Annotated in this window: 47 protein-coding genes and 1 other RNA gene (1 of these 48 cut by a window edge); 16 read left to right on the top strand and 32 right to left on the bottom strand. The window is 57.3% G+C overall.

From position 1 onward, the window contains the following. Positions 1–52, top strand: partial view of a DciA family protein gene (locus OSH09_RS11095; protein ID WP_243430219.1) — the 3' portion only. Its footprint begins 431 nt before the window's first position; 52 of the gene's 483 nt are visible here — the last part of the coding sequence; its start codon lies off the left edge, out of view; its stop codon occupies positions 50–52. Positions 53–85: 33 nt separating this feature from the next. Here the strand turns inward: OSH09_RS11095 and lpxC are convergent, their stop codons facing one another. From lpxC to rnpB, 16 genes are all read right to left on the bottom strand, one after another. Continuing rightward, positions 86–1009, bottom strand: coding sequence for a UDP-3-O-acyl-N-acetylglucosamine deacetylase (gene lpxC / locus OSH09_RS11090; protein WP_207873415.1), 924 nt, complete (start codon positions 1007–1009; stop codon positions 86–88). Positions 1010–1219: 210 nt separating this feature from the next. Continuing rightward, a complete protein-coding gene (gene ftsZ, locus OSH09_RS11085) occupies positions 1220–2386 on the bottom strand; it encodes a cell division protein FtsZ (RefSeq protein WP_207873414.1) in 1167 nt (388 codons plus the stop codon). 171 nt (positions 2387–2557) lie between these two features. Beyond that, positions 2558–3784, bottom strand: a complete 1227-nt coding sequence (gene ftsA, locus OSH09_RS11080) for a cell division protein FtsA (RefSeq protein ID WP_189391907.1) — start codon at positions 3782–3784, stop codon at positions 2558–2560. A 7-nt stretch (positions 3785–3791) separates the two neighbouring features. Continuing rightward, a complete protein-coding gene (locus OSH09_RS11075; protein WP_207873413.1) occupies positions 3792–4583 on the bottom strand; it encodes a cell division protein FtsQ/DivIB in 792 nt (263 codons plus the stop codon). Between the two features lie 17 nt (positions 4584–4600). Continuing rightward, complete coding sequence (locus OSH09_RS11070) at positions 4601–5551, bottom strand: D-alanine--D-alanine ligase (protein ID WP_266121009.1); 951 nt, start codon at positions 5549–5551, stop codon at positions 4601–4603. Beyond that, a complete protein-coding gene (gene murC / locus OSH09_RS11065) occupies positions 5548–6954 on the bottom strand; it encodes a UDP-N-acetylmuramate--L-alanine ligase (protein ID WP_222667633.1) in 1407 nt (468 codons plus the stop codon). The genes OSH09_RS11070 and murC overlap by 4 nt, the downstream gene beginning before the upstream one ends. Beyond that, positions 6951–8024, bottom strand: coding sequence for an undecaprenyldiphospho-muramoylpentapeptide beta-N-acetylglucosaminyltransferase (gene murG, locus OSH09_RS11060; RefSeq protein WP_222667634.1), 1074 nt, complete (start codon positions 8022–8024; stop codon positions 6951–6953). Before murG ends, murC begins: the two co-directional genes overlap by 4 nt. After that, positions 8021–9214, bottom strand: coding sequence for a putative lipid II flippase FtsW (gene ftsW, locus OSH09_RS11055; RefSeq protein ID WP_207873409.1), 1194 nt, complete (start codon positions 9212–9214; stop codon positions 8021–8023). Before ftsW ends, murG begins: the two co-directional genes overlap by 4 nt. Next, a complete protein-coding gene (murD, locus tag OSH09_RS11050) occupies positions 9211–10740 on the bottom strand; it encodes a UDP-N-acetylmuramoyl-L-alanine--D-glutamate ligase (RefSeq protein WP_266121008.1) in 1530 nt (509 codons plus the stop codon). Before murD ends, ftsW begins: the two co-directional genes overlap by 4 nt. Beyond that, positions 10737–11909, bottom strand: coding sequence for a phospho-N-acetylmuramoyl-pentapeptide-transferase (gene mraY, locus OSH09_RS11045; RefSeq protein ID WP_207873407.1), 1173 nt, complete (start codon positions 11907–11909; stop codon positions 10737–10739). The genes murD and mraY overlap by 4 nt, the downstream gene beginning before the upstream one ends. Further along, positions 11899–14679, bottom strand: a complete 2781-nt coding sequence (murF, locus tag OSH09_RS11040) for a bifunctional UDP-N-acetylmuramoyl-L-alanyl-D-glutamate--2,6-diaminopimelate ligase MurE/UDP-N-acetylmuramoyl-tripeptide--D-alanyl-D-alanine ligase MurF (RefSeq protein WP_266121007.1) — start codon at positions 14677–14679, stop codon at positions 11899–11901. Before murF ends, mraY begins: the two co-directional genes overlap by 11 nt. Further along, positions 14676–16415, bottom strand: a complete 1740-nt coding sequence (locus OSH09_RS11035; RefSeq protein ID WP_207873405.1) for a peptidoglycan D,D-transpeptidase FtsI family protein — start codon at positions 16413–16415, stop codon at positions 14676–14678. Before OSH09_RS11035 ends, murF begins: the two co-directional genes overlap by 4 nt. Further along, positions 16412–16714: a cell division protein FtsL gene (gene ftsL / locus OSH09_RS11030; protein ID WP_266121006.1), complete on the bottom strand. Its 303-nt coding sequence runs from the start codon at positions 16712–16714 to the stop codon at positions 16412–16414. The genes OSH09_RS11035 and ftsL overlap by 4 nt, the downstream gene beginning before the upstream one ends. Beyond that, positions 16711–17781, bottom strand: coding sequence for a 16S rRNA (cytosine(1402)-N(4))-methyltransferase RsmH (rsmH, locus tag OSH09_RS11025; protein WP_207873403.1), 1071 nt, complete (start codon positions 17779–17781; stop codon positions 16711–16713). Before rsmH ends, ftsL begins: the two co-directional genes overlap by 4 nt. Before the next feature lie 7 nt (positions 17782–17788). Next, positions 17789–18217: a division/cell wall cluster transcriptional repressor MraZ gene (gene mraZ / locus OSH09_RS11020; RefSeq protein ID WP_207873402.1), complete on the bottom strand. Its 429-nt coding sequence runs from the start codon at positions 18215–18217 to the stop codon at positions 17789–17791. Positions 18218–18506: 289 nt separating this feature from the next. Beyond that, positions 18507–18913, bottom strand: an RNA gene (gene rnpB, locus OSH09_RS11015) — RNase P RNA component class A. Between the two features lie 65 nt (positions 18914–18978). Here rnpB and OSH09_RS11010 point away from each other — a divergent pair. Next, the gene (locus OSH09_RS11010; RefSeq protein WP_266121005.1) at positions 18979–20799 is read left to right on the top strand and encodes an ATP-binding cassette domain-containing protein; all 1821 of its coding nucleotides are present in this window, start codon (positions 18979–18981) and stop codon (positions 20797–20799) included. 15 nt (positions 20800–20814) lie between these two features. On the opposite strand, the gene yfaE is transcribed toward OSH09_RS11010, so the two are convergent. The 8 genes from yfaE to OSH09_RS10970 form a co-directional block, all read right to left on the bottom strand. Further along, on the bottom strand, positions 20815–21123 hold the full coding sequence (gene yfaE / locus OSH09_RS11005) for a class I ribonucleotide reductase maintenance protein YfaE (protein ID WP_207873400.1): 309 nt from the start codon (positions 21121–21123) through the stop codon (positions 20815–20817). Then, entirely contained in the window at positions 21120–22256 is a 1137-nt protein-coding gene (gene nrdB / locus OSH09_RS11000; RefSeq protein WP_222667638.1) for a class Ia ribonucleoside-diphosphate reductase subunit beta, read from the bottom strand. The genes yfaE and nrdB overlap by 4 nt, the downstream gene beginning before the upstream one ends. Positions 22257–22274: 18 nt before the next feature. After that, positions 22275–24554, bottom strand: coding sequence for a class 1a ribonucleoside-diphosphate reductase subunit alpha (gene nrdA / locus OSH09_RS10995; RefSeq protein ID WP_266121004.1), 2280 nt, complete (start codon positions 24552–24554; stop codon positions 22275–22277). A 161-nt stretch (positions 24555–24715) separates the two neighbouring features. Further along, a complete protein-coding gene (gene recQ / locus OSH09_RS10990) occupies positions 24716–26542 on the bottom strand; it encodes a DNA helicase RecQ (RefSeq protein ID WP_266121003.1) in 1827 nt (608 codons plus the stop codon). A 9-nt stretch (positions 26543–26551) separates the two neighbouring features. Continuing rightward, positions 26552–27688 carry a fimbria/pilus outer membrane usher protein gene (locus tag OSH09_RS10985; protein ID WP_266121002.1) on the bottom strand — a complete coding sequence of 379 codons (1137 nt, stop codon included), beginning with the start codon at positions 27686–27688 and terminating at the stop codon, positions 26552–26554. A 21-nt stretch (positions 27689–27709) separates the two neighbouring features. Then, positions 27710–29482, bottom strand: a complete 1773-nt coding sequence (locus OSH09_RS10980; protein ID WP_266121001.1) for a ClcB-like voltage-gated chloride channel protein — start codon at positions 29480–29482, stop codon at positions 27710–27712. A gap of 8 nt (positions 29483–29490) precedes the next feature. Continuing rightward, entirely contained in the window at positions 29491–30540 is a 1050-nt protein-coding gene (locus OSH09_RS10975) for a cytochrome d ubiquinol oxidase subunit II (RefSeq protein ID WP_207873394.1), read from the bottom strand. Further along, the gene (locus OSH09_RS10970; protein WP_266121000.1) at positions 30537–31877 is read right to left on the bottom strand and encodes a cytochrome ubiquinol oxidase subunit I; all 1341 of its coding nucleotides are present in this window, start codon (positions 31875–31877) and stop codon (positions 30537–30539) included. Before OSH09_RS10970 ends, OSH09_RS10975 begins: the two co-directional genes overlap by 4 nt. Positions 31878–32037: 160 nt before the next feature. Between OSH09_RS10970 and OSH09_RS10965 the strand changes: the two genes are divergently transcribed. The 4 genes from OSH09_RS10965 (at position 32038) to minE (ending at position 35896) form a co-directional block, all read left to right on the top strand. After that, the gene (locus tag OSH09_RS10965; protein ID WP_207873392.1) at positions 32038–33795 is read left to right on the top strand and encodes a glutamine--tRNA ligase/YqeY domain fusion protein; all 1758 of its coding nucleotides are present in this window, start codon (positions 32038–32040) and stop codon (positions 33793–33795) included. A 10-nt stretch (positions 33796–33805) separates the two neighbouring features. Then, a complete protein-coding gene (minC, locus tag OSH09_RS10960) occupies positions 33806–34576 on the top strand; it encodes a septum site-determining protein MinC (protein ID WP_207873391.1) in 771 nt (256 codons plus the stop codon). 224 nt (positions 34577–34800) lie between these two features. Further along, positions 34801–35616, top strand: a complete 816-nt coding sequence (gene minD, locus OSH09_RS10955; protein ID WP_207873390.1) for a septum site-determining protein MinD — start codon at positions 34801–34803, stop codon at positions 35614–35616. 1 nt (position 35617) lies between these two features. Then, positions 35618–35896, top strand: coding sequence for a cell division topological specificity factor MinE (gene minE, locus OSH09_RS10950; protein WP_042483380.1), 279 nt, complete (start codon positions 35618–35620; stop codon positions 35894–35896). A 266-nt stretch (positions 35897–36162) separates the two neighbouring features. On the opposite strand, the gene OSH09_RS10945 is transcribed toward minE, so the two are convergent. The 3 genes from OSH09_RS10945 to ettA form a co-directional block, all read right to left on the bottom strand. After that, positions 36163–36390 (bottom strand): glycine zipper 2TM domain-containing protein, encoded by a 228-nt coding sequence (locus OSH09_RS10945; protein WP_153229215.1) that lies wholly within the window; start codon positions 36388–36390, stop codon positions 36163–36165. Between the two features lie 125 nt (positions 36391–36515). Beyond that, complete coding sequence (locus OSH09_RS10940; RefSeq protein WP_207873389.1) at positions 36516–37052, bottom strand: isochorismatase family protein; 537 nt, start codon at positions 37050–37052, stop codon at positions 36516–36518. Positions 37053–37062: 10 nt separating this feature from the next. Beyond that, a complete protein-coding gene (gene ettA, locus OSH09_RS10935; RefSeq protein ID WP_207873388.1) occupies positions 37063–38736 on the bottom strand; it encodes an energy-dependent translational throttle protein EttA in 1674 nt (557 codons plus the stop codon). Between the two features lie 163 nt (positions 38737–38899). On the opposite strand from ettA, the gene OSH09_RS10930 reads away from it, so the two are divergent. Further along, positions 38900–39400 (top strand): hypothetical protein, encoded by a 501-nt coding sequence (locus tag OSH09_RS10930; RefSeq protein ID WP_266120999.1) that lies wholly within the window; start codon positions 38900–38902, stop codon positions 39398–39400. Positions 39401–39429: 29 nt separating this feature from the next. On the opposite strand, the gene OSH09_RS10925 is transcribed toward OSH09_RS10930, so the two are convergent. Together OSH09_RS10925 and OSH09_RS10920 are read right to left on the bottom strand one after the other, a co-directional pair. Next, complete coding sequence (locus OSH09_RS10925) at positions 39430–40353, bottom strand: glycosyltransferase family 2 protein (RefSeq protein WP_222667642.1); 924 nt, start codon at positions 40351–40353, stop codon at positions 39430–39432. A 250-nt stretch (positions 40354–40603) separates the two neighbouring features. After that, positions 40604–40732, bottom strand: coding sequence for a hypothetical protein (locus tag OSH09_RS10920; protein ID WP_003803595.1), 129 nt, complete (start codon positions 40730–40732; stop codon positions 40604–40606). Positions 40733–40957: 225 nt separating this feature from the next. Between OSH09_RS10920 and uvrA the strand changes: the two genes are divergently transcribed. Genes uvrA through OSH09_RS10905 form a run of 3 tightly spaced genes read left to right on the top strand, consistent with a single transcriptional unit; the run spans position 40958 to position 48418 of the window. Next, entirely contained in the window at positions 40958–46672 is a 5715-nt protein-coding gene (gene uvrA / locus OSH09_RS10915) for an excinuclease ABC subunit UvrA (protein WP_266120998.1), read from the top strand. After that, positions 46645–47757: an aminodeoxychorismate synthase component I gene (pabB, locus tag OSH09_RS10910; protein ID WP_266120997.1), complete on the top strand. Its 1113-nt coding sequence runs from the start codon at positions 46645–46647 to the stop codon at positions 47755–47757. Before uvrA ends, pabB begins: the two co-directional genes overlap by 28 nt. Positions 47758–47767: 10 nt before the next feature. Further along, positions 47768–48418 carry an aminotransferase class IV gene (locus OSH09_RS10905; protein WP_266120996.1) on the top strand — a complete coding sequence of 217 codons (651 nt, stop codon included), beginning with the start codon at positions 47768–47770 and terminating at the stop codon, positions 48416–48418. Here OSH09_RS10905 and OSH09_RS10900 read toward each other — a convergent pair. Continuing rightward, entirely contained in the window at positions 48395–49195 is an 801-nt protein-coding gene (locus OSH09_RS10900) for a tRNA threonylcarbamoyladenosine dehydratase (protein WP_207873382.1), read from the bottom strand. The genes OSH09_RS10905 and OSH09_RS10900 overlap by 24 nt on opposite strands. A 251-nt stretch (positions 49196–49446) precedes the next feature. Here OSH09_RS10900 and OSH09_RS10895 point away from each other — a divergent pair, with 251 nt between their 5' ends. The 5 genes from OSH09_RS10895 to purU are packed head-to-tail and all read left to right on the top strand — an operon-like array spanning position 49447 to position 53395. Continuing rightward, positions 49447–50118, top strand: coding sequence for a gamma-glutamylcyclotransferase (locus tag OSH09_RS10895; RefSeq protein WP_207873381.1), 672 nt, complete (start codon positions 49447–49449; stop codon positions 50116–50118). Positions 50119–50127: 9 nt separating this feature from the next. Then, the gene (gene pdxH / locus OSH09_RS10890) at positions 50128–50760 is read left to right on the top strand and encodes a pyridoxamine 5'-phosphate oxidase (protein WP_207873380.1); all 633 of its coding nucleotides are present in this window, start codon (positions 50128–50130) and stop codon (positions 50758–50760) included. Between the two features lie 39 nt (positions 50761–50799). Further along, on the top strand, positions 50800–51312 hold the full coding sequence (locus OSH09_RS10885; RefSeq protein WP_207873379.1) for a flavin reductase family protein: 513 nt from the start codon (positions 50800–50802) through the stop codon (positions 51310–51312). A gap of 57 nt (positions 51313–51369) precedes the next feature. Beyond that, positions 51370–52515, top strand: a complete 1146-nt coding sequence (locus tag OSH09_RS10880) for an NAD(P)/FAD-dependent oxidoreductase (protein ID WP_266120995.1) — start codon at positions 51370–51372, stop codon at positions 52513–52515. Positions 52516–52540: 25 nt separating this feature from the next. Further along, on the top strand, positions 52541–53395 hold the full coding sequence (gene purU / locus OSH09_RS10875) for a formyltetrahydrofolate deformylase (RefSeq protein ID WP_207875924.1): 855 nt from the start codon (positions 52541–52543) through the stop codon (positions 53393–53395). Positions 53396–53499: 104 nt separating this feature from the next. Here the strand turns inward: purU and ggt are convergent, their stop codons facing one another. Both ggt and OSH09_RS10865 read right to left on the bottom strand, forming a co-directional pair. Beyond that, positions 53500–55245, bottom strand: coding sequence for a gamma-glutamyltransferase (ggt, locus tag OSH09_RS10870; RefSeq protein WP_266120994.1), 1746 nt, complete (start codon positions 55243–55245; stop codon positions 53500–53502). Beyond that, a complete protein-coding gene (locus OSH09_RS10865; RefSeq protein WP_266120993.1) occupies positions 55242–56123 on the bottom strand; it encodes a LysR substrate-binding domain-containing protein in 882 nt (293 codons plus the stop codon). Before OSH09_RS10865 ends, ggt begins: the two co-directional genes overlap by 4 nt. 291 nt (positions 56124–56414) lie before the next feature. Between OSH09_RS10865 and OSH09_RS10860 the strand changes: the two genes are divergently transcribed. Then, positions 56415–57608: an acyl-CoA dehydrogenase gene (locus OSH09_RS10860; RefSeq protein WP_266120992.1), complete on the top strand. Its 1194-nt coding sequence runs from the start codon at positions 56415–56417 to the stop codon at positions 57606–57608. Positions 57609–57671 lie beyond the last annotated feature (63 nt).

Below are 57671 nucleotides of genomic sequence, written 5' to 3'. Positions count from 1 at the left end.
AGGTCCCTTGGCTGAAGCCATCGAACGCTTGTTGCGTCATCATCGCGGCTAAACAAAACACCAAGATCGGGACCCTAAGCGCGTATCAAGCGAATTTCCACTCGCTGGAAAAAGCATGGGGCGCACTGGCGGCGGACTCGAAAGTCACCAGTTCCCAACTATCCTGGGCGGCGAGCAAGGCGCGCGCCAACTGGTTGTTCAAACCATGCCCGGATTTGCACGCCACATAGCGCGCAATCAGAGGCTTGCCAATCAGGTACAAGTCGCCAATCGCATCCAGAATCTTGTGCTTGACGAACTCGTCCTCGTAACGCAGACCGTCGCTATTCAGGACACGGTACTCGTCCATGACGATGGCATTGTCCAAACTGCCGCCACGGGCCAGACCGGCCGCACGCAAAGCTTCCACTTCACTGGCGAACCCGAAGGTACGCGCACGCGAAATAGTCTTCACATACGAGTCATGCGCAAAATCCACCTCGGCAAAATTGGCGGTTGCATCAATAGCCGGGTGGTGAAAATCAATAGAAAATTGAAGGGCAAAGCCTTCATAGGGCTCCAGACGAGCCCACTTAATGTCCTGACCCTCGCCTTCGGAGACTTCAATGGGTTTGAGGACACGCAAAAATTTCTTGGCAGCTTCCTGCTCTTGCAAGCCTGCCGAACGCAACAAATACACAAACGTGCCTGCGCTGCCATCCATGATGGGCACTTCTTCAGCCGTCAGGTCCACATGCAGGTTATCAATGCCCAGGCCAGCAATGGCGGACATCAGATGCTCTACAGTTGAAACCCGGACATTGTCCTTGATCAGCACCGACGCCATACGCGTGCCACCGACCTTATCGGCTTGCGCAGGCAAATCCACGATTTCCGGCAAGTCAATACGGTGAAACACAATACCCGTGTCAGGCGCAGCGGGACGCAGTGTCAGCTCGACACGACGACCGGAGTGCAGGCCGACCCCTTTGGTACTGATGACATTTTTGATGGTGCGCTGACGAAGCATGGCTGTTCTTGTATTTGTAAAGTATTGTTCGCAAAGACTATTGTAACCGTAATGCGGGTTATCCACTATACGCTTTTTATAGACCTGCGCGATTGTCAAACGTCAAACACCCCGACACAACAAAGCACTTACACCCCCTGAACGCGGACGCTCAGGGGGAGTCGTGGGAGAAATCAAATTGGCGACTCGGGTAATCGCCGAACTTGATTTTTAATCAGCCTGCTTGCGCAAGAACGCCGGAATATCGAAGTGATCCATACCGGCTGTCTCCAAAGCACGCACCTGGGCCGAGGCTTGGCTACGTGGGTTACGGATGACCGCTGGCACGTCGGCGTTGGCGTAATCCACACCGATGACAGGCATGTTGTCCGTACCTGTACGTAACACTTCTTCGTTGTTTTGTACCAACTGTGGACGCGCTTGCTTGCGACCCAGACCGGTAGCCACAACGGTAACACGCAGGCTGTCGCCCATGGATTCGTCGTAAGCCGTACCGAAAATAACCGTGGCGTCTTCAGCAGCGTAACCACGGATGGTGTCCATGATTTCGCGGGTTTCGCGCATTTTCAGGGATGCCGAAGAAGTGATGTTCACCAGCATACCGCGGGCACCGTGCAGGTCCACACCTTCCAGCAATGGGCAGGCAATGGCACGCTCGGCCGCTTCACGAGCACGGTTCGAGCCAGAAGCCACAGCCGTACCCATCATGGCTTGGCCTTGCTCGCCCATGATGGTTTTCACGTCTTCAAAGTCGACGTTCACGTTACCTTCAACATTGATGATCTCGGCAATACCGGCGCAGGCATTGTGCAAGACATCGTCAGCCGCCTTGAAGCAGTCGGACTGAGTTGCGTCCTCGTCCATCAAGTCGTACAGGTTTTCGTTCAATACAACGATCAGGGAGTGAACGTGCTTGCTCAGCTCCTCGATCCCTTCTTCGGCCATGCGCAAACGGCGGTTGCCTTCAAAGGAGAAAGGTTTGGTGACCACACCCACGGTCAAAATGCCCAGTTCCTTGGCTACTTCAGCCACGACGGGGCTGGCGCCTGTACCGGTGCCACCGCCCATACCGGCCGTGATAAACACCATATTGGCACCGTTCAAGGCAGCACGGATTTCTTCGCGAGCAGTTTCTGCTGCTGCACGACCTTGGTCAGGCTTGGCACCGGCACCCAGGCCGCTGCGACCCAGACGGATCTGAATCGGTGCGTCGCTGCTGGCCAGGGCCTGCGAATCGGTATTGGCGCAAATGAAATCAACACCCTGAACACCCGAGTGAATCATATGCGTCACAGCATTGCCGCCTGCGCCACCCACGCCCACGACCTTAATGACCGTGCCGCTACCGCTGGTATCTAACATTTCAAAGTTCATCATGATTGACTCCCACTCAAACACTTAATTAGTCAAGTTTCTACGTACTTCCCCGATACAACTGAAATTTGGAATCAGCTCAAAACATCTGCCAACCTGGGGGCTCGCAACCGGTTTGAACTGCCTCCTGGACCGCCCTTGCGGACTGCCCGACCTGAGCGTCTTGCAACGCCCTTAATTCATGAACCATTCCTTCATGCGCGCCATCAAACCTTTGACGCTGCCTTTTTGCTGGGCCACTTTGCGGCCACGAGCGCTTTGCAGACGTGCTTCGGTCAACAGGCCCATAACAGTCGAAAAACGTGGGTTGCGCATGACATCAGCCAGGCTGCCTTCGTAGCTAGGCACGGCAATACGCACGGGTTTCAGGAAGACGTCCTCGGCCAACTCCACGATGCCCGGCAACATGGCCGTACCACCGGTCAGCACGATGCCAGAGGACAGCAAGTCTTCGTAGCCCGATTCGCGCAGACTTTGCTGCACAAAGGTAAACAGCTCTTCCACACGCGGCTCGATCACTGCACCCAAAGCCTGGCGCTTGACCTGGCGGTTGGGACGATCACCCAGACCGGGCACTTCGATCATTTCTTCCGGATGGGCCAGCGACTGCTTGGCCACCCCAAAACGCAGCTTGATTTCTTCCGCATCCGGCGTCGGCGTGCGCAGCATGGCAGCGATATCGCTGGTGATCTGGTCGCCCGCGATAGGAATCACGTCGGTATGACGGATCGCGCCACCGGTGTAGATGGCGATGTCGGTTGTACCGCCACCAATATCTACCAGCACCACACCCAATTCTTTTTCGTCGGCGGTCAGGCAGGACAAGCTGGAAGCCAGAGGCTGCAAAATCAGGTCCTGCACTTCCAGACCGCAACGACGCACGCACTTGACGATGTTCTGCGCTGCACTGACGGCACCGGTCACAATGTGAACCCGCACTTCCAGACGCAAACCGCTCATGCCGATAGGCTCGCGGATGTCTTCTTGCGAATCCACAATGAATTCCTGCGTCAGCACGTGCAGCACTTGCTGGTCCGTCGGGATATTCACGGCCTTGGCCGTTTCAATCACCCGCGCCACATCAGTTGCCGTCACTTCCTTGTCTTTCACCGCCACCATGCCGCTGGAGTTGAAGCTGGTGATGTGGCTGCCTGCAATTCCGGTGTAAACCTCACGGATCTTGCAATCGGCCATCAGCTCCGCCTCTTCCAGAGCGCGCTGGATGGAATTGACCGTCGTCTCGATATTGACGACTACCCCTTTGCGCATGCCCTGGGATTCATGCTGGCCCAGACCAAGCACTTCAAACCGGCCTTCCGGCAGCACTTCGGCCACCACCGCAACCACTTTGCTGGTGCCGATGTCCAATGCAACGATCAGGTCTTTGATGTCACGAGTCATATGTTCTTTACTTCACAGGGGTAGATGAAACCGGAGCCAGCGTTATCGCAAAGCCATTCGGGTAACGTAAATCGGCACTTTGCAAAGCACGGTCGCCAAGCCGCTGCATCATGGCAGGCCATGCCTGCACAAATCGTTCAATCCGCACCGCAAAGGGCAACGCCCCTTTACGGCCGTGCGGGTCTGCAATGTCAGCCGCCGGGTCACGGCCCAGGCTCAACTGCATCCCGTTCGACAAAACCACATCCCAGGCGTAGCGCGGGCTCAAGGTCACTTCACTGACCTGCACCTCCAGGGGGCCAAACCAGCGTGCCAGCTCGGCATACCGTTGCACCACCAGACGCTCCGAATTGGGAGGGCCGCTTAACTGGGGCAAATCCACTTCATCAGGAACCACGGCTTTATTGGCCGAAAATGACTCACCCCAGGTGTTGATCATTTCGTCTTCGTTCCAGTAAGCCAGCGGTTGCTGCTCTTCAATGCGTACCGACAGGCTGTTGGGCCAAACGCGTCGGATTTGTGCGCGTCGTACCCAGGGAGCCGTTTCAATCAAGGCGCGCGACTTGTCCAGATCCACCGTGAAGAAGTTGCCTTCCAGACGGCCTGCAATCGTGGCCTTCACCCCTTCCGGAGTCACATAAGCCAGAGGCTCACCCTGCGAGGATTCGATCTGGATGCGCTCAATATTGAAATAGGGACGACGCACTGCCCAAACCACAACACCGATCACCAATGCCGATACCGCTAGCAAAGCCAGCGTATTGGCGATCAGGTTGGTCAGACGGGCATCGGAAAACATGAACCAGGCTCCACGTTCTATAGGCTGCGAGCAATGGCCTGCACTTTGCAGCGGGCCGTTGCCAAAATATTCACGCACAACTGGGCGTAGCTTGTGCCTTCCGCTTTGGCTGCCATCGGCACCAAAGAATGGCTGGTCATGCCCGGAGAGGTGTTCATCTCCAGCAACCAGGGGCGATTTTGTTCATCCAGCATGAAGTCGGCGCGACCCCAGCCCTCACAACCCAGAGCGTTAAATGCACGCACGGACAAGTCCTGGATGTGGGCGGTCAGCTCGGGCGACAAATCGGCTGGACAGAAGTATTGGGTCTCGTTCGAGTAGTACTTGTGCTCGAAGTCGTAATTGCCCTGTGGCGCAACAATGTCGATCACCGGCAAGGCACGCGCCTGGGCACCCACACCAACAACGGGCACGGTCAATTCGCGACCACGAATGAATTGCTCGGCCAGCACGACCGTGTCGTAGTGCATGGCGGTTTCAAAGGCGGCAACGGCTTCTTCGGCGCGATCCACACGAACCACACCCACAGTCGAACCTTCGTGGGGCGGCTTCATGATCAGGGGTACACCCAGCCGTTCCACCGCGGCGGCAACCTGGCTGACATGATCCAGTTGCGCAAAGCCAGGCGTTGGCAGGCCCAGGTGCTGCCAGACGTGCTTGGTCATGATCTTGTCCATGGCCAGGCCGGAGGCCATCACACCGCTGCCGGTGTAGGGGATGCCCATCCATTCCAGCGCACCCTGCAAGGTGCCGTCTTCGCCGTAACGACCATGCAAAGCAATAAACACGCGGTCAAAACCGGCCTGAGCCAGTTCGGTCAGTCCCTTCTCGCCCATATCGAACAAATGCGCGTCCACACCCATGCTGCACAGGGCTTCATGCACGCCTGCGCCAGACATCAAGGACACTTCACGTTCGGCGGACTTGCCGCCGTACAACACGCCGACTCGACCAAAATCCGCTGTCATGCCATTTCTCCCAATTGAGCAGGGATCCGGCTGATGGACCCTGCACCCATTACCAACACCACATCACCATCACGGACAAAGTCCAGGACGGCTTGTGCCATATCGCTGATTTCGGCCACGAAAATGGGTTCGACCTTGCCGAGCACACGCACTGCGCGACTCAAGGCACGGCCATCGGCGGCCACAAGAGGAGCCTCGCCAGCGGGGTAGACCTCTCCAAGGAGGACCGCATCGGCCTGGCTAAGTACCTGCACGAAATCTTCAAAGCAATCACGGGTGCGTGTGTAGCGGTGTGGCTGGAACGCCAACACGATGCGACGCTCAGGCCAAGCACCACGTGCGGCCGCCAAGGTAGCAGCCATTTCGACAGGATGGTGACCGTAATCGTCAACAACGGTAAACGTGCCGCCACCATGCTCCTGGGAAACCGGGAAGTCACCCACCATGGAGAAGCGGCGACCAACACCGGTGAACTCGCTCAGGCCACGGGCAATTACTTCGTCACTGACACCCAGTTCCGTGGCGACAGCAATAGCGGCCAAGGCATTGAGTACATTGTGTTTTCCGGGCAGATTCAGACACACGGACAGCAGGGGAAGATCACCTGTTGCCCCTTTGCGCTGCACGTCAAAACACATGGTGGTGCCACGGCTTTCGATGTTGATGGCACGGACTTGTGCATCGGTATCAATGCCATAAGTCGTGACAGGACGCGATACAAAAGGAATGATTTCGCGCACATTCGCATCGTCGTTACACACGATGGCGCTGCCGTAAAACGGCAGGCGATGGGTGAAGTCGATAAAGGCGCTTTTCAGTCGGGCAACGTCATGACCATAGGTGTCCATATGGTCTACGTCGATGTTGGTGATGATGGCCATCACCGGCAACAGATTCAGGAAGGACGCATCAGACTCGTCCGCTTCCACGACGATGTAATCGCCCTGCCCCAGACGGGCATTGGCACCGGCCGAATTCAGTCGACCACCGATCACAAAGGTCGGGTCCAGATCGGCCGCGCCCAACAGGCTGGCTACCAGGCTGGTGGTAGTGGTCTTTCCATGCGTACCGGCCACAGCGATACCGCGCTTCAGGCGCATCAGCTCGGCCAGCATCAGAGCACGAGGCACCACTGGAATGCGGGCTGCACGAGCGGCCAACACTTCAGGGTTATCGCCCGCAATAGCGGTCGAGGTGACAATCGCGCCCATTCCGGCCACGTTTTCAGCGTGATGACCGATAACAATGCGGGCACCCAATTGTTCCAGACGACGGGTCACCGCCGTTTCCTGAATATCGGAGCCACTGATGGCAAAGCCCAGGTTCAGCATGACTTCGGCAATACCGCTCATGCCCGAGCCGCCTATCCCTACAAAATGAATACGTTGAATGCGGTGTTTCATCCCACCCTCCTTGCCGCCTGCTGACATGCTTCGGCAATCTGCTGCGTGGCATTCAACTGTGCATGTTCTTGCGCGTGGCTAGCCACACGACTTAATTCTTCACGGTCCAGGTCTTGCAACCACTGCGCAAGCCACTGAGCCGTCAACTCCGATTGTTTCTTGAGCCACGCGCCCGAGCATTCGCTCAGGTAGCGGGCATTCGCTGTCTGGTGATCGTCTATGGCATGTGGCAGGGGCACAAACAGGGCCGCTACGCCAATCGCTGCAACTTCGGCTACCGTCATGGCACCGGCGCGGCAAATCAGCACATCAGCCTCTTTCATGGCCTGTGCCATATCGCCAATAAAGGCCTTGCAGTCAGCCTGTACCTGATTGTCTGCATAGCTTTGCTGCAAACTTTCCAGATGCTGCTGACCAGACTGGTGCGTCACATGCGGACGCTGTTCAGCAGGGATCAGCGCCATGGCTTCAGGCACCACTTTATTCAGTGCGGCCGCACCCAAGCTGCCACCCACCACCAGAATGCGCAGTGGCCCAGTGCGTTTGGCATAGCGTTCCGCTGCGGGGCCTTGGCCTACGAAAGCATCGCGCACAGGATTGCCAACCGTCACAGCACCGGGCAAGGCACCGGGGAAACCAGTCAGCACGCTGGTCGCCATTTTGGCCAAGTAGCGGTTGGCTGTTCCGGCCACCGCATTTTGTTCGTGCACGACCAAAGGACGGCGCGACACAAAAGACATCAGGCCACCGGGGAAAGCCACATAGCCGCCCATCCCCAGAACCACATCCGGCTTGGCTTCTTGCAAGCAGCGATGCGCCTGCCAGCAGGCACTGATCAAGGTAAAGGGTAAGGAGAGCAAGGCCTTCACGCCTTTGCCTCGTAATCCGGAAAATCGCAGAGGCAGCATTTTAATCCCATGCTGAGGGACCAAGCTACCTTCCATGCGCTCGGGATGACCTAACCACAACACGTTCCAGCCGCGCTGTTGCATGGCTTCGGCCACGGCCAGTCCGGGCATGATGTGCCCGCCTGTACCGCCAGCCATGATCAGGATGGTTGGAGTGCTCATGTGCGTTTACCTCGCATCATTTGCCGGTTCTCAAAATCAACCCGCAGTAACAAGGCAAACGCCACCAGATTCATCACAATGCCCGAACCACCGTAACTGACCAAGGGCAAGGTCAGACCTTTGGTAGGCAAGAGACCCAGCACCACACCGATATTGATAAAGGCCTGCACACCAAACCACAGCGCCACGCCTTGCGCCACGATGCCGCTGAACAAGCGATCCATCGCGCTGGCCTGACGACCAATATTGAAGCTGCGCCACACCACAAAGCCGAAAGTCAGGATCAGGGCGGATACGCCTACAAAACCCAGCTCCTCGCCAATCACCGCCACAATAAAGTCGGTATGGGCTTCAGGCAGGTAGTGCAGTTTTTCTACGCTGGAACCCAGGCCCACGCCAAACCACTCGCCACGACCCAGAGCAATCAGTGAGTGCGAGAGCTGATACGCACTGCCATAAGCGTTGTCAGGGTTCCAGGGGTCCAGATAAACGAACAGACGCTCCCGACGCCAAGGCGAGAGCCAGATCAGCAAAAGAAAGCTGCTGACCATAATGCCCAGCAAAGCAGAGAACAACTTGCCGTTGATCCCGCCAATAAACAGAATGCCGACAGCAATCGCCACGATCACCATGAAGGCGCCCAGGTCAGGCTCCATCAAGAGCAAGACACCGACCAGGCCCAAAGCCACGGCCATCGGCAAAAAGCCGCGTATAAACGTATGCAGATGCTGCTGCTTGCGCACGGTGTAGTCGGCCGCATACAGCACCATGGCCAGCTTCATCAGCTCCGAAGGCTGGAAGTTGATGATGCCCAAAGGCAACCAGCGACGGGCGCCGTTCACTTCCCGGCCTATACCGGGGACCAGCACGACAAGCAGCAAGAAAATAGCCAGCACAAACAAAGGCACGGCCAGTTTCTGCCACACGCGCAAGGGCACGGTTGCGGTAAACATGGCCATGACCACACCCACCACGATGAACAGGGCGTGGCGAATCACAAAGTAATAGCGACCGTAGCTTTCATAGCGCGGTCCGTCTGCCAAAGCGATCGAGGCCGAATACACCATCAGCAGACCAAACAAGGTCAGCATCAGCGTGGCGGCCAACAAGGGGCGATCAAACGCAGGCAATGCCGTACGTCCTGGACGCACTGCATTGACACCCGAGGTCAGCTCAGCAAACAGACTCATGCCAGCTCTCCTCTATCCAGGGCCATTTCAGTCACCGCAGCCACAAAGCACATGCCGCGGTGGTGATAGCTTTTGAACATATCCATGCTGGCGCAGGCTGGGGACAGCAAGACCACATCGCCCGAACGCGCCTGCTCGGCAGCGGCCTGCACAGCGGCTTCCAGACCATCGCAGAAACGGTGGCGGACATCGTGTGCTTCCAGGACGGCAGCAATCTGCTGGGCGTCCTGACCAATCAGAAAAACTTCGGCCACGTTCTGGGCAGCGGCAGCCGCCAAAGGCTCAAAATCCTGGCCCTTGCCCAACCCACCGGCAATCAGCCACACGCGCTGGTCAAAGCCGCGCAAGGCCGCTACTGTCGCGCCCACATTGGTGCCTTTGCTATCGTCCAGATACTGAACGCCATCCAGCACACGAATCAACTCGACACGGTGCGGTTCGCCCTGGTAGGTACGCAGACCATTCAACAGCTCGGCCCAACCCAGACCCAGGCAACGAGCCAGCATCAGGGCTGCCTGTGCATTCAAGGCGTTGTGACGACCTTTGATCTGCAAAGCTTCAACCGGCATCAGGCGTTTCAAACCACCGGCAGCACGTACCGCAGGTGCAGCAGGCACATTACGTTTTTTCAGACCGGTAGCTGGTATTTCAAAATCAGTAGGCTCGTTCGCTACCAGCCACTGCATGCCACCATCCGTCAGCAAGCCCATATCGCCCAGTAAAGCGGGCTTGTCCAGACCAAAGCTGCGCACCGACTCCTGGCTGGCATCGGGAACCATCGCCATCACCGCAGGATCATCGCGATTGACCAGAGCCACATCGCACATGCCGTACATACGTTGCTTGGACTCGACATAGGCGTCCATGCCGCCGTGCCAGTCCAGATGATCCTGAGAAATATTCAGTACAACACCAGCGTCAGCCTGCAAGGTAAAGGTGCTGTCCAATTGGAAGCTGGACAGCTCCAGCACCCAGACCTGGGGCAAGGCATTGCTTTCGAGCGCATCGCACAAAGCGGTCAGCGCAGCAGGACTGATATTGCCTACAGCCAACGCGGACACACCAGCTTGCTCCAGCAAGTGACGAGTCAGGGCTGTAACCGTAGTCTTGCCATTGGTACCTGTAATAGCGAGCACACGGCTTTCCTGGCCTTGAGCAGCCAAATCCTTCAAGGCACGGGCAAAGAGTTCGATCTCGCCGATGACTTCAATACTGCGTTCGCGAGCCAAGGCCAAAAAGGCACTAAGTTCGGGATCCAGGGGTGACAGACCGGGGCTGATCACTAGGGTGTGCACATCAAGCAGACTGTCCGCTTGCAAAGCGTTCTGGCCCTGTCGTACGTCCAAAGGGGTGCTGCTCAAGGCCTGAATCTTGTCCAGACCCTGCACGCTCTCGCGCGTATCGGCCAAACGAATGCTGGCCCCCTGGGCCAAAGACCAGCGAGCCGCAGCAAAGCCTGTCTCGCCTAACCCTAGGATAAGCATGAGACCGTCTTTACGGATCGAAGGAAAACTCAAAGCATTCATCGCAGTTTCAATGTAGACAAGCCAACCATGACCAGCATCATCGTGATGATCCAGAAGCGAACCACCACCTGTGTTTCTTTCCAGCCGCTGACTTCAAAGTGATGGTGCAGCGGCGCCATGCGAAATATTCGTCTTCCCTGGCCGTAGCGTTTCTTGGTGTATTTGAACCAGGTCACCTGCAACATCACCGACAAGGTTTCCACCACAAACACGCCGCCCATAATGAACAGCACAATTTCCTGGCGAACGATCACGGCGATTGTGCCCAGTGCACCGCCCAGAGCCAGAGCACCCACATCACCCATGAACACTTGGGCGGGGTAAGCGTTGAACCACAAGAAGGCCAGACCCGCACCGGCAATGGCGGCACAGATCACCATCAGCTCGCCCGCACCGGGGATATAAGGGAACAAGAGGTATTTGGAGTAGTCGACGCGGCCAACCACATAGGCAAAAATGCCCAGGGCAGCACCTACCAGCACGGTAGGCATGATGGCCAGACCGTCCAGACCGTCTGTCAGATTGACGGCGTTACTGGAACCCACAATGACCGCCCAGGTCAGCACTACAAAGCCCAACACGCCCAGCGGGTAGCTGACGGACTTGAAGAAAGGCACGATCAGGTCAGCCTGGGTAGGCAGGGGCATGGTGAAGCCGCTCAAGACCCATTCTTTGAACAAAGGCCACAGTTCAGTATTGGCAGGCACCGACACGGCAAAGCTCAGATAAACCGCGGCGACCATACCGATCAAGGCTTGCCAGAAAAACTTCTGACGCGAGGACATGCCTTCGGGATCACGATTGACGACTTTCTTGTAATCGTCTGCCCAGCCAATCCAGCCAAAACCGAAAGTCACCAGCAGAACGACCCACACAAAGCGGTTAGTCCAGTCTGCCCACAACAAGGTGCTGATACCGATGGAGATCAGGATCAGCACACCGCCCATGGTGGGCGTGCCGTTTTTTTGCAAATGCGATTCTGGGCCGTAAGCGCGTACAGCCTGACCAATCTTCAGTTCGGTCAACTTGCGAATAACCCAGGGACCTGCCAACAAGCCAATCGCCAGCGCGGTGGCGCTGGCCAAAATAGCACGCAGGGTGATGTACTCAAACACCCCAAAGGCGCGAATATGATCGTCCGATAACCAGCGCGCCAGTTCAAGAAGCATGAGTGGCCCCTTCGTTATGGGAGAAGTGGTTTTCCAGGGCAGCGACAACGCGTTCCATACGGGCGCTGCGCGAACCTTTGATCAGCACATGGGACGGCTCCAGAGCCAGCAGGTAGGAAACCATGTCTTCCAGGGTCTCGAACTGATGTGCACGCGCACCAAAAGCCTGAGCAGCATGGCTGGCATCACCACCCAAGGTCAGCAATTCATCCATGCCACGCTCTTTGGCGTAAGCACCGACTTCGGCGTGCAATTCGGAGCTGTTGTCACCGATCTCGGCCATATTGCCCAGCACCAGAACCTTGCGCCCCTTCAGTTGTGCCAGCACATCAATGGCGGCACGGACCGAATCCGGGTTGGCGTTGTAGGTGTCGTCAATCAGTTGGTAACCGGAAGACAGTTGCTTGGGCTGCATACGGCCCGTCACAGGGCGGAAACTTTCCAGACCTTGCACAATGGCGTTCAAGGGAGCACCCGCAGCATGGGCGCAAGCAGCAGCGGCCAGGGCATTGCGCAGGTTATGAATACCAGGGCTGCTCAAGGTCAGCGCGGCAGACTGTCCGGCCACGTGCAAGACAAAGCGAGTCTGTGCAGGCTCAACAAACATATCAGCCGCAAACACCGTTTCCTGACCACTCAGACCAAAACGCAGCACGGAACGCTGGCCTGCCTGTTCGGCCCACATGGCGCTGAATGCATCATCATCAGGAATGACCAGTGCGCCGTCCTGAGGCAAGGCATCAATCACCGCGCCGTTTTCACGCGCCACGGCTTCCACGCTGTGCATGAATTCCTGATGTTCGCGTTGGGCGTTATTGATCAGGGCAATGGTGGGGCGAGCCATGGCCGCCAGCACCGCGATTTCGCCAGGGTGATTCATGCCCATTTCCAGCACGGCCGCTTTGTGCTCGGAGCTCAAGCGCAGGATGGACAGCGGTACGCCCAGATCGTTATTCAGATTACCGCGTGTTGCCAGGCTTTCTGCGTCGCCCAACCAGGCGCGCAAGATCGCGGCAATCATTTCTTTGGTTGTGGTCTTGCCATTGCTGCCAGTCACACCGATGACGGGGATATCAAAGCGCGAGCGCCATTCAGTGGCCAGCGTCATCAATGCGCGACGGGTATCGCCCAGCACAATTTGCGGCAGATCCACTTGAGGATCACGCTGCGCAACAATCGCGGCATGCGCGCCCTGCTCTTTCGCTTTTTCCAGGTAGCGATGGCCGTCAAACTGCTCGCCGCTCAAGGCCAGGAACAAATCACCTTTGGTGAGGCTGCGGGAATCAGTGCTCAAACGCACGCCACGCAACCACAACAAGGCTGCTTTAGCCCAGTCCGAATCATCAAACACAGAGCGCTCGCCCTGCACTTCCTGGTAAGTTTCGTGACCTTTACCGGCCAGCAACACAATATCTTCAGGGTTTGCGGCCCAGACAGAAGACAGAATGGCGCGAGCGCGATCCATTTGCACGGCTGGCGCTTCGGGCATGCCAGCCACAATTTGACGAATGATGTCAGCGGGATCTTCAAAACGGGGGTTGTCCGTCGTGACCAACACATTGTCGGCCAGACGGGCTGCCACTTCGCCCATGACGGGACGCTTGGCGGTATCGCGGTTGCCACCGCAACCGAATACACAAGTCAGTTTGCCGCCACGCACCGTAGCGACTTCACGCAAGGCCTGCAAAGCACGCTCCAACGCATCAGCGGTGTGTGCGTAGTCCACAACCACCAAAGGCAGAGGCTGCTGACGACCAGCGGTGCTGTTGGGGGTGACGATTTGCAGGCGGCCGGGCACGGATTCCAGCTTGTCCATAATGCGGGCAATTTTGGAAACGGGCCAACCTACCTCTTGCAGAACACCGGCCACCAACAAGAGATTGGCCACGTTATGTTCACCCAGCAGGTGGGTCAAAATTTGAGCCGTACCGTGTGCAGTGACCAGGTTGAACACCTGACCGTCAGCACCCGTATGTACGTCCTGAGCCAGCAAGTCCACCTCGGGCTGGCTCATGGAATAGGAGATCACGCGTGCGGCCAAACCGGCCTGCATCAACTCGCGGCCAGTTGCATCGTCAGCATTGAGCACGACGCTACGCAAACCAGGCCAGCTAAACAGGCGCAGCTTGGCCTGTTTGTATTGTTCCATGCTGTGGTGGTAATCCAGATGGTCATGCGTCAAGTTGGTGAAGCCCGCAATATCAATGCGGACGCCGTCCAGACGACCTTGCTCCAGACCAATCGAAGAGGCTTCCAGCGCCACCGCGTTACCGCCTTGGGCACGAATCGCGGCCAGACTGCGGTGTACGGTCAGCACGTCAGGTGTCGTCAGAACACCACCCAGATTGGAGCCGTCGGGCAAAGTGACACCCAAGGTTCCAATGGTGCCGCAAGGCACTTGGGAGTGATTCAATGCCGAAGCCACCCACTGCACAGTCGACGTTTTGCCATTGGTGCCGGTGACGGCCACAACGGTCATTTCCTCGGAAGGACGACCCCACCACTGATGGGCAACTTCACCCAGCAAGGCACTCAGGTTAGCGACCTGCAAAACGGGCACACCAGGATCAACCGCCTGATCGCCCTGCTCGCGCACAATCGCAACTGCACCTTGCTGCACCGCCTGAACTTCGTACTCACGACCATCACCCTGATGGCCGCGGCAGGCAAAAAACGCGTCACCCGCCTTGATCTGGCGGGAATCCAAACACAGATTAGCCGTGGGCGCGACATGCTGCGCCAGCCACTCCAATATTGCTGCGGCGTTCATCGTACTCTCTCCGCACCGGGGCCAACGGCCACCAGCGAATCTATGGGCGCATCAGGCTGGACGCCTAGGCGTCGCAAGCTCCGGGCCACAATTTCTGAAAAAATCGGCGCGGCAATACGCCCACCGTAATAATTGGAGCTATGTGGTTCGTCAATCGTGACGGCCACCACAATGCGAGGATCGGAGACGGGGGCAAAGCCGACAAAAGAGCCGCGATACAGGGATTTGCTGTAACGGCCATCCACAATCTTGCGGGCCGTACCGCTCTTGCCTGCGACGCGATAACCTTGCACCTGAGCCAGACGAGCACCGGCAGGACCGGCAGCCGCTTCCAGCATGGCGCGCACTTCTGCGGCCACTTTGGGGGTGTAAACCTGAACGCTGGCAGGCTTGCCTTCGCGCTTGAGCAAGGTCATGGAGACCATATCGCCATTGCGCGCAAACGCCGTATAGGCGTGAGCAATTTGCAGCAGGGAAACCGACAGACCGTAGCCATAGGACATGGTGGCGCGCTCGATAGGACGCCACCGCTCCCAGGGACGCAGTCGCCCACTGGCAATACCGGGGAAGTCCGCCTGGGGGGAACGCCCAAAACCCAGCTCGGTAAATTTGTTCCACATTTCCTGCGAGGTCAGACGCTCGGAAATCATGGTCATGCCAATATTGCTGGAGCGACGCAAAATACCGGCGGCATCCAGAAAACCGTTATTACGGCTCACGTCGGTGATCACACTACCTTGGTAGCGATACTGGCCATTACCCGTATTGAACTGAGTCGCGGTGGTAATGCGGTTGATATCCAGTGCCAAACCGACCGTGAAAGGCTTCATGATAGAGCCGGGTTCAAAGGTGTCGGTCAAGGCACGGTTACGCAGGGCCGGACCCTTGCGGTCGTCCCTGTCGTTGGGGTTGTAGGTAGGCAAGTTCACCAGGGCCAGAATCTCCCCGGTTTTCACGTCCATCACCACAGCCGCAGCGGCATTGGCCTTGACGTCTTCCATGCCTTTCTTCAAGGCGGTGTAGGCGTCAAACTGCAAGCCTGCGTCAATGGACAAGTGCAAGTCCTGGCCGTGGGTAGGCGGAACAATAGCGCGTACATCTTCCACTACACGGCCCAGGCGATCGCGAATGACGCGACGCGATCCGGGTGTACCAGACAGGGCCGAGTTAAAAGCCAACTCAATCCCCTCGATCCCCTGGTCTTCAATATTAGTAAAACCCACAATGTGCGCCATCACATCCCCTTCGGGATAGAAACGGCGCATTTCTTCTTGCTGGTGAATACCGGGAATTTTCAGTTCAGCGATCTGCGCGGCGACATCCACATCCACCTGACGCTTGATGTAGACGAAGTTGCGGTCCTCGACGGACAGGCGGCGATCAATATCAGCCGCACCCATGCCCAGGAGCTTGGCCAGTTGGCTAATTTGCTCGGGCTTGGCATTACGGGCGTCATCAGGAATAGCCCAGATAGCCTTGACGGGCACGCTGGAAGCCAGCACCACAGAACCACTGCGATCAAAAACCTTGCCACGCATGGGCGGCAGCACCTGGGTGCGCTCATAACGGCGCTCGCCCTGCTGCTGCAAGAATTCGGTAGACAGGCCTTGCAGATACAAAGCCTTGACGATCAAGGCGCCAAAGCCCAGGAACAAAAGCACCAGGACCAAACGCGAACGCCAGAATGGAATCTGGACGCTTAAAACAGGATTATCGTGATAGCCGAATCGTCTCATGGCCGCCCTCCGGGCTGAGCCTGGTTTGAGCTCAATTCACCGCCTTGCAAATAAAGAGTGCGATCTGGAGAGCTGAGCACCAGGCCCAATTCGTTGCGGCCAATATCATCCACCCGGGCATTACGAGCCAGTTCGGCCCGCTCCAGTTGCAGACGACGCCAGTCCGTATCCAGTTCACCTGCTTTGGTGACCAGACGATCGGTTTGCACAAACAGCTCGCGCGCCTGATAGCGCGCCGTCACCAAAGAGATGGCCGAAAGCATCAACACCAAAGAAAGGGTGATGACCAGGCGCATCATCGGCGGCCTCGCTTGCCAGCAGGCTGGCGGCTATAGGCGGCCTGTTGCAGCAGACGCTCGCTGGCGCTGCGCATCCAGTCCTGGGGGATAGGGGTTTCGGTGCGTTGCACCACACGTAATACCGCCGAGCGGGCTCGGGGGTTGTCGCTGGACTCCTCGTCAGTAGGCAAGATTCTGCCCAAAGACTGCACCAGAGGCTGGGGCAAGTCTTTTTCAAGAATAGGTAGACGTGACTGTTCCTGCGCGGGACGCGCAGCCGCGTTCATGAACTGTTTGACCATACGGTCCTCCAGCGAATGAAATGCAATCACCGCAAGCCTGCCCTGAGTCGCCAATCGACTCAGAATTGACGGAAGCGCGTGCGCGAGCTCTTCGAGCTCACGATTGAGGTAAATCCGTATAGCCTGGAAGGTCCTGGTTGCCGGATGTTGACCCTTTTCGCGCGTGCGGACGACACCGGCGACGAGCTCGGCGAGATCACGCGTTGTATGTAGCGGGCGGGATTGGCGGCGATCAACAATCGCCTTTGCAATCTGGAAAGCAAACCGTTCTTCGCCATATTCTGCAATGACCTCCTTTAAAACATCTACGCTGACCTCGGCCAGCCACTGTTCAGCGGTCAAGCCACCGCTGGTATCCATGCGCATGTCCAGAGGACCTTCGCGCATAAAAGAGAAACCTCGTTCTGCGTCGTCGATTTGTGGCGAGGAAATGCCCAAATCCATCATGACGCCTTGCAACGGCCCCACATCCAGCTCGTCCAGAGCCTGGGCCAGATCACCAAAGCCACTGTGTACAACCGTGACGCGGCTATCTTGTGCAGCCAATTCCTGAGCCACGGCAATGGCCTGCGGGTCCTTGTCGATCACAATCAAGCGCCCCTGGGGGCTCAAGTGCGACAAGAGCAAGCGGCTGTGGCCGCCACGACCGAAGGTGCAATCGACGTACACGCCGTCGGCCAAACCCTTGATTTCAGGATTTTGAGCCCAACGCCGGGCCTCAAAGGACGGATCCACGAGGGCCGCCACCGTAGGCTCCAGCAGCACGGATCGATGTACCAGCGTCATGACTTACTCAGAAAGAAAAAGTGTCGAATACGTCTGTGGAGCTTTCTGCCAGATCCTGGGCCTGACGGCGTTCCAGTTCCTGCGCATTCCACAACTCAAAATGGGTGGCCATACCCAGCAGCATGGCGTCGCGCTCCAGGCCAACTGCGGCGCGCAGTTCGGGAGCGATCAATATCCGACCAGCGGAGTCCAGATCAACGTCCTGAGCACTGCCCAGCAGGAGGCGTTGCAAGAAGCGGGCACTCATGGGAAAGCGGGCAATTTGTTCGCGCTTTTCTTCCCACACACTGCGCGGATACACCAGCAAACAGCCGTCGGGATGGCGAGTGAGGGTCAAGCGGCCTTGTTCCTGCTGCAAAAGCGCGTCACGGTGCCGAGTCGGAATGGACATCCGACCCTTAGCATCCAGTGTGAGTGCGCTGCTGCCTTGGAACACTTTTTTCCCCCACTTTTTTACACTATTTCCTACTTTTCCCCACTCTACGGGGGAAAGCCTTTGCGGTCAAGGCAGTGGTTGCAATTTTTTCAATCACAACAAGCACTTAGCGCACTATCCTAGAAGTGGCTAAAAAAAAATACCGTGTGAAATCAAGAAATTGCAGGGCGCATTAAAAGTGAATTGTTATAAAAACGCGCACAAGCGACTCTTGCCAAGGATTCAACATCCTTAACAATTGCTTTCAAATGTACGAAATCGGTGCAATTGGTGGCGAATGCCAGGAGAAGTGTGAGACAGGCCTATAGGCCGGATTCTGTATGCCAGCGGGAACCCGCTGACCGGCAATCATTCCTCTGGACCGACCATTACTGGCCGGTTCTAGCTACCTACCCGCATACTAAGACGAGCCGCCTATCGGCTAAAAAGCCTGCGTATGCCTATTTGGTATTGCTCCGGGTAGAGGTTACCGCGTTTCACCCCACAGCACTTTGCACCGAAGTGCAAGAAAACACGGAAGTGGCCGTATCTGTGCCTGCTTGCGCAAGCCCTTGCTGTGGTCTCGTCTCTGTGGCCCTAGTCCTCGGCTTATCTGACGTGATGCCAGCCTTGCCGGACGGCTGTTAGCCGCTACCCTGCTCTATGGAGTCCGGACCTTCCTCGATACTTGCGTACCGCGACTGCCCAGCCTGCCTCACAGATGCATTGTAACCTGCGACAATAGAGAAATTCGCAGGACGCGCTGTTTTATCTGGAGTCTTATGTCCAATAATCTGATTTCCCTGACCGATGTCCAATTGGCATTCGGCCACCATCCCTTGCTGGACCATGCCGATCTGGTCATACAAAGAAACGAACGCATCGGTCTGATCGGGCGCAATGGTGCTGGTAAATCATCACTTTTGAAAATTTTGGATCAACGCCAGGCTCCCGACGACGGCCAGGTCAAACGACTGGGTGGGCTGAAAATTGCCACCGTCGAGCAAGAACCCGAGCTGGATCCCGAAGTCAGCATTTACGATTTTCTGTGTGGCGATTTCACTGAAACCGAAGATTGGCAACGCCCTGCCCGCGTCAATGCCTTGATGGACAAGCTGGGGCTGGACCCCGACGCCCTGACCGGCAGCCTGTCTGGCGGCCAGCGCAAACGCGTGGCCCTGGCCAATGCGCTGGTGGAAGAACCCGATCTGCTCTTGCTGGACGAGCCCACCAACCACCTGGACTTTGATGGCATTCTTTGGCTGGAACAACTGCTGCTGGATTTTCGCGGCAGTGCCGTCATCATTACCCACGACCGCCGATTTCTGGATGTAGTGACCACCCGCATCATCGAACTGGATCGCGGGAAACTCTTCAGCTTTCCCGGCAACTTCAGCCAATGGCAGGAACGCAAAGCCGAGTTCCTGGAGGCTGAAAAGCAACAAAACGCCAAGTTTGATAAATTTCTGGCCCAGGAAGAAGTCTGGATTCGCAAAGGCGTACAAGCACGCCGCACTCGCGACGAGGGCCGCGTACGTCGCCTGGAGCAATTGCGCCGTGACCGTGCCGAGCGTCGCGAGCGTTCGGGCGACGTCAAATTCGCCATTTCTGAAGGCCAGCGCTCCGGCAAGCTGGTCGCCGAATTGCAGGATGTCAGCCACGGCTACGATGGCCGCATACTGATCAAGGATTTCTCGACCGTGCTGATGCGTGGCGACCGTATTGGCCTAATCGGGCACAACGGCGCAGGCAAAACCACCTTGCTGCGCATCATGCTGGGCTTGCAAGAGCCCAATTCCGGCGTTGTGCGCCACGGCACCAAACTCAATATTGGCTACTTTGACCAGATGCGCAGCCGTCTGGATGAAAACGCCACGCTGGCCGACACCATCAGCCCCGGTAGCGAATGGGTAGAAATCGGCAATCAGCGCAAACACATCATGAGCTACCTGGAAGACTTCCTGTTTCCAGCCGCCCGCGCCCACTCTCCCGTACGCAGCCTGTCCGGTGGCGAGCGAGCTCGACTGGCGCTAGCACGCATGTTTGCTCAACCCACTAATGTATTAGTACTGGATGAGCCGACCAACGACCTGGACATTGAAACCCTGGAACTGCTGGAAGACCTGATTCAGGACTACACCGGCACCGTACTGCTGGTCAGCCACGACCGAACCTTCCTGGACAATGTGGTCACTCAGGTCATTGCCGCTGAAGGCCAAGGCCTTTGGGGCGAATATGTCGGTGGCTACGACGAATGGCTGGCGCAACGCCCCCAGGCCAACGCAGCGACGCAGGCATCAGCCAGCAATGCAGCACCCACTCCTGCCGCCGCCAAACCGGCAGCCGAGCGCGGTGGCAAAGCAGCCAAGGTAAGCCGTCTGGCGTCATGGGAAGAAAAGGAACTGGACGCGCTGCCCGAGAAAATTGCAGCCATAGAAAGCCAGCAGGCCGAATTGGCAGAACAACTGAGCGCACCGGATCTGTACAAAGACGGTTCCACTCGAGCTGACGAGATCAACCAACAACTGGATCAGCTCAACAGTGACCTGGAGCAGTTATTTGAGCGTTGGGAAAAGTTGGAAGAAAAACGCTTGGCCAGCTAAAGAAAGACAAAGGAATCAGGGGTTCAGCCCGGTAAAGCCGAACTGATCCTCTGGTTCCTCCTGAATCCGGGCAACGCGCTGACAATCGACCATGATCGGCTCGATTACCGTGCAACAACACGGTAGAACCTCGCCTGGGCCGACATACGCCAAGGGCTGCTCTTTATAAGCAACCTTTCCATAAACTAGAGGAATACGGCAGGAGCCGCAATAGCCGCTCCTGCATTGATACTCAACCTGATGGCCGGTTCTCTCCAAACCTTCCAACAAGGTTTCGCCGTCCCGCAACTGAAAGTGATCATCAGTTGTCCGGACTAGACTCATAGTTCAATACCGTCGAAGTCGCCGGCCGACACGGCCGAATCGATCTGGCCGACCAGGTAAGAGCTCAGTTCCACCTCTTGGGGTGCCACCTGCACGGTGTCCGAGGACAGCCAGGTATTGATCCAGGGAATGGGGTTGTGTTTGACGGACTCAAACGCGGGCTTCAGGCCCACTGCACCCATACGGATATTGGTGATGTATTCCACGTACTGACCCAGAATGTCTTTATTCAGACCAATCATGGAACCGTCACGGAACAGGTAATCCGCCCACTGCTTCTCTTGCTCGGCGGCATGTTTGAACATTTCAAAGCAGACGGGTTCCAGCTCGCGGGCAATCTGGGCGAACTCGGGATCATCACTGCCCGAACGCATGATATTGATGATGTGCTGTGTGCCAGTCAGGTGCAGCGCTTCATCACGCGCAATCAGACGAATGATCTTGGCGTTACCTTCCATCAGCTTGCGCTCGGCAAAGGCGAAGGAGCAGGCAAAGCTGACGTAAAAGCGGATGGCCTCAAGAATATTGACGCTCATCATGCAGAGATACAGCTTTTTCTTCAGCTCGTAGACGCTGAGCGTACGGGTTTCACCGTTGATCTCGTGCTTGCCCTCGCCCAACTGGGCGTACAGCATGGTGTCGGTGATCAGTTCGTCGTAGTACGAGGAAATGTCAGCGGCACGCAACTGGATGTTCTCGTTGCGCACGATATCGTCAAAAATGACAGACGGATCATTGGCAATATTGCGAATGATGTGCGTGTACGAGCGCGAGTGAATCGTCTCGGAAAAAGCCCAGGTTTCAATCCAGGTTTCCAGCTCTGGAATCGAAACCAGAGGCAGGAAGGCCACGTTGGGGCTGCGACCCTGAATGGAATCCAGCAAGGTCTGATACTTCAGATTGCTGATGAAAATATGCTTTTCGTGGTCAGGCAGGTTCTGGTAGTCGATCCGGTCCTGGGTGATGTCCACTTCTTCCGGACGCCAGAAGAAGGACAACTGCTTTTCAATCAGCTTTTCAAAAATCGGATACTTTTGCTGGTCGTAGCGAGCCACGTTAACCGGCTGCCCAAAGAACATGGGTTCTTTGAGCTGGTCGTTATCCGTTTTAGAAAAAGTACTATAGGTAGTCATGATGCTCTTTACCCTTGCTTAGATCTTGCACGCGCCACCTGCGCAACCGTCGTCTTCGACTTCGCCATGCGAGTCGTCGGCACCGTCGCGGGTGTTGTGGTAGTACAAGGTCTTCACGCCATATTTGTAGGCCAGCAGCAGGTCCTTGAGCAGTTGCTTCATCGGAACGCGTCCACCCTCGAACCGCTGTGGGTCATAGTTGGTGTTCGCAGAGATCGACTGGTCGACAAACTTCTGCATCACGCCAACCAACTTCAGGTAGTCGTCGTTACCGGGCATTTGCCACAGCAATTCGTACTGATCCTTATATTTTTCAAATTCAGGCACCACCTGACGCAAGATACCGTCCTTGGATTGCTTGACGGACACCAGACCACGCGGAGGCTCAATACCGTTGGTGGCATTGGCGATCTGGCTGGACGTTTCCGAAGGCATCAAGGCGGTCAGGGTGGAGTTGCGCAGGCCGTGCTTGACGATATCAGCACGCAAGGCTTCCCAATCCAGGTGCAGGGGCTCGTTGCAGATACCATCCACATCTTTCTTGTAAGTGTCGGTAGGCAGCAGGCCCTTAGCGTACGTGGTTTCGTCGAAAGCCGCGCAAGGACCGTACTCACGCGACAACTGCACCGATGCCTTCAACAGGTAGTACTGGATGGCTTCAAACGTGCGGTGGGTCAGGCCCAGGGCAGCAGGGTCGGAGTAACGGGTGCCGTTCTTGGCCAGATAGTAGGCGTAGTTAATAACGCCAACACCCAGGGAGCGACGCTTGTTGGTGGCGTTCAAGGCGGCCTTGACCGGGTAATCCTGGTAGTCCAGCAGCGCATCCAGAGCACGCACAATCAGTTCGGACAGGCTGTCCAGCTCGTCCAGGGACTCCAAAGCACCCAGGTTGAAAGCCGACAGCGTGCACAGGGCGATTTCGCCTTCGGCATCGTTCAGATCGTTCAGGGGCTTGGTGGGCAGCGCAATTTCCATGCACAGATTGGACTGACGCACAGGAGCGCGGTCGGCCTGGAAGGGGCTATGCGTATTGCAGTGGTCCACGTTCTGAATGTAGATACGGCCCGTGCTGGCGCGCTCTTGCATCAACAGGGAGAACAATTCCACGGCAGGCAGGCTGCGCTTGCGAATGGCGGGATCTTGTTCGTACTTTTCGTACAGACGCTCGAACTCGTCCTGGTCTGCAAAGAAAGCGTCGTACAGGCCGGGTACGTCATGCGGCGAGAACAGCGTGATATGGCTGCCCTTGATCAGACGTTGGTACAGCAGGCGGTTGATCTGAACGCCGTAGTCCAGGTGACGGATACGGTTTTCTTCCACACCACGGTTGTTCTTCAGAACCAGCAGTGTTTCCACTTCCAGGTGCCACATGGGGTAGAACAGGGTCGCTGCACCACCACGCACGCCGCCCTGCGAGCAAGACTTCACAGCGGCCTGGAACATCTTGAAGAAAGGCAGGCAACCGGTGTGCTGGGCTTCACCACCACGAATTTCGCTGCCTACGGCGCGAATACGACCACCGTTAATGCCGATACCGGCTCGCTGGGACACGTAGCGAACGATGGCGCTGGTCGTGGCATTGATGCTGTCCAGACTGTCGTCACATTCGATCAGCACGCAAGAGCTGAACTGACGGGTAGGTGTGCGCACGCCAGCCATGATGGGCGTGGGCAGGGAAATCTTGAATTGCGATACCGCGTCATAGAAGCGCTTGATAAAGCTCAGACGGGTTTCAGCAGGGTAACGAGCGAACAGGCACATGGCCACCAGCATGTACAAGAACTGGGGGCTTTCGTAGATGCGCTTGGTCACGCGGTTTTGGATCAGGTACTTGCCTTCCAACTGCTTGACCGCACCGTACGAGAAGTTCATGTCACGCCAGTGATCCAGGTGAGCATCCAGCTCATCGAACTCGGCGCGTGTGTAATCCTGCAGCAGATGGGGATCGTAGCGACCTTCTTTGGTTTGAAGCGTCACGTGATCAAACAGGGTCGGTGGCTCAAACTGACCAAAAGCGATTTTGCGCAGATGGAAAATCGCCAGGCGAGCCGCCAGATATTGGTAGTCGGGCGTATCTTCGGAGATCAGATCCGCTGCCGACTTGATGATAGTTTCGTGGATGTCGCTGGTGCGAATACCGTTATAGAACTGAATGTGAGAGCGCAGCTCTACTTGAGAGACAGACACATTACTCAGACCTTCAGCGGCCCAATCAACCACTCGGTGAATCTTGTCGAGGTTAATAGGTTCTGTACGGCCATCTCGTTTAGTGACCATTAACTGTTCGGTTGATTGCATTTCAGTCTCGGAATCGATAAAGATTGACGGAAGAAGCGGCTTTCGCAGCCGCCGACGTCATTTGGTGCACACCATATGTAGTGTGGAATAGGCATCATTCTACTACATATAGCGGATTCGGCATTTTAAAATGCAACCAATCTTTGCGCTGTTAACAATTTTTATTGTGTTTGGAACTCTTGAACGCAGCGCAGCAAAGCCTCGCCATAGGCCTCCCGTTTACGTACCCCAATGCCTGTAATCGGCTCCAGATCAGCCTCTGAGTTGGGGCAGCGGATGGCCACTTCGCGCAAAGTCGCGTCATGGAAAATGACATAGGCAGGGACGCCATGTTCGCGTGCGGTAGCAGCCCGCCAGGCACGCAAAGCCTCGAAGCGTCTTTGCTGATCGGGCTCCAGCGCGGGGCCTACCGGTGCCTGACCTTTGACACGATGCGCAGCCGGTCCGCGTGTTACGGTTTCGCGGCGCAACATCAAGGTGCGTTCCCCTTTGAGAACTTCGCGACTGGCGTCGGTCAGTAACAAGGTGCCATAGCCTTCCGGGTCGACAGTCACCAAACTATGTGCCAGCAATTGGCGCAACACACCACGCCATGCCTGGTCGGACAATTCCTTGCCCACACCAAAGACCGTCAGCTTGTCGTGTTCGTGCTCTTTGACCCGCTCGGTGGTTTTGCCCAGCAGGATATCGATCAGATGCCCTGCCCCGAACCGTTGGCCACGCTCGCGCCACAACCTATAGATCGTGGACAGCATTTTCTGGGCGGCCACCGTGCCATCCCAGGCCTCCGGGGCTTCCAGGCAGGTATCGCAGTTACCGCAGGGCTCAATCTGCTGATCAAAATAGGCCAGCAAGCGCTGTCGGCGGCAGGAAATGGTTTCGCACAGGCCCAACATGGCATCCAGCGCCTGACCTTGCTGACGCCGGTGCGCCGCATCGCCTTGCGACTGGTTAATCATGCGGTACAACTGCACCACGTCCTGCAAACCATAAGCCAGCCAGGCCGTGGCAACCTCGCCATCGCGGCCAGCACGCCCCGTTTCCTGGTAATACCCTTCTACGGATTTGGGCAGGTCAATATGGGCGACAAAGCGCACATCCGGTTTATTGACGCCCATGCCAAAGGCAATGGTCGCCACCATCACCACACCTTCTTCGCGCAGAAAGCGAGCCTGATTGATGGCACGTTGCTGCGCCTCCAGACCGGCATGGTAGGGCAAAGCGTGAATTCCGTTCTTGCACAGAAACTCGGCAGTGTCTTCTACCCGAGAGCGGGACAGGCAATACACAATCCCGGCATGCCCGGCATGCTCTTCCTGAATGAAGCTCAGCAACTGTTTGCGTACTTCATTCTTTTCAATAATGCGGTAGCAAATATTGGGGCGGTCAAAACTGGCCACAAAATGACGGGCTTCTTCCAGCTTCAGGCGCTGCGCAATTTCTACCCGCGTCAACTGAGTGGCGGTAGCCGTCAGGGCAACCCGTGGCACACCCGGCCAACGCTCTGCCAACAAATCCAGGCCCAGATATTCCGGGCGGAAGTCGTGCCCCCATTGCGATACGCAGTGAGCTTCGTCAATGGCGAACAGGGAAATCTGGCCGCGGGCCAACAAATCCAGGCAGCGGTCCGTCAGCAAGCGCTCGGGAGCGACATACAACAGATCCAACTGCCCTGTCAGGAATTCACGCTCGACCTCGCGGGCCGTTTGCCAATCCTGGGTGGAATTCAGATAAGCGGCGTTAACGCCCAGTTCATTGAGCGCGTCTACCTGATCTTGCATCAGGGCAATCAGGGGAGAGACAACGACGCCGGTGCCGGGGCGCACCAATGCAGGAATCTGGTAACAGAGCGACTTGCCGCCGCCCGTAGGCATCAAGACCAGGGCGTCACCGCCTTGGATCAGGGTCTCGATAATCTCGTGCTGAGAACCACGAAAACTGTCATAACCAAAAACTTCCTGAAGAACCTCAAGTGCTGACTGGGCCATGCCGCCTGCTTAAAAAATCGGAATAGAAAAACGCAGCGCGATGTTCGACTGACGACTTTCCAGATGACGGCGAGCTTGCAAACCCACCCTAAGGTGGGGACTGTACCAGAACTGCTGCGTGACCCCAAGGTAGCGGTTCTCCCCACCGGCAACTACCTGCTGTACCTCGTACTGGGTCTGCACTTCCCCCCAGCGGCGCAAAGGAACAGACAGGCCCACGACCTGTCGGCTGCTGGCCGCGTCTACCTTCATGCCCTGATAACGGCTTAAATCCAGGAAATTGTCCTCGTAGCGTTCGCCCTGCCATTGCAGGTGCAAATCATCCAGCACGTCCAGACCATAGGCCGCCTGATAGCGCCAGCCCTGCCCGACTGCATGGGAGGCTCGGGCCACACTGGCTTGCCAGACCCCAAAGTCCGGGGAACGATAAGTGGCTCCCAAACCAGTCAAGCCAAAGTCGCGCGCACTTTCCACTTGGGTATCAATACTGGTCCGGCTAGTGACATCCGTGCTGAGCATCAGACTGCTGGCAGAAGACCCATACACCAGATCCCCATTATCTTGCTTGCCCGTCATATCCAACGCCCCCACCGCCAAGGCATAACGCCACGGTCCGGTCGGACCCTGCTCGAACTGCTGGGTAAGATTAATACCGCCGAGCGCCACAGGCCGCGCCCAATCCGGTGCGGTCACAGTGTCATTCCCCAGGGTTAGCTCAAGGCCATCGCCATTAACGTAGCGCCAATTGCGCTCACCGAACTGCCAAACCTGATCAGGTGCACTGCTTAACCAGCGTGCACTCCAGATAGGCGAAGACTGCTGACTATATTGAATAGAGCGAGCCAGGCTGGCGGTACTGGAACCATTCAGACTGAAATCAGAAAAAGAGAAATCCATGGACGCAGCAGGGCTGGGCAAATCCTGATCACCCTGGCGATGCCATTGTGAAGCATCAAAAAACGGCTCCACAGGCGGGAGCTCCTGGGCTGGAATCGCCTGAGCCTCATCGACGCCGTACACACGGGTCGCAGACAGGTTTTCCAAGCCAATACGATTTTGGGCCGTAGCCAATGGAACAGCGAACAGCATGGCAAGACCGACAATCAGCCCGCCTGCCAAGCCTCGCTGGCAAGCTTTTGTACGCATGATTTATGTCACAAAAAGAGTTTAGCGCCGGGCATCCAGCATCACTTCGCCGCTCGCATCCAGGGAGCGTTTGATGGCGGAGTATTTTTCCAGCACAGCAGACTTATAGACTACACCAATCAAGCGACCCGAGCCGTCACCATTCAATACGGGCAGGCGCTCTCCGGCGAAGTTTACAAAGTGCTCCTGGGCCTCGTCCAGACTCATGTTCGGGTAGAGCGTCTTGACGAAATCCATACGCAGAATATCCCCCACCACGCGCTCCTGGGCCGCGTTGTCGTCCAGCAACATACGCGTCAGATCAGGTTGAGCAATCACCCCTTGATAAACCTGCTCCTCGTTCACCACGTACAAATAGCGCACGGGATAATCCAGGAACATTTGCAGGGCTTCGCGCATTTGGGTGGTCGTGCTGACCACGGTATCCGCCGGGCGCACCAGTTCAGCCAAGGTCGTGTGACGCAACTTGTGGCGCAGCAAGGCGTCGCGCTCGCGCACCAAGGTGACTTCATACATGGCCACTTCAGCCACACCGCGCGACACGAAATAGGCCATGACACAGGCAACAATCAAAGGCAGCACTAACTGATAGCTGAGCGTCATTTCAAACAGCATCAAAATAGCCATGAACGGCGCACTGGTCGCCGCCCCCAGAAACGCCCCCATGCCCACCAGAGTGAACAAATACAAGGGCAAGTCCAGACCAGGCAGGATCAGCAAGGTCAACTGACCAAACAGGGTGCCAAAGGCCGCGCCCACAAAGATGGCGGGAGTAAACACACCACCGACAGCGCCCGAACCTACGGTCAGCCCGGTCGCCAGCACCTTGAATACCAGGATAAGCAGGACGCTATACCAGGCCCAATCGCTGTGCAACATGGACGACACCACACTGAAGCCATTACCCGCCACGCGCGGCATGACAATCAGCAAGCATCCCAGCAACACCCCCCCCAGCGCCAGACGCAGGGGCAAACCTAGCCCCGTGCGCTTGAAGAGCGTGCGAAACAGATTCAGCAATTTCAGGAAAGCTGGAGCGGCCAAGCCGATCAGCACACCCAGCACCAGAAAGGGCAAGATGTCCCAGCCAGCAACGGCCTGAACATTCGTCATTTCATAGGGAGCGTGATAGCCACCCAGCATGCGCATGGTCAGGTGAGCACTGACAGCCGCCATCAACAAGGGGCCGAAGCTGCTCATGGTCATGGTGCCCAGCACGATCTCGGCCACAAACACGGCACCGGCAATCGGGGCGCCATACGCAGCCGCCACCCCGGCTGCTGCGCCACAGGCCACCAGCAAGCGCAGGCGAGCTTCACCAAACAGAGTGAAACGGCCAATTGCGGAAGCGGACAAGGAGGCCAGATGCACCATCGCCCCTTCCCGACCAATCGAGCCGCCCGAGGCCACCGTCATCAGGGAGGACAAGGATCGCAACAAGCCCTGGCGGATGGACAGACGACCATCACCAATGGCCACAGCTTCCATATAGTCTGAATTACTTCCCGAAGGCAGACGCCCCGCCAGCCACAACAAGATACCGGCGCACAGACCACCCAAGGTGGGAAACAATAGGCGCATGTACCAGGACAGGCCTTCCGTTACCGCGACAATACCGCCGTGCTGTCCCGTGACCACTTGCTGCACCAGGCGCATACCCTGATGAAAGGCCAGCGTCGCCAAAGCCCCCAGGATACCGGCCAAGACCGCCCAGGCCAGCATGGCGGGCATATCAGACAACCACTTGAAACCCTGAAGACGCTTGCGCATCGACAGTACGGAATGGGCAATCATAGAAAAGGTCAGCCTTTAAAGCTGGGCGGCAAAGGTGGGCGGGACAAACCAAACATGCGCCAATACACCCACACGTTGAAAATCAGCACGATGGGCAAGGCAATCACAATGGCCGACAGGATCAGACTTAACGCAGGCACTCCAGCGGCAGCGTCCCAGATCGTCATCTCGTCCAGAATCAGATAGGGGAAGAAACTGAACGCCAGCCCTGCCATGACGGACACCATCACAAACAAGGTCAGCAAAAAGGGCAAGGTGGTGGTGCGATAGCTGCTATTGATCATGCGCTGCAGGCTCATTTCAATCGACACAAAGCAGCTTAGTATCAGGGCCCACAGGAACAGTACCAGCCCCCAATACGGGCCATCACTCCACTTGAGCAACACACCCGCATTCACAAAAGCCAACACCACCGAAACACCGACGGCCCCTGCCGCAAACCAGCGCACCGAACGGCGTCCCCAGTTCACCGCACGGGCACGCAGCTCGCCCGCCTCGCGCATGATCAGCCAACTGGCCCCCAGCAAGCAGTAGGCCGCGATGGCGCAAAAGCCCATGAAGATGGAAAACCAGATGTAGCCTGAATCGCTTTGAAAGCCCACCACGACTTGAGCCAACAATACGCCATGGGAAAAAGCCGTCAACCAGGAGCCCAGGGCAAAGCCCATCTGCCAGCGGGACTGACGCTCTACCGGCGCACGCAGGCGGAACTCAAAGGACACGGAGCGGGCGAAAACGCCCACACCCAAAGCACATAAAGGCCCATACAAGCCGCCCATCACCGCCCCCCAGGCTTTGGGGAAGGCGCAGACAAACAGGCCCAGACCGAGAAACAGCCAGAACTCGTTGGCATCCCGCCAGGGACTCAACAAAGACAGCATGCGGGGACGCAGAGAATCCGGCGCCAACAAGGACAAGCAGCCCACACCAATATCAAAACCGTCCAGAACGGTGCCAGCCACAATGATCAAAAAGAACAGAGCCAGAAACGCCAGCGGCATCCAGAACGCCGGATCATGGGCACCCAGCCCCAGCGCATTCGCAAAAGAATCAATCATGCCCGCCCCCGATGACGCGCGATCGGCACCACACCGAAACGTACTGCATGCCGCAGCTTCTGGAAAAAGCCAATCATGCACAAGACGTACACCAGGCCATAAGAAAGCACACCCAGCCCGACAGTAAAGACGCTTTCCTTGCTCTGTACCTGCACGGCCTGAATATCGTTACCCACTAGATAGGGCAGAAAACCCAGCAATACGTAGGCGGCCCCGGCCAGCAACATAATCCAGCCCAGCACCGATGCGGCCACCATTAACTGACGCTCTCTATAAGAGAGAGAGTGCGGATCCAAGCCATAACGGCGCGTACGCAACAGCACCCAGAGCAGCAGAAACAGCATCACAGCACCCGCCAGCACAGCCACGCGGAAGGACCAGAACGTCAGAGTTACAGGTGGCATGGCCTCGGAGAACTGATCCAGGCCCATCAGAATGCCGCTGTCATTACGACCCAACCAGCGCCCACCTGCATGCGACCAGCGCAGCACACCCAGGACACTGTCTTGCATGGCCGATGGGGCGGCCACCAGAATCAAGTCCGGTTGTGAACCACTTTCCCAATAGGCAGCAGCGGCCGCCGCCTTGGCAGGCTGATGCTCGGCAGTCATGAATCCATTACCCACCACCACAAACACCAGGGCAACCCAGGCCACCACACCTAAAAACAAGGCACTACGAAACGCCAGACGTTCCTGATCCGTGACCGGTCTTTGCATCGTCTGGGCGCAAGTCACACCCAACATGAAAAAGGCCACCGTCAGCAAACTGCCCACCAGCAAAAGACCCGCGTACCAGGGCAAGGCAGGCGTGCTCAACACATCCAGCCAGTCCATGACGACGTAATGACCTTCAATAACATCCACCCCGGTCGGCACTTGCATCCAGGCCACAATCGCGACCAGCCAGAAAGCGGTGACGGTAACGCCCAAGGCCACCATCAACACCACCAGGGTATGAACCAGATTGGAGAGCATGCGCTGGGCAAACAGCATCACGCCCAAAAAGCAGGATTTGAAGATGAACAGAGACAGCATGGAGGCGGCCAGCATGGGGCCGATGACATCGCCTACCTGTTCCATCAGGCCCGGCCAGACACTGCCGAACTGGATCAGCACGGGCGTGGAAGCGGCAAAGCTTAAAATAAAGGCCAGCGCAAACAAACGCACCCAGAAACGGTACGCCCCCATCCAGGCGGCGGCATTGTTGCCAAAGGTTCTGGTCTTGAAATACAGCAGCACCCAGGCCAGTCCCAGCTCCAGAGCCAGAAACAGCAGCATGAAGCCCAGGCTAAGGAAAAACTGGGCATGGGACAGAGAAAGGGCGGAGTGCGTCATAATGAGCGCTAGTGTAGGGTGAATTGGCCTGCAAACGCCACCATACTACCCCAAGTTCTTCCCCGATTTTTTAGAACCCGTTCATGGGGTAAATACCCCTCTAAAACAAGAACGTGGCAAAATGGCCGATTAGTCTGTCGGCTTCTTTATTTCAAACTGTATGACCTCTGACACCACTCCTGCTCCCGTATCTAATTTTCTGCGCACGATCATCGACCAGGATCTGAGCGCTGGCCGTTACGCACAAAAATCCTGGGCCGGTCAGCCAGGCCCGGCCAGTACCCAGCAAGGGGCGGCTGTTGATGCCGCGCGTATCCGTACGCGCTTCCCCCCCGAACCCAATGGTTACCTGCATATTGGGCACGCTAAAAGTATCTGTTTGAACTTCGGACTGGCCAGCGACTACCAAGGCGCCTGCCACCTGCGTTTTGACGACACCAATCCTGAGAAAGAAGAACAGGAGTACGTGGACGCCATTATCGACATGGTCAAATGGCTGGGCTTTGACTGGACCTTCAAGAACGAAGACAACCTGTACTTTGCCAGCGACTATTTCGACCATATGTACCAGTTCGCAGAAGCGCTGGTAAATGCAGGCCATGCCTATGTCGATGAACAAAGCGCCGAAGAGATGCGCACCAACCGTGGCACGCTGACTGAAAAAGGCGTGAACTCACCCTGGCGCGACCGCCCTGCCGAAGAATCGATCAAGCTGCTGCGCGAAATGCGCGACGGCCATCACCCTGATGGCAGCATGGCCCTGCGCGCCAAAATTGATATGGGCTCGCCCAATATCAATATGCGCGACCCGGTCATGTACCGCATCCGCCATGCTGAACACCATCGCACCGGCAACAAATGGTGTATCTACCCCATGTATAGCTGGGCTCACCCTGTGGAAGACGCGCTGGAGCGCATTACCCACAGCCTGTGCACCCTGGAATTTGAAGACCAGCGTCCTTTCTATAACTGGATTCTGGAGCGCCTGGTTGAGCTAGGCCAATTGGCCGACCCGCTGCCTAAACAGTACGAGTTCTCCCGTCTGAACCTGTCCTACGTGGTTACCAGCAAGCGCAAGCTGCGTCAGTTGGTTCAAGAAAACCACGTCTCCGGTTGGGACGATCCGCGCATGCCTACCCTGGCCGGTTTGCGCCGCCGTGGTTACAGCGCCGGTGCCATCCGTCTGTTCACGGACCGCTTGGGTGTCTCCAAAGCGGCCCAGCACGTGGACTACAGCCTGCTGGAACAAGCCCTGCGCGATGATCTGGACCCAGTGGCTGACCGCAGCGTCGCCATTCTGGACCCGATCGAACTGATCATCACCAACTACCCCGAAGGCAAAAGCGAGCTGTGCCACGCACCGCGCAATCCGCACAATCCGGAAGCCGGTCAACGCGAGTTCCCTTTCTCCGGTCGCCTGTACATTGAGCGCGAGGACTTCAAGGAAGAGCCACCTAAAAAGTACTTCCGCCTGTTCCCCGGCAATACCGTACGTCTGAAATATGGCTATGTTGTGCGCTGCACCGGCTGCGTCAAAGACGAGCAAGGCAATGTCACTCAGGTTCTGGCTGAATACCTGCCCGACACCAAGAGCGGCACACCCGGTGCGGACTCGGTCAAGGTCAAAGGCAATATCACCTGGATCAGCGCTGAACACGCTATTGCAGCCGAGATCCGTCTGTACGACCGTCTCTTTGCCCATCCTCAGCCCGATGCGGCCGACCAGGACTTCCTGGAGCACATCAACCCGAACTCGCTGCGCGTGATTCAAGGTTGGCTGGAACCCGGCACCAAGGCTACGCCCGATGCCCGCTGGCAGTTTGAACGCCTGGGCTACTTTGTGGCGGACCGTGTGGACTCCACTCCCGAGAAACCCGTTCTTAACCGCACCACGACTCTGAAAGACACTTGGGTCTAAGGCTATTAACGTGAACGATCAGACTCATGCCAAAGGGCCCCAGGCCCTGGATTTCAAAAGCGCCACGCTGTACGCCGTACGCGTGGTGCTGCGCTCGGCCGACACGGCCGAGCAGTTAGCCGCACTGGCGCAACGCATGAAAGACGCAGGCTCCTTCTTTGAGGACGAGCCTGTTGTCATCGACGCCAGCGCCATCGATGCTTCCGTGGACTGGACGGCGCTGGTCGCCGCCCTGCGCCAGCACAAGCTGCATCCTGTGGGCATCATCGCCCACCCGGATCATGCCGATAACGCTATCGACAGCGGCTTGCCGCACGTTGAGCTGTCCAACCCGCCTGCCCGCCCCCAAGCTCAGGCAGCACCGGACAAGGAAGTGCCGGTCCTGTCGCAGTCGGCCCAGCCAGAAGCCCCTGCGGCGGCCGCCCCGCCACCGCCCGCTATTGCTCCGGCAGCGCTCATCATCAACCGTCAACTGCGTTCGGGCCAGCGTATCTACGCCCGTCACACCGACCTGATTGTGGTGGGTGCGGTCAGCCAGGGAGCCGAAGTGGTCGCCGATGGCAATATCCACGTTTATGGTCCACTACGCGGCAAAGCGATGGCCGGTGCCCGCGGTGATACCAAGGCACGCATCTTCACCACCGAGCTGGACCCGGAACTGATCGCCATTGCGGGCGTGTACCGCATTATTGAAACGCGACTGGATGCGCAACTGCGCAATAAACCGGCCGTCGTCACGCTGGAAGACGATACGCTCAGATTTGATCCCCTGAGCTCCTAGCAATACAAGGCGCCGGCTTTTGCCGGCGCTTTTTATAGTGGCTTGCACCAAACACCTGCCATGCAGGCAAGCAAGTGCAAGCGCAACCGTGTAAGCTGACACCGAACAAAGCAATTGATATGTTTTGTTTCTAAGCAGTAGGCTAAGTGGCAGAACGGATGTCAAAATTAGGCCCGTTATGCTTTACGATTATGTGACTTGAAAAACAAAGGAATCCGATTGTCATGGCGCGTATAGTTGTAGTGACCTCCGGCAAGGGTGGCGTGGGCAAAACCACCACCAGTGCCAGTTTTGCATCTGGCCTTGCGATGCGCGGTCACAAGACCGTGGTCATCGACTTTGACGTCGGTTTGCGCAACCTGGATCTGATCATGGGTTGCGAACGCCGTGTGGTGTATGACTTCGTCAATGTAATCCAAGGCGAAGCCACCCTGAACCAGGCCCTGATCCGTGACAAGCAGATCGAAAACCTGTTCATCCTGCCCGCTTCCCAAACACGTGATAAAGACGCGCTGACCCGTGAAGGGGTGGAAAAGGTTCTGGAAGAACTCAAAGGCATGGGCTTTGAATACATTGTGTGCGATTCGCCCGCCGGTATTGAAACCGGCGCCTTGATGGCGTCTTATTTTGCGGACGATGCACTGGTTGTGACCAACCCCGAGGTGTCTTCGGTTCGTGACTCGGACCGCATCCTGGGCATTCTGGCCGCCAAATCGCGACGCGGTGAACAGGGCAAAGAGCCCATCAAAGAATATTTGCTGCTGACTCGTTACAGCCCCAAACGTGTGTCGGACGGTGAGATGCTGTCCTTGCAGGACGTTGAAGATATCTTGCGCATCAAACTGATTGGGGTCACCCCCGAGTCGGAAACCGTGCTGCAGGCATCCAACCAAGGAGTACCCGTTATCCATATCAAGGAAAGTGATGTGTCCCAGGCCTATCAGGACATCGTAGATCGTTACCTGGGTGGCGAAAAACCGTTGCGTTTTGTGGATTACGAAAAACCAGGCCTGTTCAAGCGCCTGTTCGGAGGAAAGTAATATGTCTTTCCTGTCCTTCCTGCTCGGTCACAAGAAAACGTCGGCAACGGTCGCCAAAGACCGTCTGCAACTGATCCTCATTAACGAACGTGGCCAGGGCGGCGTCGCCCCGGACTACTTGCCCCGCTTGCAAAAAGAGCTGGTCGAAGTGATCTCGCGCTACGTGAAGATTAATCCCGATGACATCAAGGTGAACCTTGATCGCCAGGACTCGCTGGAAGTGCTGGAAGTCAAAATCGAAATGCCGCAAATCGATGCCAGTGCTCTGGAAAACAAGTAAAGCGCACTGACCGGCACGCCGGGTTTTGTTGAAATGGCCATCCTTTCCGGATGGCCATTTTCTTTGCGGCATCGGATGATGCCAAACATCAACAGTAGTGCCCTAGGCCTTGGCCACAGCTTGTGTGGTGCAAGCAGATAGCAAGGCCAGGACCTGCCATCCGATGGAGAGGAGCAGGCATGAAAAAGCCTCAAAGCCGGGACTCCTGTCCCAAGCTTTGAGGCTTTATTCCGATGAGCGTTTCAGCTCACGCAGAAAATTTGAATTTAGCGGTTCTTGCCGACCTGATCGCCGATTACGCCACCAATCGCAGCACCACCGACCGTACCCAGAATGCCGCCATCAGTAATCACTGCACCGGCAACACCACCCAGACCCGCGCCAGTTACGGCACCCTTTTGACGTTTGCTCATGCCATCCCAGGAAGAGCAGCCCGCCATCACGACGGCCAGAACCGTGGCCATACCCACTTTAGTGATAGTCGTCATTTTCATCCGTAAACCTCCGTGAAGTATCCGTGCTTAACACGGCATTAAAGTCTATCTTCACCCTCTGGAGCCGATTAGTCCAGACCCTATTGTTAGGCAACGCAACAGATGTAATTCAGCTTTCGTTCAGTTTATTTAATCAAGGCCAGAACCTGCTTGAATGCAGGGTTGGCCGGGGTTTCCAACCACTCGAACATGGCCATTTCGGCGCTAACGCGCTCCAGGCCATGCATTGCCCAGCGATCCCAGGCCGCCTGACGAGACTCGGGCTGGCGTGAGCCAACACAGTCTCCTACCAGCACTGGATCATAGCCATGCTCTTTCAAACCCAGGCCAGTTTGTAACACGCACACGTGAGACTCTGTACCCAGTAACAACACGCGTGTGCGGCCAACAGGCAAAGCAGGGAAAAAGTCGGACTCGCGCGTGGCATCAAAATGCGTTTTATGCAGCACTTTATCGACGTGCGGCAGCAAGGCGGAATCCGTTGGGCCGATTTTTTCGGCCCAGTGCTCGGTCGCCAGAACCGGCACCCCTAACAGGCGCGCCGCCTGTGCCAACTTCCCGGCTCGTTCGACCAAGGCTTGGTGGTCTGCAATAGCGGGCAATAGCCCCGTTTGCATATCAACAATCAAGACGAAAGACTGATGGGCATTGAGCACAGGCATGACACGTTCCTTATTTCAGGGATTTGTAGCGGATACGACGAGGTTTGGCAGCATCTTCACCCAGACGTTGCTTCTTGTCTGCTTCGTATTCCTGATAGTTGCCATCAAAGAATACGGCTTGCGAATCACCCTCGAAAGCCAGGATGTGGGTAGCGATACGGTCCAGGAACCACCGATCGTGACTGATCACCAGCACCGAGCCTGCAAACTCCAGCAAGGCATCTTCCAGCGCACGCAGGGTTTCCACGTCCAGATCGTTGGACGGCTCGTCCAGCAGCAAGACGTTGCCACCCGCAATCAGGGTCTTGGCCAGGTGCAAACGACCACGTTCACCACCGGACAGATTGCCCACGATCTTGTTCTGATCCGCACCCTTGAAGTTGAAGCGGCCCAGGTACGCACGCGAAGGCATTTCAAAACGGCCTACGGTCAGCAGGTCCGCGCCATCAGCAATGGCGTCAAACACGGTTTTTTCGTTGGCCAGGGCATCACGCGACTGGTCGACATACGCCAGCTTGACGGTCTGACCCAGTTTAACTGTGCCCGAATCCGGCTGCTCTTTACCGGCCAGCATGCGGAACAAGGTGGACTTACCGGCACCGTTAGGGCCAATAATCCCGACGATGGCCCCTGGGGGCACCTTGAAGCTCAGGTTATCGATCAGGAGGCGATCGCCATAGCCTTTGCTGACGTTCTCGAATTCGATGACTTCATTACCCAGACGCTCGGCCACAGGAATAAAGATTTCCTGAGTTTCGTTGCGCTTCTGGTACTCGTGCGAGGACAGTTCCTCAAAGCGAGCCAGACGGGCTTTAGCCTTGGCCTGACGACCCTTGGGGTTCTGACGCACCCACTCCAGCTCTTTCTTGATGGTGCGTTGACGTGCGCTTTCCGAAGCCTCTTCCTGCTTAAGACGGTCGTCTTTCTGTTCCAGCCAGGAGCTGTAATTGCCCTTCCAAGGGATACCGTGGCCACGATCCAGTTCCAGAATCCACTCGGCGGCGTTATCCAGGAAGTAACGATCGTGAGTAACCGCCACCACAGTGCCAGGGAATTGGCGCAGGAACACTTCCAGCCAGTCCACACTTTCAGCATCCAGGTGGTTAGTCGGCTCGTCCAGCAGCAACATATCGGGCTTGGACAACAGCAACTGACACAAGGCCACACGGCGTTTTTCACCACCGGACAGATTGGCGATGGACGCATCCCAAGGTGGCAGACGCAGTGCATCGGCTGCGATTTCCATCTGGGTTTCGATATCGTCGGCACCGCTGGTCGCAGCGGCCGCAATAATGGACTCCAGCTCAGCCTGCTCGGCAGCCAGAGCGTCAAAGTCCGCATCAGGCTCGGCGTACTCGGCATAGACCTGTTCCAGACGCTGACGGGCCTCAAACACAGCCCCCAGGCCTGCCTGAACGGCTTCGCGCACCGTATGTTCAGGGTTCAGCTGGGGCTCTTGAGGCAGATAACCAATTTTGAGCCCCGCCATGGGGATGGCTTCGCCCTCGATCTCGGTATCTACCCCGGCCATGATCTTGAGCAAGGTGGATTTACCGGAGCCGTTCAGGCCCAGCACACCAATCTTGGCACCCGGAAAGAAAGACAAAGAGATATTGCGCAGAATCTGCCGCTTGGGCGGCACAATTTTGCCCACGCGGTTCATCGAATAAACGTATTGAGCCATATAAACCTAAAAAGGAAAAACAGGTCGTGTTCGGAAAACTGGGATTGTAGGCGTTTGACGCCCAAAAGGCGCGCTTCCGTCCCGTAAAGCGAGCGACGCCCGGCCTGAGTGCAGGCCTGTCTCAGGTAATATACTCACTTTATGCTGACAAACCAAAAACACCATGTCCACACCTGATGCCCCTGAACTTGTATTTACCACCGAAGAGCTTGAAACCCTGGGCCGCACCGCTGATGCGTTGAGCGCCTATTTGGGCCGTGCCGTACTGGCTGAGATCGTGGGCGCAGAAGAAACCGGGTTTGAATGGGTCATCTTTGCCATGCCCCTGGACAAAAACGAGGACGAAAGCGAATTTACCGTTGTTCAGGTTGGTGGCGACCAGGCGCGTATCGTGGGTAACCGCGGCGGTCTGGACCCCAAAGATAACGCTGTCTACGCCTGCCGCTATTTGTGGGCGATCCAGCTCAGCGATGCGGAGCCAGTACGCTTCATCAAGGTGGACGAGGAAGGCGAGGAAGTGGCCTGGACCGAGACGCTGGAAGAGCTGCTGCCCTTTGCCTTGAGCGAAGATGCCTTTGCGCCTGAAGATGATACAAATGACGAGGACGACGACGAGGATGATGACAGCCCGGAACCGGGCCTGCAGGGTCATACTCTGCACTGATCACCCTGCCGTGTGAGGATGCGGGCAGGCTAGGCCCGCATCCGGTCTCGCAGATACAGAGCCATACCCACGGGCCACATCAGCCCCACCAAACCGTACGAAGCCAGGCCCTTGAGCCCATAACCCGCCGGTGGCTTACGCCCGCTAGCACGTAAATGCAGGCCAAAACGCGTATAACGCGCCGCCGCCATCAAAAAAGCCTTGGGCTCATAGCGAAACCAGGGCAGACACTTCACTACCGTATCTTCAGCCAGCAGCCACAAACCTAAAGCATGCTGCTGACTGGTCTTGCCCTGTACGGACAAGGAATCGGGACTGTCGTGATAGACCCGAAACACGGTATTCACAAAACGGTTTTTGTAACCCGCACGGGCAATGGCACGCCACACCAGGCTTTCAGGTACAAAGCCCTCGACCTGATCGGGAAAGGGAAATTTGCGCAGTACCGCTGTACTCAGACAGCCAAACTTCTCCCCGCGCACATGGTAGCGAAAGCTCATATCCAGCGAGCTGGCGTCAAAAACATCCTTGGGGAACATATCGCCCACCACCTTGCCATCGGGGCGTACACACAGGCCCGTAATCCCCGCGTAGCCTGCTCGCTCGGACAAGGGAATATCAGCCCAGATCTGCGCCATGTCGTAGAGGGCGTTGACCAGCAAGGTATCGTCGCTGTCCAACGCCACCACCAGTTCACCTTGCGCCAGGGCCACGCCGTGATTAAAAGCGGCTTTCTTGTGCCGGTTTTCCTGCCAGGCGTAATGAATCGGAAAAGAGGCTTGCTGTTGCCAGCCCTGCACCAGTTCTCGTGTGCCGTCGGTGGAGCCATCGTCAACCACCACCCACTCAAAATCCTGGCAGGTCTGCTCACACAAGGAACGGTAAACGCGCTCCAAGGTATGAGCGCGGTTATAGCTCGGTGTCAGGACGGTGAACAAATGGCGCCATTCCATACACGGTGTCCCCATAAACCACTGTTTTGATTATTGTTACGGGCAGCAACTTACATCTGCATCAGGATGACACCATCATAAGGCAAGCACAGCACTGTGCAGCGCACTATCTGCAGGGTTCCTGGCAAACCCGAAGCAAAATCAAACGCGCACAAAAAAACCACAGGCAAGCCTGTGGTTTTTTTGCTGCTAGGGGTGGTCTCAAGCTGGAAAATCAGATTCCTGCCTGTGCACCGCTCAAGCCAAGCACTTAGACGCGCTTAACTTTTTCCAGCATTTTGAAAACGCCCTTGGGTGCGCGCACAAACAGACGTTTGAATGCTTTACCCAGGCAACGACGCTCCAGCGTGTTGCGGCGAGTGCGTTTGATTTCCGCCATGGTGATCTCCGATCTTAATGTAAGCCCTGCCGGATGATCCCGACAAAAGCGCAATAGCTAACCAGAAATTCTACCGTAATCCGCGTTAAGATACAAAGGCTAGAGTGTGCATCCCTGGCAACACCTTGCTGGCATGTACCGCTCTCACTGGCGCATGGGGCCTGTTTGACAGGCCTTTTCGCTGCCGCCTCCCCATCCTGCCCTCTCCAGAAAGCCGACCTTGCCATGAGCTCAGAAATTCGCATTTTTGGCGCCCGCCAGAACACTCTGAAAAACCTGAATGTACGTATCAAAACGGGCGAGTTACTGGTTATTACCGGCGTTTCCGGCTCAGGCAAAAGTTCGCTGGCCTTTGACACCCTGTATGCAGAAGGCCAGCGGCGCTATGTAGAAACCTTCTCCCCCTATGCGCGCCAGTTCCTGGACCGCATGGACAAGCCCCAGGTTGATCGCATCGAAGGCATCCTGCCTGCCATTGCCATTGACCAGGTGAACCCGGTGCGCAACTCGCGCAGTACCGTGGGCACCATGACGGAGCTGAACGATTACATCAAGCTGCTGTACGCCCGTCTGGGTGAGCTGTATTGCCGCCAGTGCGCCCAGCCGGTGCGCCGCGACAATGCCAACAGCATTGCCAAACAGATTCGCAAACTGGCGCAGGACCACGACGATCCCCGTCTGGTCCTGACCTTTGCCGTCAAAGTTCCGGCCAACTTCACGCAGCAAGAAATTGAAACCTTGCTGCATCAGCAGGGCTACACCCGCCTGCACCACGAAGAAACCCATACGATTACGGCCAGCAGCATCAGCAGTAAAAAAAGCAAAAGCAGCAAGACCGCCAAAGCAGCTCCAACAGAACAAAAACTGCTTTACGTGATTCAGGACCGCTTCCGCGCCAGCACGGTCGAGCCGGAACGTTTCATGGAAGCCATCGAAGCGGCTTTGCGCCACGGCCAGGGCAAACTGACGGTCTATGCCTCGGCCAGTGCCGACGGCCCGGAAACCGCCTGGCGTTTCAGCCAGGGCCTGCACTGTGCCCAGTGCGATATTGAATACAGCACGCCCGTTGCCAGCACCTTCTCCTTCAACTCGCCTTTGGGCGCATGTGAGTCCTGCCGCGGCTTTGGCCGGGTGATGGGGATTGATTACGGTCTGGTCGTTCCCGACCCCAGCAAAAGCCTGCTGGAAGGCGCAATTCGCCCTTGGCAGACGGCCAGCTACAAAGAATGTCAGGTCGAGATGGAGCGCTACGCCCCGGCGGCCGGTGTGCGCTTGGCAGTGCCCTGGAAAGACTTGAGCCAGGAAGAGCGCGACTGGGTGATTAATGGCACCCCGGACTGGAAAGGCGGCAATCAGGCCTGGAAAACCCAGTGGTACGGCGCCCAGCGCTTTTTCGATTGGCTGGAATCGCGCGCCTACAAGATGCACGTGCGTGTGCTGCTGTCCAAGTACCGCAGCTACAACACCTGCCCCTCTTGTGCTGGTTCGCGTCTGAAACCCGAAGCCAGTTTGTGGCGCGTCGGCGATCAGGCTGCACCTGCCGATTCCCGCTATCCACGCTTCATGCCTGTGCATTCGCAATGGCTGCGCGAACAACTGGATGCCATGCCCGGCCTGAGCGTCCCGGACCTGATGCGTCTGCCTATTGAGCATGTACGTACCTTCTTCCGTGGCCTGCACTTTGGTGACGCACGCGATGCGGCTATCGATCTGCTCCTGAAAGAAACGCTCTCCCGCCTGGATTATCTGTGTGATGTGGGCCTGTCCTATTTGTCGCTGGACCGCCAAAGCCGCACCCTGTCTGGCGGTGAAGTACAGCGTATCAACCTGACCACGGCGCTGGGCACCTCGCTGGTGAACACCTTGTTCGTGCTGGACGAGCCCTCGATTGGTCTGCACCCACGCGACATGCACCGCATTATTGAAGTGATGCACCGTCTACGCGGCAATGGCAACACGTTGGTCGTGGTCGAGCATGACCCACAAGTGATGGTGGCAGCCGACCGTATTCTGGACATGGGCCCCGGCCCGGGCGAGCGCGGTGGCCAGATTCTGTTTGATGGCTCCCCCCAAGCCTTGCGCGGTGCGGAAACACTGACAGGCCGCTACCTGAGTGGCGAGCTGAGCATTGAATCGCCCCGCCCTATGCCGGTAGCCGAAAACACGCCCCGCCTGCTGCTTGAAGACGTCAGCGCACACAATCTGCGCCATATCTCCGTGTCCATTCCGCTAGGCCGTCTGGTTTGCGTAACGGGCGTCTCCGGTTCGGGTAAGTCCACCCTGATTCAGGACGTGCTCTACCCGGCCATCCTGAAACAGCAAGGCAAACCGACCGAAGCCCCAGGCCCTTACGGTGCCCTGCTGGGTGCCGAGCAAATTGCCGAAGTGGTCATGGTGGACCAGACCCCTATCGGCAAGACGGCCCGCTCCAACCCGGCCAGCTATGTCGGCGCCTTTGACCCTATCCGCAAGCTGTTTGCCCAGGCCCCGCTGTCCAAAGAACGCAGCTACACGCCCGGCACCTTCAGCTTCAATAGTGGCGATGGACGCTGCCCAACTTGCGGCGGCACGGGTTTTGAACATATCGAAATGCAGTTCCTGTCCGATGTGTACCTGCGCTGCCCCGATTGCGATGGCAAGCGATTCCGCCCCGAAGTGCTGGAAGTGCGTATCGAACACTTTGGTCGCAGCGCCTCGATTGACGAGGTGCTGGATATGACCGTGCATCAGGCCATGGAGTTTTTCGAGGGCCTGCGCGATGTGCAAACCGGTCTGGCTCCGCTGGCCGATGTGGGTCTGGACTACCTGAAACTGGGTCAGCCTGTGCCCACGCTCTCGGGCGGTGAGGCGCAACGTCTGAAGCTGGCGGCTTATCTGGCCCAGGCTTCACGCACCCGTCTGAGCCAGGTGAAGGTTGCCAAGAAAGGCAATCTGTTCCTGTTCGACGAGCCCACCACCGGCCTGCACTTTGACGATATTGCCCGCCTGATGCGCGCCTTCCGCAAACTGCTGGCCGCCGGTCACAGCCTGCTGATTATTGAGCACAATCTGGACCTGATCCGCGCGGCAGACTGGATTATTGATCTGGGCCCCGAGGGTGGCGAACATGGTGGTCAATTGTTGGGTGCTGGAACACCGGCAGATATCATGGCCCTGGAACAGTCCCACACCGGCCATGCCCTGAAAGAGTACGAACAAGCCACGATCGGCAAAGGCTCGGCCCTGTTCCAGGAACCTGCGGTGGACTACAAGGCCAGCTCCGGCGGCAGCAACGATGGCCAGATCGCCATTCTGAATGCGCGCGAGCACAACCTGAAAAACATCTCGGTCCATATCCCGCACAACACCTTCACGGTGGTGACAGGGGTATCAGGCTCAGGCAAATCCACTCTGGCCTTCGATATTCTGTTTAACGAAGGTCAGCGCCGCTATCTGGAATCCCTGAACGCCTATGCACGCGCCATTGTGCAGCCTGCCGGTCAGCCCGATGTGGACGCGATTTACGGCATTCCGCCTACCGTTGCCATTGAGCAGCGCACCAGCCGCGGCGGACGTAAATCCACCGTGGCGACCATGACGGAGATCCATCACTTCCTGCGTCTGCTGTACGTGAAGCTGGCTACGCAATACTGCCCGGATTGCCATGTGCCTGTCGCACCGCAGACCGCCGAGCAGATTGCCGCTCAACTACTGCGCGATCATAAAGGCGAGCATATTGGTTTGCTGGCTCCCCTGGTTACGGCCCGCAAAGGCTATTACACCGACCTGGCCAAATGGGCTCAGGGCAAGGGCTATACCCATTTGCGAGTGGATGGCGAGTTCATTCCCGTCAACCCTTGGCCGCGTCTGGATCGCTATAGCGAACACACGCTGGAACTGCCGGTGGCCGATCTGATTATTGACCCACGCAATGAACTGCAATTGCGTCAGGCCATCCGCGAGGCGCTGGAACTGGGCCACGGTTCCTTTAGCGTGCTGGCTCCCTTGACGCCGTCGGGTGCCATGTCTCTGGACGAGCGCCGACAAGGTAAACCGCTGTCCAACGCCAGCCAACAGCACTTCTCGGTGAAACGCGCCTGCCCTTGCTGCGGCACCAGCTTCCCCGAGCCAGACCCACGCATGTTCTCCTACAACTCCAAGCACGGCTGGTGCAAGGACTGCTTTGGTACGGGCTTGAAGCTGACCGGCTTCGACCAGGAGCAGACTGGCGAGGAAAATAGCTGGAACAACGGCTATGAAGGCGAAGCAGTGGAATGCCCAAGCTGCCACGGACAACGCTTGAATCCCGTGTCTCTGGCCTTTGAATGGCGCGACCAATCCATTGCCAAGCTGGCTGGTCTGCCCGTGGATGAAGCACAAACCTTTTTTGGCAGCCTGAACATGAGTGGCCGCGAGGCCGACATTGCGCGCGACATTCTGAATGAAATTCGCAGCCGTCTGGACTTCATGCACGAAGTGGGTCTGGGCTATCTGGCACTGGATCGTGCCGCCCCCACCCTATCGGGTGGCGAGGCACAGCGTATCCGTCTGGCAGCCCAGTTAGGCTCGAACCTGCAGGGCGTCTGCTATGTGCTGGACGAACCCACCATTGGCTTGCACCCCCGCGACAACCAGATTCTGCTCAAAGCCATGGCGCGTCTGGAAGGCAATGGCAACACGCTCGTGGTCGTTGAGCACGACGAAGACACCATACGCCGTGCTCAGCACATTATTGATATGGGCCCCGGTGCCGGGAAGCGCGGTGGCGAAGTCATCGCCCAGGGCACGCTGGCAGAAATCGAGGCCAACCCCAATTCGCTGACTGGTCGCTATCTGCGCGAACCACTCAAACACCCCATGCAGGCACGCCGTCCCGTACAAGCCGACGCGCCCATGCTGACGGTACACGATGCCAGCCTGCACAACCTGAACAAGGTCCAGGCGGGTATCCCACTGGGCAAACTCAGTCTGGTGACGGGCGTGTCGGGTTCCGGAAAATCCACCTTTGCCCGAGACGTATTGCTGGATAACTTGCAGCGAGTGGTCGGCAGCAAAGAAACCCCTGTGTGGCAAGGTTGCTCCAGCATCAGCGGCTGGGAAAGTCTGGACCGCGTGCTGGAAGTAGACCAGACCCCCATTGGTAAAACACCGCGCTCCTGCCCTGCCACCTACATCGGCTTCTGGGACGAGGTGCGCAAACTGTTTGCCAACACCAACGATGCCCGCCTGCGCGGCTGGAGCGCGTCACGTTTTTCCTTCAATACCGGCGATGGTCGCTGCCCCTTGTGCGAAGGCCAAGGCATGCGCACGCTGGAAATGAGCTTCCTGCCGGATGTGAAGGTGCCTTGCGATGCCTGCCACGGCAAGCGTTTCAACCCGGAAACCCTGGCCGTCACCTGGCGAGACGTATCCGCCGGTCAGCTTTTGCAAATGGATGTGGATGAGGCGGTTGAGTACTTTGCCGCACATCCTAAAATATTGCGCCCCCTGCAGCTCATGCAAAGCGTGGGCCTGGGTTATCTGACCTTGGGCCAACCCTCCCCCACCCTGTCCGGTGGCGAGGCGCAGCGCGTCAAGTTGGTCAGCGAGCTGGTCAAAGCCCGTCTGGATGAAGGTCTGACCCGTACGGGCCGTGCCTACAAGGCTCCGCACACCCTGTACGTGCTGGACGAGCCTAGCGTGGGCCTGTCCATGGCGGATGTGGAAAAGCTGATTGTGGTCTTGCACCGTTTGGTCGACGCGGGCCATACCGTGCTGGTGATTGAACATAATCTGGATTTGATTGCCGAAGCAGATTGGATCGTGGATCTGGGCCCTGAAGGCGGCTCGGGCGGCGGCAGACTGGTGGTGCAGGGCACCCCGGATCAGGTACAAGCCAACCGAGCCTCGCATACCGGCATGGCTTTGGCGGAATTTTTAAAGGAACACGGCGCATGTATGGCCGATTTGAAGACAGACTAAAAGGCTATGCGCTGGAAATGCAGGGCTACCTGGGCCGTATCCAGGCCCGTAGCCCTGAGGACTTAAGTACTGCTTTTGAAAAGATCGAACAGGCCAGTCAGGCAGGTCACTGGGTAGCGCTGGCGCTGGACTATGAACTGGCCGAGCTGTTTGAACCCCGTCTGCCCGCCCGCGAAGCGGCCCTGCACGCGCCCCTGAACGCCTTGGTGTTTGAAGATGCGCAAGAAGTCGCCTTATGGGACAGCCAGGCGGCTCCGGAGCTGAAGGTCAGCCAACAGATCAGTCAGCAAGAATACAAAGAGGCCCTGGCACAGGTTCAAGCTGGACTGCAAGCCGGAGATTTCTACCAGATCAACTACACCATGCCCCTGCGTATTCAATCGGGCATGGCACCGCATGATCTCTATACCGCCTTGGCCAGCCGCCATCCCGTGGCCTACGGCGCCTATCTGGATTTGGGTGATCGCCATATTCTGTCGCTTTCACCCGAGCTCTTCCTGGAAAAGCGTGGCAATTGTGTGCGGACCCGCCCCATGAAAGGCACGCGCCCACGAGACACCGACCCTGTTCAAGATCAGAAAAACGCTCAGGAACTGCAAAGCAGCCTGAAAGACCGGGCCGAGAACCTGATGATTGTGGACTTGCTGCGCAACGATCTGGGTCAGGTCGCCCGCACCGGCAGCGTGCACACCACCAGCCTGTTCGATGTCGAGCAATATGCCTCTGTCTGGACCATGACTTCCAGCATTCAGGCCGAAGTAGACCCGAATTGCGGTCTGGAGACCCTGCTGCGCGCGCTGTTTCCCTGTGGCTCCATTACCGGCGCCCCCAAGCTGGCCGCCATGCAGTGCATACGCAAGCTGGAAAAACAGCGACGTGGCATTTACTGTGGCTCGGTCGGCTACCTTAGCCCCCAAGGCGACTTGTCCCTGAACGTCAGCATCCGCAGTCTGGAGCTGGATAATCACGGCCAAGGCACCTTTGGTGTGGGCGGAGGCATTGTGCTGGATTCCGACCCGGACCAGGAATGGCTGGAGTGCCTGTGGAAAGCCCGCGTGCTGCAAGCCCCTGTAACACTGACTTAAAGGCCGCATCATGAGCCAAAGCAAACCTGAATTGATAGAAACCTTGCGGGTAGACGCCGATGGCCAGATTCCCTTGCTGGAGCTGCATCTGGAACGCGTAGCGCGTAGCTGCGCGGAACTGGGCTACGACTGGGATGCCCAGACCTGGTTACAGGCCATGCATACCGCGCTGGGCCAAGCCCCCGTCAACACGCCTTTGCGGCTGCGTATTCTGTGGAATGCAAAAGCCAGTGCAAAAGCCGAGGCGCAGGCCCTGCCCGCTCTGGAAGGGCCTTTACAACTGTGCCTGTCCAAGATACCTCTGTCTGCCCAGGACCGCCTGCTCTCGCACAAGACCACGCATCGCCCCTGGTATCAGGAAGCCGCTGCCCTGCTGGAAAAGCATCCCCAACTCTTTGATGTGATTTTTCTGGATACGCAAAACCGTGTTTGCGAAGGCAGCCGCAGCAATATCTATATCCAGGATGAGCAGGGCCATTGGTGGACGCCACCCGCACAAGGCTGGCTCCTGCCTGGTGTACAACGACAGGCACTCCTGAATAGCGGTCTGGCCCGTGAAACAGAGCTTTTTCTGGAAGACTTGCAGCATGCACGGGCGATTCGTGTGTCGAATGCCCTGCGTGGCTGGCAAAACGCCTTACTGGTTCAGTATCCGGTTTAAGGCGTAATCAGCGGCCTGCATTCCCATGCTGGCCGTTATCGTGACCCCGGAGCCATAGCCTGCACAGGCCAGGCCTTGCAAAGCACCATCTTCGGACTGGGTCCAGTTTTGCGGCAGGCGGGTTTCCTGCTCAAACCACAAGCAATCCACGCCCATGCGAGGCACGCGCTTCAAGGCACGGCCTTGGGCATCACTGCCACGCGCAAAACCATGTTGTTTGCGCAGAATCTGACGCAGCTTGCCTAACAAGGCGTCATGCCGTGCCACCGACAGGTCCCCCCGACGCAAGCTCAACGGGTCGGTTTTTCCGCCTGCACCGCCACAACTCAATAAGGGGACGTTCAGACGCCTGGCCTGCAAGATCAGGGCGATCTTGGCGCTGGCCTGGTCGGTGCAATCCAGGAATACGTCGGGACGCTGCTCCAGCAGACTGGCTGCATTGTCCTCGGTGACGAAATCTTCTATCAATTGCAATTGACATTGAGGATTGATTTGAGCAATGCGCTGAGCCATCGCTTCAATCTTGGCCATACCCAAGGTACTGTCCAGCGCGGGCAATTGGCGGTTGATATTTGATTCCGCAATATTGTCCAGATCAATCAGGGTGATCCGGCCCACAGCGGAACGGGCCAGGGCCTCCACAGCCCAGGTGCCAACACCACCAATACCGGCCACCATCACATGGGCGGCAGCCAGACGCTCGCGCGCTCCGGCTCCATACAAACGGTCCAAACCACCGAAACGGCGTTCGGCATCCATGTTGTGCTGCTCTGTCATCAATCTGTCCATCACCGGCCCCTGCGGCCAAACCCGTCAATTCTACGTCTAATTTCGCCTCTCCAGCCCGCGAAACGGTGCTTATGCCCTGGCGGCTTGACTCTGCTCGGCCAAATAGCAACACTCATATAAGCAAATTAGTATTTTTCCTTAGTTATCAGCAAGAAAGCCCGCTACAGTGGACTGTCATTGCTCTACAATTGTCATAGGTTTCAAGCATCTGTGATTTTGGCTTACCACCCCTTTTTGCCGTGAACATCGATTCTATTTCCGCCTCGCCTTCCGCCGTACCCACACCGTGCAGCTTTCGTGTCCTGACTGACGAAGAGCGCAATGCCTCTTTGCGTCAATCCCTGGAAGAGGCGCAATGGTGTGAAAAACAGGACCTGTGGGTCTATGGCTACGGCTCCCTGATCTGGCGTCCCGATTTTGAATTTGCCGAGCAGCGCCAAGCCTTGCTGCGCGGTTATCACCGGGCGCTGTGCTTATGGTCACGTATCAACCGCGGCACGCCCGAGCAGCCCGGCTTGGTCTTTGGGCTGGATGTGGGTGGCTCCTGCCGCGGTATGGCTTTCCGTATTCCTGCTGACAGCGTTCCCAAGGTCTTCGATGCCCTGTGGCTGCGCGAGATGCCCAGCGGTGCCTATATTCCCCGCTGGTTGCGCTGCCGCACCAGCCAGGGCGATATTCGCGCACTGGTCTTTACCATGAACCGCAAAACCGACGCCTACGTACCGCGTATGCCCGATGAGCAGTTGCGGCAAGTGGTGTACTCGGCCCAGGGAACCAACGGTCCTTGCATTGAATACGTCATGGAAACCGCCTCGGCGCTGCAACGCTCTAAAATTCTGGATAAACGCCTGCAATCAGTGGTTCAATTACTACAGAGCCAGACTGCACTGCTTAATCCTCAACAAGCCTAAGAGCGCCCCATGTCCCTTGCTGATTTTCGTAATGAATACGAACGTTTTTCCCTGAGCGAAAACGAACTTTGCGCCGACCCTCGCGAGCAATTTCAACGCTGGATGGATCAGGCCATTGAACTGAAGGAAGTCGAGCCCACGGCGATGACGCTGGCCACCGTGAACCCGGACGGCCGCCCATCGGCGCGCGTTGTCCTGCTCAAGGGTTACGACGAACAAGGCCTGGTGTTCTTTACGAACTACCAGTCTCGCAAAGGCACGGACCTGGATCACAACCCGTGGGCCAGCCTGTCCTTTTTCTGGTCTTCCATGCAGCGCCAGGTGCGCTTTGAGGGCCGCATCAGCCGCATTAGCGCAGCCGAATCCGACGAATACTTTCACAGCCGCCCTCTGGGCTCGCGTATTGGTGCCTGGGCCTCGCCGCAAAGCCAACCCATCAGCCGCGCAGAGCTGGATGCCCGTGCCAAGCAGTACACTGACAGCTTAGGTGAACATCCCGCCCGCCCTGAACACTGGGGTGGCTTCCGACTGACTCCAGACCACGTCGAATTCTGGCAAGGCCGTGCCTCGCGCCTGCACGACAGGCTGGTGTTCGACCGCAAGGACCAATCTGATTGGCAGGTGAGCCGACTGGCTCCTTAAGACGTTCCTTGGGGGACGCCTGCCCTCAGACTCGATGCAATGACTGTTTTTTCTTCTACCTTCGATAGCGACTTCTTTCGTTCGGCACTGGGCCGTTTCGCCACCGGCGTGACGGTCGTGACCGGTGCCAACAAAGACCACCCCGATCAGGCCATTGGCCTGACCGTCAGTTCCTTTAACTCTGTGTCTCTTGACCCACCTCTGGTGCTGTGGTCGCTGGCCAAGCGTTCCCAGTCCCTGCCGCATTTTGTGGACGGTGAAGGTTATGTGATTCACGTTTTGGGCGCCAGTCAGCTATCGCTGGCCAAGCGCTTTGCCTGGGGTGAGCAGGCCGAGCGTTTTCGCGATCACCCCCTGAAACGCTCCCCGCACGGCTTGCCCATGCTGGATGACGAGCGTTGCAGTGCCTGGTTCGAGTGCAAGCCTTATGCCGTGCATGAGGCAGGCGACCACCTGATTTTTATCGGTGAAGTCACCCACTGCGAACGCAGCGCCCATCAGCCCCTGATCTACCATGCGGGCGACTTTGATCTGACGCCTTCCCTGGTGTGAAAGGGTGTTTCAATACGCCCCTGACGAGGGCTGCATGGCGGGAGTACACTACGCCTTTTGCTCCAACGCGCCCATAAGGTTCTGATCATGGCAAACGATGTCGATTGCATAGTGCTGGGAGCCGGGGTCGTAGGTTTGGCCTGCGCCCGACAAATGGCCCAGCAAGGCATGGAGGCTCTGCTGATTGAGCAAACCGCCAGCATCGGCAATGGCGTCAGCTCGCGTAACTCGGAAGTCATACACGCCGGTATTTACTACACACCCGGCAGCCTGAAGGCCCGTCTGTGTGTAGCAGGCAAAGCCATGCTGTATGACTACTGCCAAGAGCACCATATCGACCACAAGCGTTGCGGCAAACTGATTGTGGCGACAGGGCCCGAGCAGGAAGCGGGACTGCAACAACTGCAAGCCCAAGCGCTTGCCTGTGGAGTCGACGATTTGCAGTGGCTGGACGCCGCTCAGGCCAAAGCACTGGAACCGGCATTGAATTGCAGCGCAGCTTTACTGTCGCCCTCTACCGGCATCGTGGACACGCATGCCCTGATGCTGGCTCTGCAAGGCGATGCTGAAAACCATGGCGCGCAACTGGTCTTCAATACACCCTTTGTCAGTGCGCGTGTCCTGCCCGAGCAAGGTTTTGAGGTGCACGTGGGTGGCGCAGAACCCTTCAGCCTGACCACCACACACCTGATCAATGCCGCTGGCCTGGGTGCGGTGGACGCCGCACGTCACATCCAGGGGCTGGATGCCAGCCATATCCCGAACGCCTATCTGTGCAAGGGCAGCTATTTCTCTTTGGCAGGCCGCTCGCCTTTCAAGCACCTGATCTACCCCATGCCCAATAAAGCCGGTCTGGGTGTCCATCTGACACTGGATCTGGCTGGCCAGGCCCGCTTTGGCCCGGACACAGAATGGGTGCAGGACGAAAACTACGATATGGACCCACAGCGGGGCCAGTCCTTTTACGCCGCCGTACGCGAGTACTGGCCTGCCCTGCCCGATCACAGTCTGAACCCGGCCTACAGCGGTATCCGGCCTAAAATTGTGCCCGCAGGCCATGCGGCCGCCGACTTCGTTTTTTCCGGGCCTGCCGACCACGGCATCCCCGGACTACTGAATCTGTTCGGCATCGAATCCCCCGGCCTGACCGCGTGTTTAGCGATTGCACAACACAGCCAGGAAACTCTGGCCCAGGCAGCTTAAAAACTTTTCTGAAATCTTTACAATACTGTCGATGAACGATTACATCTTGACCCTATCCTGCCCGGATCGCACCGGCATTGTCCACAGCGTATCGGGCTGGCTGCTTGAGCAGAACGGCAACATTCTTGAGGCACAGCAGTTTGGCGACGCCGCCACCAACCGCTTTTTCCTGCGCATCCAGTTTTCCCTGCCTGAAAAGCAGGACGTCAACGCGCTGCAAGCCAGCTTCGCCCCGATTGCAGAAAAATTTGGCATGGCTGCCAATATTTATGACGCCCAGCGCAAAGCCCGCTTGCTGATTCTGGTCAGCCGCCAAGGCCACTGCCTGAACGATCTGCTGTTCCGCGCCCATAGCGGCCAACTGCCTGTTGAAATTGCAGCCGTGGCCTCCAACCATACCGACCACGCCGGTCTGGCTTCCTCTTATGGCATTCCTTTCCATCACCTGCCCGTGACACCGGAAACCCGCCCCGAGCAAGAACAACAAATCATCGACCTGGCTAGCGAGCTGAAGATTGATCTGGTTGTGCTGGCCCGCTACATGCAGATTCTGTCGACCAATCTGTGCCAGTCCCTGTCCGGCCGTGCCATCAATATTCACCACAGCTTCCTGCCCAGCTTCAAGGGCGCCCGCCCCTACCACCAGGCACATGCTCGCGGCGTGAAGATTATTGGCGCCACCGCTCACTACGTGACGGCTGATCTGGACGAAGGCCCGATCATCGAGCAGGACGTTGAGCACGTTACCCATGCTGTCAGCCCAACAGAGCTGACACAGATCGGTAGTGATGTGGAGTCGCTGGTTCTGGCCCGTGCAGTACGCGCCCACGTTGAGCACCGTATTTTGCTGAACGATCAGCGCACCGTGGTGTTCCGCTAAGTAGCAAGATCAGGGTTACCTTAAGCCTGAAAACAAAGCCCCCAATGCTGTGGATATAAATCCACGCATTGAGGGCTTTTTTATTGGCTACCCAATACACCTGTCTACTGTCCTAAGGCCAACCCTTCCCGCCGTGGGTCTACCCCGGCCTCCAACCCTTCTTTGGTCCAGCGAATCACATGCGTACCGCTGGGAAAAGGCTGCTCTCGAACCTCGTGTCCCATCGCCCTCAAGGCCTGGGCCTGCTCTGTCACAGCGGTTCCTGCTTCCAGCTCTGTCGCCCAATTGCGGCTACCGTAATGCGGCAGGCTGACGGCTTCTTGTGCATCCATATCCCACATCAACATGCCGGTCAGGGCCTGAGCCACGTAAGGAATGATGGCACTGCCTCCAGGTGAGCCTACGGCAATCACAGGGCGCCCCTCCTGCATCACTATCATCGGCGCCATGGAACTACGCGGACGTTTACCTGGCTCCACTCGATTCACGGACAGACGTCCCATCTCGTCTTTGGGGCTCAAGGCAAAGTCCGTCAACTGATTGTTCAACAAGAAGCCCTGAACCATGATTTTGCTGCCAAAGGCCGATTCCACCGATGTAGTCATGGACACCACCTGCCCTTGGGCATCGGCCACGGACAGATGAGTAGTCGATGGCAGCTCTGGCGTGTTGTCGCTGGCAGCTTGTGAGTCGACCAAAGGTTTGCCCGGTTGAGCGTGCCCCATGGATCGATCTGGCTGAATCAAGGCGGCACGCGATTTCAGATAATCCGGTGCCAGCAAAGCCTGCTGTGGCACCGACACAAACGCGGGGTCAGCAACCCAGGCATCCCGATCGGCAAAGGCCAGGCGCCCTGCCTCGGAAAAATAATGAATCGCTTCGGCTGATTGAGGTTTTGCAGAAGCAATTGGCGTGTGCTGCAAGATGCCCAGCATCTGCATCACGCTGATGGCCCCCGAGCTGGGCGGCGCCATGCCGCACAGCGCCACTTGCTGCCAGTCCATACAGAGAGGCTCACGACGCAGCGCACGGTACTGCTGCAAGTCTGATTCTGTCAGATCACCCGCAATAGGATCACCTGTGACGGCAGCCACCATGTCCCGAGCAAGTTCACCTTGATAAAAAGCCTGTGCGCCTTGTCTGGCTAACAGACGCAGCACCTGCGCATAGGCCTTGTTCTGCAAGCAATGACCTACCGGCCAGGGCTTGCCCTGCTCGTCCAGAAAATAAGTACGTGTAGCAGTCTTGTCAGCCAGTTCGGGATTATCCGAAATCAAGGTGTGCAAACGGGGGCTGACTTCAAAACCCATCTCCGCCAGCTCAATCGCCGGGTCAAACAGATTGGCCCACGGCAGTACGCCGCCATCCTTATGCATGAGTTCCAGTGCACGCAGCAAGCCCGGCACCCCCACAGAGCGACCACTATTGACCGCCTGCTTGAAGGACATGGTTTTACCGTCCAGTTCAAAACGATCCAAGCTACTGGCCGCAGGCACGGTTTCACGCCCGTCATAGCTCATCAGGCCAGTCTTGGGCTGGAACATCAGCAAAAAGCCGCCCCCGCCAATCCCGGAGGATTGGGGTTCCACCAGCCCCAACACCAACTGAGCTGCAATAGCCGCATCAACCGCGCTGCCACCCTGATCCAGAATGCGTAAACCGGCCTGAGTGGCTAAAGGATGAGCCGTCACCACCATGCTTTTCTGGGTGACGAGTTTGTCACGCTGCATGACACTGCTGGCGGCTTCCGGATTCAAATGCTGCGTCGCCAATTCCCGGGCTTGCGCAGGCAGCGCCAAAGCCAGGGCCAATGCGGTCGATAGCAGCGCCGGTTTCCAGGGCAATCTCATGGGTTCTCCTTTTCATGCTCAAGCAGCCATTGCTCCAGTAGAAGTACCGCCTCACTGGGCTCATTGGCCGTGGGATAACTAAAAAAATACGCTTCGCTGACGGGCATGGCATGTTCTTGCGGCATGATCAGTTCGCCCCGCTCCAGCGCTTGGCTAACCAGAAAACGCGGCATCAGGGCCAGGCCCATATCCGCATGCAAGGCCGCCATTACCAGGCTGAACAACTCATAGCGAGGGCCGGAACTGACACGCAGATCAGGCTCCAGACCGGCGGATCGATACCAGTCCGACCAGCTATCAGGGCGTGTGGACATATGCAGGTGAACCAGTTTTTGCCAGTCACCACTGGCCGCCAGCCTGGGGGAGCACACGGGCACCAGCTCGCCCTCATCAAACAGCTTGATGCCTTCGGTTTGCGGCCATAACTGCCGCCCATGATAAATGGCTGCATCAAAGGGATGGTCACCAAACTGAAACGGAGTAGTACGTACGGACAGGCTGACGGTGATATCGGGATAGCGCTGGGAGAAACTGGCCAGACGCGGCATCAGCCACACCGTGGACAAGGTAGGCAGCACCGCCAGATGAATGCTGCGGCCCACACCGGCACGCGCAATCAGGCTGAAAGTGTCTTTGCCAATCTGCTCCAGATGGTGGCGGATACGGGCGGCATAATCGCGCCCCGCCGGAGTCAGCACCAAACGCCGCCTCACCCGTGTCAGCAAGGTCACGCCCAGGCGTTGCTCCAGGCCGCTGACCTGCCGATACACCGCACTATGCGTCAATGAAAGCTCCTCGGCCGCACGGGAAAAAGTCCCCAAGCGGGCCGTGGCCTCAAAGGCCTGTAATGCGCCCAAACTGGGCACGCCTTGTCTCATAGGTCTCCCTCTTAATCCTGCCGCCCCAGCCCTGTCCATTCAGCACAGGGCCAGATCGTTACGTCAGCACACGAAATTGTGCAATTTTATCAATTGCTTTGTGCGCTTTATGCACACTATGCTGGGACTTTAGCCTGATATCGCCTGCCCGATGATGCACAAGGCCTCACACAACTGCCGACGGCCACCGCGCTCAGCGATACTTGAGCTGCTCTTTCCCTGTTTCCAGACCGATGGTGCCCTTGCTGGCTCCACCTGATTGACCGTCTTTGATCTTCCCGGAGTACCTCTATGTCTGACAATCCCTCTTTCCATTGGGACGACCCTCTGCTGCTGAATCAGCAATTGAGCGATGAAGAACGTATGGTGCGCGATGCCGCACACGCCTATGCGCAGGAAAAGCTCTTGCCACGCGTGCTGGAAGCCTTCCGCCACGAACAGACCGACCCGGCCATCTTTGCCGAGATGGGCTCGCTGGGTTTGTTGGGAGCCACTATTCCTGAAGCCTACGGTGGCGCCGGTCTGAACTACGTCAGCTATGGTTTGATCGCCCGTGAAGTGGAGCGTGTGGATTCGGGCTACCGCTCCATGATGAGCGTGCAGTCCTCATTGGTGATGGTACCGATTTTTGAATTTGGCAGCGAAGAGCAGAAACAGAAATACCTGCCCAAGCTGGCCAGTGGCCAATGGATAGGTTGTTTTGGCTTGACTGAACCCAATCACGGTTCGGACCCCGGTGCCATGGAAAGCCGCGCCGTTAAAGTGGACGGTGGCTATCGCCTGAGCGGGAACAAGACCTGGATTACCAACTCCCCCATTGCCGATGTCTTTGTGGTCTGGGCCAAGGTGGTCGGTGGCGAGGATGACGGCAAGATTCGCGGTTTCATTCTGGAAAAAGGCATGAAGGGCCTGTCCACACCCGCCATTCACGGCAAGGTAGGCCTGCGCGCTTCGCTAACCGGCGAAATTGTCATGGCCGATGTGGACATTGCAGACAGCCAGATGCTGCCCCATGTCTCGGGCCTGCGTGGTCCCTTCACCTGCCTGAACTCTGCCCGCTTTGGTATTGCCTGGGGTGCTTTGGGCGCAGCCGAATCCTGCTGGCATACCGCTCGTCAGTACACCCTGGACCGCAAGCAGTTTGGCCGCCCCTTGGCCGCCAATCAGTTGATCCAGAAAAAGCTGGCCGATATGCAAACCGAGATTACGCTGGCGCTGCAAGGCTGCCTGCGTCTGGGACGCATGAAAGACGAAGGCACGGCTGCCGTCGAAATCACCTCCATCATGAAGCGCAACTCCTGCGGCAAGGCACTGGATATTGCTCGACTGGCACGCGACATGCTGGGCGGCAATGGGATCTCTGACGAGTTCGGCATTGCCCGCCACCTGGTCAATCTGGAAGTGGTGAACACCTACGAAGGCACCCACGATGTACACGCCCTGATTCTGGGTCGTGCACAAACCGGGATTCAGGCTTTCTTCTAATTCAGGTCGGGCCGGGGCAAAGCAAGAGACTTTGCCCTGGCCCCTTCAGAAGCAGCAGACAAA

The sequence above is a fragment of the Alcaligenes parafaecalis genome (genome assembly GCF_026344135.1).
Taxonomy (GTDB): domain Bacteria; phylum Pseudomonadota; class Gammaproteobacteria; order Burkholderiales; family Burkholderiaceae_B; genus Alcaligenes; species Alcaligenes parafaecalis.
Note: the sequence above shows the minus strand (reverse complement) of the source record. Positions and strands in the feature narration are given on the sequence as shown.

Coding starts and splice junctions, on each gene's coding strand:
- OSH09_RS10945 (WP_153229215.1), bottom strand. CDS start 36,390: ATGAAAATGACGACTATCACTAAAGTGGGTATGGCCACGGTTCTGGCC.
- OSH09_RS10925 (WP_222667642.1), bottom strand. CDS start 40,353: ATGGAATGGCGCCATTTGTTCACCGTCCTGACACCGAGCTATAACCGC.
- OSH09_RS11075 (WP_207873413.1), bottom strand. CDS start 4,583: ATGTTTTCCGATGCCCGTCTGACCAACCTGATCGCCAATACGCTGGCT.
- OSH09_RS11035 (WP_207873405.1), bottom strand. CDS start 16,415: ATGAGACGATTCGGCTATCACGATAATCCTGTTTTAAGCGTCCAGATT.
- pabB (WP_266120997.1), top strand. CDS start 46,645: ATGTATGGCCGATTTGAAGACAGACTAAAAGGCTATGCGCTGGAAATG.
- OSH09_RS10860 (WP_266120992.1), top strand. CDS start 56,415: ATGTCTGACAATCCCTCTTTCCATTGGGACGACCCTCTGCTGCTGAAT.
- murF (WP_266121007.1), bottom strand. CDS start 14,679: ATGAACGCCGCAGCAATATTGGAGTGGCTGGCGCAGCATGTCGCGCCC.
- OSH09_RS10900 (WP_207873382.1), bottom strand. CDS start 49,195: ATGACAGAGCAGCACAACATGGATGCCGAACGCCGTTTCGGTGGTTTG.
- recQ (WP_266121003.1), bottom strand. CDS start 26,542: ATGGCCCAGTCAGCACTTGAGGTTCTTCAGGAAGTTTTTGGTTATGAC.
- OSH09_RS10975 (WP_207873394.1), bottom strand. CDS start 30,540: ATGATTGATTCTTTTGCGAATGCGCTGGGGCTGGGTGCCCATGATCCG.
- OSH09_RS11070 (WP_266121009.1), bottom strand. CDS start 5,551: ATGACAGCGGATTTTGGTCGAGTCGGCGTGTTGTACGGCGGCAAGTCC.
- pdxH (WP_207873380.1), top strand. CDS start 50,128: ATGTCCCTTGCTGATTTTCGTAATGAATACGAACGTTTTTCCCTGAGC.
- ftsL (WP_266121006.1), bottom strand. CDS start 16,714: ATGATGCGCCTGGTCATCACCCTTTCTTTGGTGTTGATGCTTTCGGCC.
- nrdB (WP_222667638.1), bottom strand. CDS start 22,256: ATGACTACCTATAGTACTTTTTCTAAAACGGATAACGACCAGCTCAAA.
- OSH09_RS10940 (WP_207873389.1), bottom strand. CDS start 37,052: ATGCCTGTGCTCAATGCCCATCAGTCTTTCGTCTTGATTGTTGATATG.
- OSH09_RS10985 (WP_266121002.1), bottom strand. CDS start 27,688: ATGCGTACAAAAGCTTGCCAGCGAGGCTTGGCAGGCGGGCTGATTGTC.
- mraY (WP_207873407.1), bottom strand. CDS start 11,909: ATGCTTCTTGAACTGGCGCGCTGGTTATCGGACGATCATATTCGCGCC.
- murD (WP_266121008.1), bottom strand. CDS start 10,740: ATGAATGCTTTGAGTTTTCCTTCGATCCGTAAAGACGGTCTCATGCTT.
- ftsZ (WP_207873414.1), bottom strand. CDS start 2,386: ATGATGAACTTTGAAATGTTAGATACCAGCGGTAGCGGCACGGTCATT.
- OSH09_RS10930 (WP_266120999.1), top strand. CDS start 38,900: ATGTCCACACCTGATGCCCCTGAACTTGTATTTACCACCGAAGAGCTT.
- minD (WP_207873390.1), top strand. CDS start 34,801: ATGGCGCGTATAGTTGTAGTGACCTCCGGCAAGGGTGGCGTGGGCAAA.
- murG (WP_222667634.1), bottom strand. CDS start 8,024: ATGAGCACTCCAACCATCCTGATCATGGCTGGCGGTACAGGCGGGCAC.
- ftsW (WP_207873409.1), bottom strand. CDS start 9,214: ATGAGTCTGTTTGCTGAGCTGACCTCGGGTGTCAATGCAGTGCGTCCA.
- lpxC (WP_207873415.1), bottom strand. CDS start 1,009: ATGCTTCGTCAGCGCACCATCAAAAATGTCATCAGTACCAAAGGGGTC.
- OSH09_RS10865 (WP_266120993.1), bottom strand. CDS start 56,123: ATGAGACAAGGCGTGCCCAGTTTGGGCGCATTACAGGCCTTTGAGGCC.
- OSH09_RS10920 (WP_003803595.1), bottom strand. CDS start 40,732: ATGGCGGAAATCAAACGCACTCGCCGCAACACGCTGGAGCGTCGTTGC.
- ettA (WP_207873388.1), bottom strand. CDS start 38,736: ATGGCTCAATACGTTTATTCGATGAACCGCGTGGGCAAAATTGTGCCG.
- OSH09_RS10980 (WP_266121001.1), bottom strand. CDS start 29,482: ATGATTGCCCATTCCGTACTGTCGATGCGCAAGCGTCTTCAGGGTTTC.
- OSH09_RS10970 (WP_266121000.1), bottom strand. CDS start 31,877: ATGACGCACTCCGCCCTTTCTCTGTCCCATGCCCAGTTTTTCCTTAGC.
- nrdA (WP_266121004.1), bottom strand. CDS start 24,554: ATGCAATCAACCGAACAGTTAATGGTCACTAAACGAGATGGCCGTACA.
- ggt (WP_266120994.1), bottom strand. CDS start 55,245: ATGAGATTGCCCTGGAAACCGGCGCTGCTATCGACCGCATTGGCCCTG.
- ftsA (WP_189391907.1), bottom strand. CDS start 3,784: ATGACTCGTGACATCAAAGACCTGATCGTTGCATTGGACATCGGCACC.
- uvrA (WP_266120998.1), top strand. CDS start 40,958: ATGAGCTCAGAAATTCGCATTTTTGGCGCCCGCCAGAACACTCTGAAA.
- minE (WP_042483380.1), top strand. CDS start 35,618: ATGTCTTTCCTGTCCTTCCTGCTCGGTCACAAGAAAACGTCGGCAACG.
- yfaE (WP_207873400.1), bottom strand. CDS start 21,123: ATGAGTCTAGTCCGGACAACTGATGATCACTTTCAGTTGCGGGACGGC.
- OSH09_RS11010 (WP_266121005.1), top strand. CDS start 18,979: ATGTCCAATAATCTGATTTCCCTGACCGATGTCCAATTGGCATTCGGC.
- OSH09_RS10885 (WP_207873379.1), top strand. CDS start 50,800: ATGACTGTTTTTTCTTCTACCTTCGATAGCGACTTCTTTCGTTCGGCA.
- OSH09_RS10905 (WP_266120996.1), top strand. CDS start 47,768: ATGAGCCAAAGCAAACCTGAATTGATAGAAACCTTGCGGGTAGACGCC.
- murC (WP_222667633.1), bottom strand. CDS start 6,954: ATGAAACACCGCATTCAACGTATTCATTTTGTAGGGATAGGCGGCTCG.
- OSH09_RS10965 (WP_207873392.1), top strand. CDS start 32,038: ATGACCTCTGACACCACTCCTGCTCCCGTATCTAATTTTCTGCGCACG.
- rsmH (WP_207873403.1), bottom strand. CDS start 17,781: ATGACGCTGGTACATCGATCCGTGCTGCTGGAGCCTACGGTGGCGGCC.